This window comes from Pseudomonas putida (assembly GCF_002025705.1).
In the GTDB taxonomy this organism is placed as follows: domain Bacteria; phylum Pseudomonadota; class Gammaproteobacteria; order Pseudomonadales; family Pseudomonadaceae; genus Aquipseudomonas; species Aquipseudomonas putida_J.
Window position 1 is genome coordinate 2,986,056 of the sequence record NZ_CP018846.1, and the last position, 55,855, is coordinate 3,041,910.

General features: G+C 63.6%; 52 protein-coding genes and 1 pseudogene (2 of these 53 only partly in view). 28 read left to right on the forward strand and 25 right to left on the reverse strand.

All coding sequences use genetic code 11. The features are described from left to right. From BUQ73_RS13375 to BUQ73_RS13385, 3 genes are all read right to left on the reverse strand, one after another. Positions 1 to 348, reverse strand: the 5' portion of a protein-coding gene (locus BUQ73_RS13375) for a serine/threonine transporter (protein ID WP_079228359.1). 933 nt of this gene lie to the left of the window's left edge; only the first 348 of its 1,281 coding nucleotides appear in the window; it begins with the start codon at positions 346 to 348; the stop codon falls past the left edge of the window. Between the two features lie 302 nt (positions 349 to 650). Then, the gene (locus BUQ73_RS13380) at positions 651 to 1,847 is read right to left on the reverse strand and encodes an aromatic amino acid transaminase (RefSeq protein ID WP_079228360.1); all 1,197 of its coding nucleotides are present in this window, start codon (positions 1,845 to 1,847) and stop codon (positions 651 to 653) included. Between the two features lie 116 nt (positions 1,848 to 1,963). Further along, positions 1,964 to 2,989, reverse strand: a complete 1,026-nt coding sequence (locus tag BUQ73_RS13385) for an Ldh family oxidoreductase (protein ID WP_079228361.1) — start codon at positions 2,987 to 2,989, stop codon at positions 1,964 to 1,966. A gap of 157 nt (positions 2,990 to 3,146) precedes the next feature. Here BUQ73_RS13385 and BUQ73_RS13390 point away from each other — a divergent pair, with 157 nt between their 5' ends. The 11 genes from BUQ73_RS13390 (at position 3,147) to BUQ73_RS13445 (ending at position 16,043) form a co-directional block, all read left to right on the forward strand. Continuing rightward, entirely contained in the window at positions 3,147 to 4,019 is an 873-nt protein-coding gene (locus tag BUQ73_RS13390) for a MurR/RpiR family transcriptional regulator (RefSeq protein WP_079228362.1), read from the forward strand. Positions 4,020 to 4,040: 21 nt separating this feature from the next. Further along, a complete protein-coding gene (locus tag BUQ73_RS13395; protein WP_079228363.1) occupies positions 4,041 to 4,793 on the forward strand; it encodes a transporter substrate-binding domain-containing protein in 753 nt (250 codons plus the stop codon). 304 nt (positions 4,794 to 5,097) lie between these two features. Continuing rightward, a complete protein-coding gene (locus BUQ73_RS13400; protein WP_060485113.1) occupies positions 5,098 to 5,817 on the forward strand; it encodes an ABC transporter permease in 720 nt (239 codons plus the stop codon). Then, a complete protein-coding gene (locus BUQ73_RS13405) occupies positions 5,814 to 6,524 on the forward strand; it encodes an ABC transporter permease (RefSeq protein ID WP_079228364.1) in 711 nt (236 codons plus the stop codon). The genes BUQ73_RS13400 and BUQ73_RS13405 overlap by 4 nt, the downstream gene beginning before the upstream one ends. A gap of 15 nt (positions 6,525 to 6,539) precedes the next feature. Next, positions 6,540 to 7,784 carry an NAD(P)/FAD-dependent oxidoreductase gene (locus BUQ73_RS13410; protein ID WP_079228365.1) on the forward strand — a complete coding sequence of 415 codons (1,245 nt, stop codon included), beginning with the start codon at positions 6,540 to 6,542 and terminating at the stop codon, positions 7,782 to 7,784. A gap of 22 nt (positions 7,785 to 7,806) precedes the next feature. Continuing rightward, positions 7,807 to 8,589 carry an amino acid ABC transporter ATP-binding protein gene (locus BUQ73_RS13415; protein ID WP_079228366.1) on the forward strand — a complete coding sequence of 261 codons (783 nt, stop codon included), beginning with the start codon at positions 7,807 to 7,809 and terminating at the stop codon, positions 8,587 to 8,589. Between the two features lie 297 nt (positions 8,590 to 8,886). Beyond that, on the forward strand, positions 8,887 to 9,696 hold the full coding sequence (locus BUQ73_RS13420; protein WP_079228367.1) for a gamma-glutamyl-gamma-aminobutyrate hydrolase family protein: 810 nt from the start codon (positions 8,887 to 8,889) through the stop codon (positions 9,694 to 9,696). 566 nt (positions 9,697 to 10,262) lie between these two features. Beyond that, complete coding sequence (kdgD, locus tag BUQ73_RS13425; protein ID WP_060485116.1) at positions 10,263 to 11,174, forward strand: 5-dehydro-4-deoxyglucarate dehydratase; 912 nt, start codon at positions 10,263 to 10,265, stop codon at positions 11,172 to 11,174. A 103-nt stretch (positions 11,175 to 11,277) separates the two neighbouring features. Beyond that, complete coding sequence (locus BUQ73_RS13430) at positions 11,278 to 12,642, forward strand: MFS transporter (protein ID WP_079228368.1); 1,365 nt, start codon at positions 11,278 to 11,280, stop codon at positions 12,640 to 12,642. Between the two features lie 81 nt (positions 12,643 to 12,723). Then, the gene (garD, locus tag BUQ73_RS13435; protein WP_079228369.1) at positions 12,724 to 14,277 is read left to right on the forward strand and encodes a galactarate dehydratase; all 1,554 of its coding nucleotides are present in this window, start codon (positions 12,724 to 12,726) and stop codon (positions 14,275 to 14,277) included. A gap of 185 nt (positions 14,278 to 14,462) precedes the next feature. After that, the gene (locus tag BUQ73_RS13445; protein WP_079228371.1) at positions 14,463 to 16,043 is read left to right on the forward strand and encodes an aldehyde dehydrogenase (NADP(+)); all 1,581 of its coding nucleotides are present in this window, start codon (positions 14,463 to 14,465) and stop codon (positions 16,041 to 16,043) included. A gap of 310 nt (positions 16,044 to 16,353) precedes the next feature. Here the strand turns inward: BUQ73_RS13445 and BUQ73_RS13450 are convergent, their stop codons facing one another. From BUQ73_RS13450 to BUQ73_RS13460, 3 genes are all read right to left on the reverse strand, one after another. After that, a complete protein-coding gene (locus BUQ73_RS13450) occupies positions 16,354 to 17,103 on the reverse strand; it encodes a FadR/GntR family transcriptional regulator (RefSeq protein ID WP_027919053.1) in 750 nt (249 codons plus the stop codon). Positions 17,104 to 17,184: 81 nt separating this feature from the next. Beyond that, positions 17,185 to 18,486: a cation:dicarboxylate symporter family transporter gene (locus BUQ73_RS13455; protein WP_079228372.1), complete on the reverse strand. Its 1,302-nt coding sequence runs from the start codon at positions 18,484 to 18,486 to the stop codon at positions 17,185 to 17,187. A gap of 66 nt (positions 18,487 to 18,552) precedes the next feature. Beyond that, positions 18,553 to 19,908 (reverse strand): class-II fumarase/aspartase family protein, encoded by a 1,356-nt coding sequence (locus tag BUQ73_RS13460; protein ID WP_079228373.1) that lies wholly within the window; start codon positions 19,906 to 19,908, stop codon positions 18,553 to 18,555. A gap of 117 nt (positions 19,909 to 20,025) precedes the next feature. On the opposite strand from BUQ73_RS13460, the gene BUQ73_RS13465 reads away from it, so the two are divergent. The 3 genes from BUQ73_RS13465 (at position 20,026) to BUQ73_RS13475 (ending at position 21,983) form a co-directional block, all read left to right on the forward strand. Continuing rightward, positions 20,026 to 20,763, forward strand: a complete 738-nt coding sequence (locus tag BUQ73_RS13465; RefSeq protein WP_079228374.1) for a GntR family transcriptional regulator — start codon at positions 20,026 to 20,028, stop codon at positions 20,761 to 20,763. Between the two features lie 165 nt (positions 20,764 to 20,928). After that, positions 20,929 to 21,579, forward strand: coding sequence for a DUF998 domain-containing protein (locus tag BUQ73_RS13470; RefSeq protein ID WP_079228375.1), 651 nt, complete (start codon positions 20,929 to 20,931; stop codon positions 21,577 to 21,579). 74 nt (positions 21,580 to 21,653) lie between these two features. Next, positions 21,654 to 21,983 (forward strand): hypothetical protein, encoded by a 330-nt coding sequence (locus tag BUQ73_RS13475; RefSeq protein ID WP_027918911.1) that lies wholly within the window; start codon positions 21,654 to 21,656, stop codon positions 21,981 to 21,983. 53 nt (positions 21,984 to 22,036) lie between these two features. On the opposite strand, the gene BUQ73_RS13480 is transcribed toward BUQ73_RS13475, so the two are convergent. Both BUQ73_RS13480 and BUQ73_RS13485 read right to left on the reverse strand, forming a co-directional pair. After that, positions 22,037 to 22,507, reverse strand: a complete 471-nt coding sequence (locus BUQ73_RS13480; protein WP_079228376.1) for an OsmC family protein — start codon at positions 22,505 to 22,507, stop codon at positions 22,037 to 22,039. A gap of 32 nt (positions 22,508 to 22,539) precedes the next feature. Then, positions 22,540 to 23,754 carry a YeeE/YedE family protein gene (locus BUQ73_RS13485; RefSeq protein WP_079228377.1) on the reverse strand — a complete coding sequence of 405 codons (1,215 nt, stop codon included), beginning with the start codon at positions 23,752 to 23,754 and terminating at the stop codon, positions 22,540 to 22,542. Positions 23,755 to 23,971: 217 nt separating this feature from the next. Here BUQ73_RS13485 and BUQ73_RS13490 point away from each other — a divergent pair, with 217 nt between their 5' ends. Then, positions 23,972 to 24,880 (forward strand): LysR family transcriptional regulator, encoded by a 909-nt coding sequence (locus BUQ73_RS13490; protein WP_079228378.1) that lies wholly within the window; start codon positions 23,972 to 23,974, stop codon positions 24,878 to 24,880. On the opposite strand, the gene BUQ73_RS13495 is transcribed toward BUQ73_RS13490, so the two are convergent. The 4 genes from BUQ73_RS13495 to BUQ73_RS13510 all read right to left on the reverse strand — a co-directional run bounded on the left by BUQ73_RS13495 (position 24,874) and on the right by BUQ73_RS13510 (position 28,264). After that, positions 24,874 to 25,386, reverse strand: a complete 513-nt coding sequence (locus tag BUQ73_RS13495) for a DMT family transporter (RefSeq protein WP_079228379.1) — start codon at positions 25,384 to 25,386, stop codon at positions 24,874 to 24,876. The genes BUQ73_RS13490 and BUQ73_RS13495 overlap by 7 nt on opposite strands. A gap of 210 nt (positions 25,387 to 25,596) precedes the next feature. Further along, positions 25,597 to 26,175, reverse strand: coding sequence for a hypothetical protein (locus BUQ73_RS13500; RefSeq protein ID WP_027918906.1), 579 nt, complete (start codon positions 26,173 to 26,175; stop codon positions 25,597 to 25,599). A 374-nt stretch (positions 26,176 to 26,549) separates the two neighbouring features. Beyond that, positions 26,550 to 27,839, reverse strand: a complete 1,290-nt coding sequence (locus BUQ73_RS13505; protein WP_079228380.1) for a PQQ-dependent sugar dehydrogenase — start codon at positions 27,837 to 27,839, stop codon at positions 26,550 to 26,552. Next, entirely contained in the window at positions 27,836 to 28,264 is a 429-nt protein-coding gene (locus tag BUQ73_RS13510; protein ID WP_079228381.1) for a DUF2231 domain-containing protein, read from the reverse strand. Before BUQ73_RS13510 ends, BUQ73_RS13505 begins: the two co-directional genes overlap by 4 nt. A 171-nt stretch (positions 28,265 to 28,435) precedes the next feature. Here BUQ73_RS13510 and BUQ73_RS13515 point away from each other — a divergent pair, with 171 nt between their 5' ends. Further along, on the forward strand, positions 28,436 to 28,735 hold the full coding sequence (locus tag BUQ73_RS13515; RefSeq protein ID WP_079228382.1) for a hypothetical protein: 300 nt from the start codon (positions 28,436 to 28,438) through the stop codon (positions 28,733 to 28,735). 3 nt (positions 28,736 to 28,738) lie between these two features. Here the strand turns inward: BUQ73_RS13515 and BUQ73_RS28495 are convergent, their stop codons facing one another. Both BUQ73_RS28495 and BUQ73_RS13525 read right to left on the reverse strand, forming a co-directional pair. Further along, on the reverse strand, positions 28,739 to 29,521 hold the full coding sequence (locus BUQ73_RS28495; RefSeq protein ID WP_192858702.1) for a hypothetical protein: 783 nt from the start codon (positions 29,519 to 29,521) through the stop codon (positions 28,739 to 28,741). An 84-nt stretch (positions 29,522 to 29,605) separates the two neighbouring features. Next, positions 29,606 to 31,792 (reverse strand): OsmC domain/YcaO domain-containing protein, encoded by a 2,187-nt coding sequence (locus tag BUQ73_RS13525; RefSeq protein WP_079228383.1) that lies wholly within the window; start codon positions 31,790 to 31,792, stop codon positions 29,606 to 29,608. Between the two features lie 343 nt (positions 31,793 to 32,135). Between BUQ73_RS13525 and BUQ73_RS13535 the strand changes: the two genes are divergently transcribed. The 4 genes from BUQ73_RS13535 to BUQ73_RS13550 are packed head-to-tail and all read left to right on the forward strand — an operon-like array spanning position 32,136 to position 37,232. Further along, entirely contained in the window at positions 32,136 to 32,591 is a 456-nt protein-coding gene (locus tag BUQ73_RS13535) for a (2Fe-2S)-binding protein (protein ID WP_027918901.1), read from the forward strand. Then, positions 32,591 to 34,840 carry a xanthine dehydrogenase family protein molybdopterin-binding subunit gene (locus BUQ73_RS13540; protein WP_079228385.1) on the forward strand — a complete coding sequence of 750 codons (2,250 nt, stop codon included), beginning with the start codon at positions 32,591 to 32,593 and terminating at the stop codon, positions 34,838 to 34,840. Before BUQ73_RS13535 ends, BUQ73_RS13540 begins: the two co-directional genes overlap by 1 nt. A gap of 18 nt (positions 34,841 to 34,858) precedes the next feature. Next, a complete protein-coding gene (locus BUQ73_RS13545) occupies positions 34,859 to 36,205 on the forward strand; it encodes a c-type cytochrome (protein ID WP_079228386.1) in 1,347 nt (448 codons plus the stop codon). A 13-nt stretch (positions 36,206 to 36,218) separates the two neighbouring features. Continuing rightward, positions 36,219 to 37,232: an XdhC family protein gene (locus BUQ73_RS13550; RefSeq protein WP_079228387.1), complete on the forward strand. Its 1,014-nt coding sequence runs from the start codon at positions 36,219 to 36,221 to the stop codon at positions 37,230 to 37,232. Between the two features lie 288 nt (positions 37,233 to 37,520). Here the strand turns inward: BUQ73_RS13550 and BUQ73_RS13555 are convergent, their stop codons facing one another. The 7 genes and pseudogenes from BUQ73_RS13555 to BUQ73_RS13585 form a co-directional block, all read right to left on the reverse strand. Further along, on the reverse strand, positions 37,521 to 38,327 hold the full coding sequence (locus BUQ73_RS13555) for a substrate-binding periplasmic protein (RefSeq protein WP_079228388.1): 807 nt from the start codon (positions 38,325 to 38,327) through the stop codon (positions 37,521 to 37,523). Between the two features lie 144 nt (positions 38,328 to 38,471). Then, a pseudogene (locus BUQ73_RS28985) lies at positions 38,472 to 39,281 on the reverse strand (diguanylate cyclase domain-containing protein); the annotation flags it as partial. 1,095 nt (positions 39,282 to 40,376) lie between these two features. Then, the gene (locus BUQ73_RS13565; protein WP_079228390.1) at positions 40,377 to 40,913 is read right to left on the reverse strand and encodes a PqiC family protein; all 537 of its coding nucleotides are present in this window, start codon (positions 40,911 to 40,913) and stop codon (positions 40,377 to 40,379) included. A 28-nt stretch (positions 40,914 to 40,941) separates the two neighbouring features. Next, positions 40,942 to 42,582 carry an intermembrane transport protein PqiB gene (locus BUQ73_RS13570; RefSeq protein ID WP_079228391.1) on the reverse strand — a complete coding sequence of 547 codons (1,641 nt, stop codon included), beginning with the start codon at positions 42,580 to 42,582 and terminating at the stop codon, positions 40,942 to 40,944. Next, positions 42,566 to 43,210: a paraquat-inducible protein A gene (locus BUQ73_RS13575; protein ID WP_079228392.1), complete on the reverse strand. Its 645-nt coding sequence runs from the start codon at positions 43,208 to 43,210 to the stop codon at positions 42,566 to 42,568. Before BUQ73_RS13575 ends, BUQ73_RS13570 begins: the two co-directional genes overlap by 17 nt. Beyond that, complete coding sequence (locus BUQ73_RS13580) at positions 43,207 to 43,803, reverse strand: paraquat-inducible protein A (protein WP_079228393.1); 597 nt, start codon at positions 43,801 to 43,803, stop codon at positions 43,207 to 43,209. Before BUQ73_RS13580 ends, BUQ73_RS13575 begins: the two co-directional genes overlap by 4 nt. A 297-nt stretch (positions 43,804 to 44,100) precedes the next feature. Beyond that, the gene (locus BUQ73_RS13585) at positions 44,101 to 44,421 is read right to left on the reverse strand and encodes a hypothetical protein (RefSeq protein WP_079228394.1); all 321 of its coding nucleotides are present in this window, start codon (positions 44,419 to 44,421) and stop codon (positions 44,101 to 44,103) included. A gap of 266 nt (positions 44,422 to 44,687) precedes the next feature. Between BUQ73_RS13585 and BUQ73_RS13590 the strand changes: the two genes are divergently transcribed. Next, positions 44,688 to 45,350, forward strand: coding sequence for a TetR/AcrR family transcriptional regulator (locus tag BUQ73_RS13590; protein ID WP_079228395.1), 663 nt, complete (start codon positions 44,688 to 44,690; stop codon positions 45,348 to 45,350). Positions 45,351 to 45,395: 45 nt separating this feature from the next. Further along, positions 45,396 to 46,913 (forward strand): MDR family MFS transporter, encoded by a 1,518-nt coding sequence (locus BUQ73_RS13595; RefSeq protein WP_079228396.1) that lies wholly within the window; start codon positions 45,396 to 45,398, stop codon positions 46,911 to 46,913. 66 nt (positions 46,914 to 46,979) lie between these two features. On the opposite strand, the gene ttdB is transcribed toward BUQ73_RS13595, so the two are convergent. From ttdB to BUQ73_RS13610, 3 genes are read right to left on the reverse strand one after another with little or no spacing between them, the layout of a single operon-like run. Beyond that, positions 46,980 to 47,588, reverse strand: coding sequence for a L(+)-tartrate dehydratase subunit beta (gene ttdB, locus BUQ73_RS13600; RefSeq protein ID WP_027918888.1), 609 nt, complete (start codon positions 47,586 to 47,588; stop codon positions 46,980 to 46,982). A gap of 8 nt (positions 47,589 to 47,596) precedes the next feature. Then, positions 47,597 to 48,505 (reverse strand): L(+)-tartrate dehydratase subunit alpha, encoded by a 909-nt coding sequence (ttdA, locus tag BUQ73_RS13605; RefSeq protein ID WP_079228397.1) that lies wholly within the window; start codon positions 48,503 to 48,505, stop codon positions 47,597 to 47,599. 10 nt (positions 48,506 to 48,515) lie between these two features. After that, complete coding sequence (locus tag BUQ73_RS13610) at positions 48,516 to 49,865, reverse strand: dicarboxylate/amino acid:cation symporter (RefSeq protein ID WP_079228398.1); 1,350 nt, start codon at positions 49,863 to 49,865, stop codon at positions 48,516 to 48,518. 310 nt (positions 49,866 to 50,175) lie between these two features. On the opposite strand from BUQ73_RS13610, the gene BUQ73_RS13615 reads away from it, so the two are divergent. The 6 genes from BUQ73_RS13615 to BUQ73_RS13640 all read left to right on the forward strand — a co-directional run bounded on the left by BUQ73_RS13615 (position 50,176) and on the right by BUQ73_RS13640 (position 55,285). Next, positions 50,176 to 50,652, forward strand: a complete 477-nt coding sequence (locus BUQ73_RS13615; RefSeq protein WP_079228399.1) for a YMGG-like glycine zipper-containing protein — start codon at positions 50,176 to 50,178, stop codon at positions 50,650 to 50,652. A gap of 244 nt (positions 50,653 to 50,896) precedes the next feature. After that, positions 50,897 to 51,862 carry an aliphatic sulfonate ABC transporter substrate-binding protein gene (locus tag BUQ73_RS13620; RefSeq protein WP_079228400.1) on the forward strand — a complete coding sequence of 322 codons (966 nt, stop codon included), beginning with the start codon at positions 50,897 to 50,899 and terminating at the stop codon, positions 51,860 to 51,862. Continuing rightward, positions 51,859 to 52,665 carry an ABC transporter permease gene (locus BUQ73_RS13625; RefSeq protein ID WP_079228401.1) on the forward strand — a complete coding sequence of 269 codons (807 nt, stop codon included), beginning with the start codon at positions 51,859 to 51,861 and terminating at the stop codon, positions 52,663 to 52,665. Before BUQ73_RS13620 ends, BUQ73_RS13625 begins: the two co-directional genes overlap by 4 nt. 4 nt (positions 52,666 to 52,669) lie before the next feature. Beyond that, positions 52,670 to 53,407, forward strand: a complete 738-nt coding sequence (locus BUQ73_RS13630) for an ABC transporter ATP-binding protein (RefSeq protein ID WP_079228402.1) — start codon at positions 52,670 to 52,672, stop codon at positions 53,405 to 53,407. Positions 53,408 to 53,825: 418 nt separating this feature from the next. Next, positions 53,826 to 54,584 (forward strand): hypothetical protein, encoded by a 759-nt coding sequence (locus BUQ73_RS13635; RefSeq protein WP_079228403.1) that lies wholly within the window; start codon positions 53,826 to 53,828, stop codon positions 54,582 to 54,584. Then, entirely contained in the window at positions 54,584 to 55,285 is a 702-nt protein-coding gene (locus BUQ73_RS13640) for an ATP-binding cassette domain-containing protein (protein ID WP_079228404.1), read from the forward strand. The genes BUQ73_RS13635 and BUQ73_RS13640 overlap by 1 nt, the downstream gene beginning before the upstream one ends. Positions 55,286 to 55,401: 116 nt before the next feature. On the opposite strand, the gene BUQ73_RS13645 is transcribed toward BUQ73_RS13640, so the two are convergent. After that, positions 55,402 to 55,855, reverse strand: partial view of a sugar phosphate isomerase/epimerase family protein gene (locus tag BUQ73_RS13645; protein ID WP_152031628.1) — the 3' portion only. It continues 338 nt past the right edge of the window; the window shows 454 of its 792 coding nt (coding positions 339-792); its start codon lies off the right edge, out of view; the stop codon is at positions 55,402 to 55,404.

Sequence of the window (55,855 nt, forward strand, 5' to 3'; positions counted from 1 at the left end):
GATCGGGAAGATCGCGAAGAAGTACAGCACGGTGATCAGCGCGCCGGCCTTGATGCCGAAATGCTCTTCGACCACTTCGGTGATGTCGCCACCGCTACGCCCGGACAGCACGAAGCGGGTCAGGCCACGGTGAGAGAAGTAGGTCATCGGGAAGGCTAACGCGGCCAGGATCAGCAGCGGCCAGAAGCCGCCGAGGCCGGCGTTGATCGGCAGGAACAAGGTGCCTGCGCCAATGGCTGTGCCGAACAGGCCCAGCATCCAGGTGGTGTCGTTACGCGACCAGCTGCCGAGGGTGGCGGGGGTCGATTCTACAAAGCGTTGTTCAACGCTTGGGGCCTGCTCATTCATTCCGGGTGAAGCTCCACTCGCAAGACTGCAACAGGCTGAGAATGGCGAAATAGACGATTCGCCCAACTCAACCGGATATAGAGGGGCGCGATTGTGCACGGAAAGGTTGCACTTGCGAAGCCCCTTTCCGAGGAGCGGTTGCACTTGTCTTTACAAGTGGGTTTTACAGATGGGTTGTTTGTAGGAGCGGCCTTGTGTCGCGAAAGGGCCGCAAAGCGGCCCCGGCAGTTTGTGCCACTGCACAAATCCGGGGCCTTTCGCGACACAAGGCCGCACCTACAAGGGCCGCGCAGGCCCGAGAATTACTTCTGAACGGCGGCGAAGGCTTCGGCAACCCGTTGCAGGTTGGCCGGACGCAGGCCGGACATGCACACCCGGCCGCTGTCGATCAGGTAAACGCCGAACTCGTCACGCAGGCGACGCACCTGCTCGACGCTGAAGCCGGTGTAGCTGAACATGCCGCGCTGGCGCAGGAAGAACTGGAAGTCCTGGCCTGGCAGCAACACCGCCAGGGCATCGACCAGCGCCTGGCGCATGTCGAGGATGCGCTTGCGCATCACTTCCACTTCGGCCGCCCATTGGGCGTTGAGTTCGGCATCGCCGAGTACGCCAGCCACCAGCTGGGCACCGAAGTTGGGCGGGCTGGAGTAGTTGCGACGCACAGTGGCCTTGAGCTGGCCGAGCACGCTCTGGGTGGTGGCTTCGTCGTCGCAGACCACCGACAGGCCCCCTACCCGCTCGCCATACAGCGAGAAGATCTTGGAGAAGGAGTTGCTGACCAGGCACGGCACGCCGGCACGGGCCATTTCGCGGATGGCGTAGGCGTCTTCCACCAGGCCTTCACCGAAGCCCTGGTAGGCGATGTCGAGGAACGGGATCAGCTGACGCGCCTTGACCACTTCCACCACTTGTTGCCACTGGCCCTGCTCGAGGTCAGCGCCGGTGGGGTTGTGGCAGCACGGGTGCAGCAGCACGATGCTGTTGGCCGGCAGACCCTGCAGGGCCTGCAGCATGCCGTCGAAGTCGACGCCACGGCTGGCCTGGTCGAAGTACGGGTAGGTGTGCACCTTGAACCCGGCACCTTCGAAGATGGCGCGGTGGTTGTCCCAGGTCGGGTTGCTGACCCAGACTTCCGACTGCGGGAAGTAACGCTTGAGGAAGTCGGCACCGACTTTCAGTGCGCCGGAGCCGCCAACGGTCTGCACGGTGGCCACACGCTTGCCGGTCACGGCCGGGTGGTCGGCACCGAACAGCAGCGCCTGGATTGCCTGGCGGTAGCTGGCCAGGCCTTCCATCGGCAGGTACAGCGAGGCTTCATGGGCCTGGCCGGCGATGCGTTTTTCCACCGCATCCACCGCTGCCAGCTGCGGCACCACACCGGCCTCATCGTAATACAGGCCGATACTCAGGTTGACCTTGTCGGCGCGCGGGTCGGCCTTGAAGGTTTCCATCAACGAGAGGATCGGGTCGCCGGCATAGGCATCGACATGTTTGAACACAGCGTGCAGCTCCTTGGATCAGGACAGTTCGGAAAGACTGCCCTGAGGATACCCGGAGTCGGGCCCAAGGAACATCACATAAGTGCAAGGTTGTCTATGCAACTTTGCACAACGGCTCAACCCAGCAGCGCTTGCAGGCCCTGCAGCTCCTGTTCGGTCAACGCCACCCCTTGCCGCTCAGCCACCTCCCGCTCGCGGTAGCGACGCTCGCCTGGCATCCGCGATAGCCCTGCGGCTTGCATGTGCTCGACCAGTTCGCGGCTGCGTTGGGCAAACCGGTCACCCTCAGCCTTGCTCGGGTCGATGACGATGAGCAGTTGCCCGGTCCAGGGCGTCTTCGCCCCCGGGTGCCCCGACCAGTCGAACTCCCAGGAGAAGTGCCCGCCGGTCAGCGCCGCCGCCAGCAACTCGACCATCATCGACAGCGCCGAGCCCTTGTGCCCGCCAAACGGCAACAACGCGCCGCCCTCCAGAATGGCCTTGGGGTCGGTAGTCGGCAGGCCTTGGGCATCCACGCCCATGCCTTCGGGCAACAGCTGCCCGGCACGCGCGGCGATCTGCACGTCGCCATGGGCCATGGCGCTGGTGGCCATGTCGAAGACAATCGGATCATGCCCCGCGCACGGTGCGGCGAAGGCGATGGGGTTGGTGCCGAACAACGGTTTGCGCGCACCGTGCGGCACCACGCAGGTCATGCTGTTGACCACGCTCAGCGCCACCAGGCCTTCATCTGCAAACGGCTCGACGTCAGGCCACAGTGCGGCGAAATGGTGCGAGTTGTGGATCGCCAGCACGGCGATGCCGGCGCTGCGGGCCTTTTCCACCAGCAACCCACGCGCCGCTGCCAGGGCGGGCTGGGCGAAGCCACCGGCGGCATCCACGCGCACGTAGCCTGGCGCCACATCGGTCACCTGTGGCGTGGCACGCCCATCGACCCAGCCACTGGCCAGGGTCGAAACATAACCGGGAATACGAAACACGCCGTGGCTATGGGCGCCGTCGCGCTGGGCACTGGTGCAGTTGTGGGCAAGCACGGTGGCTACCGCTTCGCTGCAGCCGTGGCGCTGGAAGATTGCTTGCAGCAGCCGCTGCAGTTCGGCGAAAGGCACACGCACGAGCGGGCTGGTGGAAGGTGCGGACATCTGTAGCTCCTTTTTTGGAATTGGAATGGCAACAGCGTGTGCAACGACAAAAACTTTCCGATAAGTGACAGCTATCTGTCAATTGTTGACGCCATGACAGAAAACAGCCATTTTCTACTCCACGCCTCCCCCCGGAGGCACAGAGGGAGCAGCCTGCATGAGTCAACCGATCAAGCAACGCCTGGAAAACAGCCTGCAAGGGGCCGCCGCCTCAGGCCGCAAGATCGCCAGCTACATGCTCGCCAACCTGCACGAACTGCCGTTCCAGACCTCGGCCAGCATTGCTGCCAAGCTGGGTGTCAGCGAGTCCAGCGTCGGTCGCTTCTGCCGCTCCCTCGGTTATGCCCATCTCAAGGCGCTCAAGCAAGACCTGCAGAGTGACCTGGGCGACGGGCCATGGCTGATGGGTGATCGCCTGCAAGAATATCGCCAGAACGAGGACGTCAGCGACAACGCCGGCAGCCTGGAGCTGGAAATGGCAGCCCTGGTGCGTGTCCACGAATACCGCCAGAGCGGCGCCTGGCACGCCGTGGCAAAGCGCCTGGCGGAAAAGCCGCGGGTGTGCATCGCCGGCTTCCAGACCGAGCGCGGCATCGCCATGTGCATGAGCCACCTGCTGCAATACCTGCGCGAGGGCGTGCAACTGGTCGATGGCAGCGCCGGGCACTTCGGCGACGTGCTGCTCGGCCGCAGCGAGGACACCACCCTGGTGGTGTTCGAAGCCCGCCGCTATTCACGCCATGCCCTGCAGCTGTGCCAGAAGGCACGTGCCGCCGGCATCCCGGTCACGCTGGTGACCGACACCTTCTGCGACTGGGCCGATGCCCATGCCGACGAAGTGTTCCGCATCCCCACCGAATTCAATCTGTTCTGGGAATCCACCGCGACCATGCTGTCGTGGGTGCACCTGATGGTCAACGAGGTCTGCAAGAAGCTCGGGCCTGATGTTGAAAAACGCTTGGAAGCGACTGCCGCTCTACATAACGAGTTCGTCGGCTACACCTCGTGGCCCGCGGGCAAACAACAATAGCAAGAGTGCAAGAGGTGCGAGATGAACAAGACCATGGCCATGCTGGGTGCGTGCGCTTTGCTGCTGGCAGGCAATGCCAGTGCCGAAACCCTGCGCTTCGCCACCGAAGGTGCCTACCCGCCCTTCAACTATGTCGATGCCGATAACCAGCTGCACGGCTTCGACATCGATATCACCCATGCCCTGTGCGAACAGATGAAGGTCGAATGCACCCTGGTCGCCCAGGACTGGGAAGGCATCATCCCGGCGCTGATGGCGCGCAAGTACGATGCCGTGGTGGCGTCGATGATCGACACCGAGGAGCGGCGCAAGAAGATCGCCTTCACCGATCACTACTACCGCACTCCGCTGACCGTCGCCGTGGCCAAGGACAGCAAGATCAGCGACGCCCAGACCCGCTTCGACGGCTATACCGTTGGCGCCCAGTCGTCCTCGACCCAGGCCATCTATGCCGAAGACGTGTACGCCAAGGCCGGCGCCGACGTGAAGCTGTATCCGACCATGGACGAGGCCAACGCCGACCTCGCCGCCGGCCGCCTGGACGGGGTGATCGCCGACAAGTTCCCGCTGCACGAGTGGATGAACAAGAACGGCGGTGACTGCTGCAAGATCCTCGGCGATGTAGCCGACACCAAGGCCGACGCCGCCATTGCCGTGCGCAAGGACGACGACGCCCTGCGCCAGCGGCTGAACACCGCACTGGCCGCGATCGTCGCCAACGGCACCTACCAGAAGATCGCCAGCAAGTACTTTGCCTTCGATATCTACAACTGATCTTCGGAAAACTGCGCAATTTTTGCAGGAGCGCCTGTGGGAGCGGTTTGTGGGAGCGGCCTGTGGGAGCGGCCTGTGGGAGCGGCCTGTGGGAGCGGCCTGTGGGAGCGGCCTGTGGGAGCGGCCTGTGGGAGCGGCCTTGCGTCGCGAAAGGGCTGCGTAGCGGCCCCAGGATTTACGCAGCAGCACAGATAGCCGGGGCCGCGTTGCGGCCCATTCGCGACGCAAGGCCGCTCCCACACAAAGCACACAAAGCACACACAAAGCACTCTCAGAGACCGCATTACCCGACAAGGGGTTCGTCATGCTCGATCAATTGTCCTTGCTGTCCTTCGCCAGCGGAGGCTGGGGCCAGGCGTTGCTGGCCGGCGCGCTGGTTACCGTTTCCCTGGCCCTGGCCTGCCTGCCCATCGGCCTGCCACTGGGCCTGGCGGTCGCCCTGGCGGCACGCTCGCGCAAGCGCTTGCCACGCGCCTGGGCTACCACGTTCTCCACCGTGTTCCGCGGCCTGCCCGAGCTGCTGACCTTGCTGATCATCTATTACGGCTGCCAGATCGCCGCGCAGAAGCTGCTGGCGGCGATGGGTTATGAAGGCGAATTCCTGATCAATACCTTCCTGGCCGCGATGATCGCCTTCAGCCTGGTCTTCGCGGCGTTCTCCAGCGAAATCTGGCTGGCAGCGTTCAAGACCCTGCCCAAAGGGCAACTGGAGGCCTGCTCGGCCCTGGGCCTGAGCAAGCGCACCGGGTTCTTCAAGGTGGTGCTGCCGCAACTGACCCGCATCGCCCTGCCAGGGCTGTCGAACAACTGGCTGTCACTGCTCAAGGACACCTCGCTGGTGTCGACCATCTCGCTGGTCGACCTGATGCGCCAGACCAACCTGGCGGTCAGCGTGACCAAGGAGCCGATGTTCTTCTATGGCGTCGCCTGCCTCGGTTACCTGCTGTTTTCGGCTGCCTCGGGACGGGTGTTCGCCTATATCGAGCGCCGTAGCAACCGCCACCTGCAAGGAGCACGCGCATGAGTGCCGAACAACTGCTGGGCCTGGTGCTCGACCCGGACCTGCTGGACCGCTACGGCCCGCGCTTCGTCGATGGCCTGCTGGTGACTGCCAAGCTGGTGGCGATCTCCTTCAGCCTGGGCGCCGTGCTTGGTCTGCTGCTGGCCCTGGCGCGCCTGTCGCGCCATCAGCTGCTGCAGCGCATGGCGGCTGGCTACATCTACTTCTTCCGCGGCTCGCCACTGCTGGCACAGCTGTTTCTGCTGTATTACGGCCTGGGTTCGCTCAAGGGCTTCTGGCAGGACGTCGGCCTCTGGTGGTTCTTCCGGGAAGCCTGGTTCTGCACCTTGCTGGCGTTCACCCTGAACACCGCCGCCTACCAGGCCGAGATCTTCCGCGGCAGCCTGATGGCCGTCGCGCCGGGCCAGTACGAAGCGGCACGCGCGCTGAACCTGAAGCGCTCGACCACCTTCTTCAAGGTGATCCTGCCGCAATCGTTGCTGGTGGCCATCGGCCCGCTGGGCAACGAGCTGATCCTGATGATCAAGGCCAGCGCCATCGCGTCCCTGGTGACCATCTATGACCTGATGGGCGTGACCAAACTGGCGTTCTCGCGCAGTTTCGACTTCCAGATCTACCTGTGGGCCGCGGTGCTCTACCTGCTGATCGTCGAACTGGTACGGCGCTTGCTCAAACACCTGGAAGCCCGCCTGGGCCGCCACCTGAACTGACCGAAGGATACATCCATGCATTGCCAGACCCTTGTTCTTGGCGCCGGCATCGTCGGCGTCAGCACCGCATTGCACCTGCAGGCTCGCGGGCGCCAGGTGATCCTGATCGACCGTGACGACCCTGGTAGCGGCACCAGCCATGGCAACGCCGGGCTGATCGAGCGCTCAAGCGTGATCCCCTATGCCTTCCCCCGGCAGTTTGGTGCCTTGCTGCGCTATGGCCTGAACCGCCAGCCAGATGTGCGCTACAGCCTGCTGCACCTGCCCAAGGCGGCACCGTGGCTGCTGCGCTATTGGCGACAGTCGGCGCCCGGGCGCCTGGCCGGGGCGGCGGCCGACATGCTGCCGCTGGTGCAACGCAGCGTCGAGGAACACGATGCGCTGATCCAGGCGGCCGGCCTTGAAGGGCTGATCCAGGCCAAGGGCTGGATCGAGGTGTATCGCGACCCGGCGCTGTTCGAACAGGCCAAGGCCGAGCTCAAGGGCCTCGCCCGCTATGGCCTGCAATACGAAATCCTCGAACGCGGCCAACTGCAGGCACGCGAGCATCAGCTCGACAGTGCCGTGGTCGGCGGCATCCACTGGCTCGACCCGAAGACCGTCAACAACCCGGGCGCCCTTACCCGTGGCTATGCCGCCCTGTTCGTGCAGCGTGGCGGGCAGTTCCTGCATGGCGATGCGCGCAGCCTGCGCCAGGCGGGCAGCCAGTGGCAGGTCGACAGCCAGCGCGGGCCGATTACCGCCGACGAGGTGGTGGCCTGCCTGGGCCCGCAGTCGGGCGAGCTTTACGAGCGCTTGGGCTACCGGATTCCGCTGGGCATCAAGCGCGGTTACCACATGCACTACGCCACCCGCGACGGCGCGCAGCTGCAGCATTCGATCTGCGACACCCAGGGCGGCTATGTACTGGCCCCCATGGCCCGCGGCGTGCGCCTGACCACCGGTATCGAGTTTGCCGCCAGCGACGCGCCGGGCAACGAAATCCAGCTCAAGCGTTGCGAGGCCCTGGCCCGCAAGCTGTTCCCGGCCCTTGGCGAGCGCCTCGATGACAAACCTTGGCTCGGCCGCCGGCCGTGCCTGCCCGACATGCGCCCGGTGATCGGCCCGGCGCCCCGGCACAAAGGCCTGTGGTTCAACTTCGGCCACGCCCACCACGGCCTCACCCTCGGCCCGGTCAGCGGCCGCCTGGTGGCCGAGCTGCTTACCGGCGAACACCCCTTCACCGACCCTGCGCCCTACAGCGCGGCACGTTTCGACTGACACCCAGCGGGAGAACAACAACATGACCGCCCCCATGAGCGTTGCCAGCCTTGCCCCCGAACCCGACCCACGCCCGGAGCTGATCCGCATCGAGGGCCTGAACAAGCACTATGGCGCCTTCCATGTGCTGCGCGACATCGATCTGCAGGTGCGCGAAGGCGAGCGCATTGTGTTGTGTGGCCCGTCCGGCTCGGGCAAGTCGACGCTGATCCGTTGCATCAACCGCCTGGAGATCGCCCAGCAAGGCAGCATCCAGGTCGCTGGCACCGACCTGGCGGCCAACACGCGCCAGGCGGCCCAGGTACGCAGCGAGATCGGCATGGTGTTCCAGCACTTCAACCTGTTCCCGCACATGAGCGTGCTCGACAACTGCCTACTGGCGCCCACCAGCGTACGCGGCCTGTCGCGCAAGGACGCCGAGGAACGGGCGCGCATGTACCTGAGCAAGGTCGGCATCGAGAGCCAGGCGCACAAGTACCCCAGCCAGTTGTCCGGCGGCCAGCAGCAACGCGTGGCGATTGCCCGGGCGCTGTGCATGAAGCCGCGGATCATGTTGTTCGATGAGCCGACCTCGGCACTCGACCCAGAGATGGTTGCCGAGGTGCTGGACGTGCTGGTGCAGCTGGCCGGCACCGGCATGACCATGCTCTGCGTCACCCATGAAATGGGCTTTGCCCGCCAGGTGGCGGAACGGGTGTTGTTCCTCGAGGGCGGGCAGATCATCGAGGATAGCCCGCCCGAGGTATTCTTCAGCCAGCCGCGCACCGCGCGGGCCAAGGCCTTCCTCGCGCAGATACTGCACTGAGCCGCCGATCATTGCAGCGCTGCAATGATCCAACTGCGTCGTTAAATATAATTGACCTTACCCCCTGCCAAACCCTTGCCGGCTCAGGCTCGCAAGGGTTCAGCCCCCGTATTTCGGCGCCTTAACCGCTTTTTGCTCGTTTGACATATCGAACGGCTCTGGCAAGCTATCTACAAGCCCCGACCGGAATCGTCCACTGACGAGCCGGCAGTGCTCGGGACTTCAGGTAGCACATCTAGGCCAAGGGCCGTGCACCTGCACAACAACGACAGGCAGAGCCCTGTCATAAGGTGACATATGTCCAACAGCAACATTGGCAACAAGCAACCTTCCCTGCGCAAACCCGTCGTCCTGATGACCATGGGCAGCCAAGAGCGCAAAGGCCATGACTATCAGGTCATGACCCACAAATACATCACTCCGCTGGTCGACTTCGCCGATTGCGTCCCGGTACTGGTGCCCACCTGCTGTGGCATCGAAGACCTCGAGACCTATCTGGACATGGCCGACGGCGTGTACCTGACCGGTGCTGGCAGCAACATCGAGCCAAGCCTGTACGGCCAGGAAAACCAGACCCCGGGCAAAGGCCAGGACGTCAACCGCGACCTGTTCGACATCCCGCTGGTCAAGGCAGCGCTCAAGCGCGGCCTGCCAATCTTCGGCATCTGCCGTGGCATGCAGGAAATCAACGTTGCCCTGGGTGGCGACATCTACCAGAAGGTCTACGCCGAACCTGGCTTCAACGACCACCGGGAAAACCCGGAAGATCCGGTCGATGTGCAGTACGCCCAGGTGCATGGTGTGAAGATCAAGCCGGGCAGCTGGCTGCGTGAAACCCTGGGCACCGACGAGATCCGCGTGAACTCGCTGCACGGCCAGGGCCTGCGCAAACTGGGCGCCGGCATCGAGCCGATCGCCCACGCCGAAGACGGCCTGGTCGAGGCTATCCACGCCCCGAGCATCTCGCCGTTCCTGTTTGCCGTGCAGTGGCACCCGGAATGGCAAGCGGCGAAGAACCCTGATTCGATCAAGATCTTCCAGGCCTTCGGCGATGCCTGCCGCGCACAAGTGCGCAAAAGCCAGATCAAGCGCCAACAGGCCGCCTGATAGCCGGTTTCAGCTTCGTTAGCTTTGATCGCGGGGCGGCGCAAGGTCGCCCCCGCTTCCCCGGTCACCCTCTGCTGGTCCCAGAACACTTCCCGTGGAAGCGGGCGGCGGGCTTGTGCCTGTCTCCGCGATCGTTTTTTTCCTTCCCTTCATAAGAGATACGATGACTGCTTTGTGGTTGTCGTAGGATCTTCTGCGCCTGGGAGATCGAGCGCCGCCCGCGCGGCGCATCGCGGATGAATCCGCTCCTACATTTGTTGCAACGTGCCGTACCTGTTACGCCATGGTCGCCTGCCTTGGCGCATGTCTTAAGCCCTACAAACAGGGCAGACAGCGGTGCCCCCACAGGAGTGATTGGCCCGAAACAGATGTAGGAGCGGATTTATCCGCGATGCGCCGCGCGGGCGGCGCTCGATAGGCGCACCCACACACATTCCGAACCGAACCCCATGGCATCCCCGCAAAATTTTCTGCAAAGGGGACTAGTCATCGTACAAGTTGTACGATAACTTACCTCCAACGCAGAACAACACCTTCACCCCAAGCGCCACAGGATGCCAACAACAATGAATCCACAAGAACTGAAATCCATCCTCTCCCACGGCCTGCTGTCTTTCCCGGTCACCGACTTCAATGCCCAGGGCGACTTCAACCAGGCTGGCTACATCAAGCGCCTGGAGTGGCTGGCCCCGTACGGCGCCAGCGCCCTGTTCGCCGCCGGCGGCACCGGTGAGTTCTTCTCCCTGGCCGCCAGCGAGTACAGCCAGGTGATCAAGACCGCTGTCGACACCTGCGCCAAGTCGGTGCCAATCCTCGCCGGCGTCGGTGGTTCCACCCGCCAGGCCATCGAATACGCGCAAGAAGCCGAGCGCCTGGGGGCCAAGGGCCTGTTGCTGCTGCCGCACTACCTCACCGAAGCCAGCCAGGACGGCGTCGCCGCCCACGTCGAAGCGGTGTGCAAATCGGTCAACATCGGTGTGGTGGTGTACAACCGCAACGTCTGCCGCCTGAACGCCAACCTGCTGGAGCAGCTGGCCGAGCGCTGCCCGAACCTGATCGGTTACAAGGACGGCCTGGGTGACATCGAGCTGATGGTGTCGATCCGTCGCCGCCTGGGTGACCGTTTCAGCTACCTGGGTGGCCTGCCGACCGCCGAGGTGTATGCTGCGGCTTACAAGGCACTGGGTGTGCCGGTCTACTCGTCGGCGGTGTTCAACTTCATTCCGAAAACCGCGATGGACTTCTACCACGCCATCGCCCGTGACGATCACGCCACCGTGGCCAAACTGATCGACGATTTCTTCCTGCCGTACCTGGACATCCGCAACCGCAAGGCCGGCTACGCCGTGAGCATCGTCAAGGCCGGTGCCAAGATCGCCGGTTACGACGCAGGCCCGGTGCGCACCCCGCTGACCGACCTGACCGCTGAAGAGTACGAAATGCTCGCAGCGCTGATGGACAAGATGGGTCCGCAATAAGCGCACCCCGCGGCCTGCCATTGCCGCATCCGGAGTGGGCCCGCCCCGCTCCGGCTACAACTCGTGAGCCCGCACAAAAATAACTAGTGGGAGTATTACCAGCATGCAAGCGACTAAAAAGACGCATGTGCGCTACCTGATCCTGTTCATGCTGTTTCTGGTGACCACGATCAACTACGCAGACCGAGCAACCATCGCCATCGCAGGCTCCAGCCTGCAGAAAGACCTCGGCATCGACGCCGTCACCCTTGGTTATATTTTCTCCGCCTTTGGATGGGCTTACGTGGCCGGGCAAATCCCCGGTGGCTGGCTGCTGGACCGCTTCGGTTCGAAGAATGTCTACGCCTTCAGTATCTTCACCTGGTCGCTGTTCACCCTGCTGCAGGGCTTTGTCGGCGGCCTGCCGGTGGCCTGGGCGGTAGTGACACTGTTCACCCTGCGCTTTCTCGTCGGCTTCGCCGAAGCCCCGTCGTTCCCGGGCAACGCCCGTATCGTCGCGGCCTGGTTCCCGACCCAGGAACGCGGTACTGCTTCGGCGATCTTCAACTCGGCGCAGTACTTCGCCACCGCACTGTTCGCCCCGATCATGGGCTGGATCGTGTTCAGCTTCGGCTGGGAGCACGTGTTCGTGGTCATGGGCGCGCTGGGCATCGTGTTCTCCATGGTGTGGCTGAAGACCATCCACAACCCGCGCCAGCACCCACGCATCAGCAAAAGTGAACTCGAACATATCGAGCAGAACGGCGGCCTGGTCGACATGGACCAGAAGCGTGGCAACGACGGCCCGAAATGGGGCTACATCAAGCAACTGCTGACCAGCCGCATGCTGCTGGGCGTGTACCTGGGCCAGTACTGCATCAACGCGATCACCTACTTCTTCCTCACTTGGTTCCCGGTGTACCTGGTGCAGGAACGTGGCATGACCATCCTCAAGGCCGGTTTCATCGCCTCGCTGCCAGCAGTGTGCGGCTTCATTGGTGGCGTACTCGGTGGGGTGATCTCGGACTGGCTGCTGCGCCGCGGCAACTCGCTGACCTTCTCGCGCAAGCTGCCGATCGTCTGCGGCCTGTTGCTGTCGACCACCATGGTGTTCTGCAACTACGTAGACGCCGAGTGGATGGTGGTCGGTTTCATGACCCTGGCGTTCTTCGGCAAGGGCATCGGTGCACTAGGCTGGGCCGTGGTGGCAGACACCTCGCCCAAGCAGATCGCCGGGCTGTCCGGGGGCCTGTTCAACACCTTCGGCAACATCGCGTCGATCACCACGCCGATCGTCATCGGTTACATCATCAGCGCCACCGGCTCGTTCAAGTGGGCCCTGGTGTATGTGGGCGCCAACGCCCTGGTAGCGGTGTTCAGCTACCTGGTGATCGTCGGCCCGATCAAGCGTATCGAACTGCGCGACGATGCCCCAAAGCCACAGCCTGAGCCAGCCGCCAATGGCGAACTGGCCAGCTCGCGGCACTGAGTGAAGTGAACACGCCCGCGCCGGCCAGCCTGCGCGGGCGGATGTACAAAAGCCTGAGAACCTGACAAGTAGGGCCCAAACATGCAGTTGATCGAACATTCCGACTCGCCCCGCTACGTCCGCCTGCACGACGACGATAACGTCGTGGTGGTGGTCAACGACGGCGGCCTGGGCGAAGGCGCCCGCTTCGCCGATGGCCTGACCCTGGTCGAAGGCGTGCCACAGAGCCACAAGGTTGCCACCGTGCTGATCGCCAAGGGCGAGCCGGTGCGCCGCTACGGGCAGATCATCGGTTATGCGCTGGAAGACTTGCGCCAGGGCAGCTGGGTGCAGGAAAGCCAGCTGGCCATGCCTGCCGCCCCGGAGCTGGACAGCCTGCCGCGCTGCGACGCAGTACCGGATGCCCTGCCAGCGCTGGACGGCTTCACTTTCGAAGGCTACCGCAACGCCGACGGCACTGTCGGCACCCGCAACATCCTTGGCATCACCACCACCGTGCAATGCGTGACCGGCGTGCTGGAGCACGCGGTCAAGCGTATCCGCAGCGAACTGCTGCCCAAATACCCCAACGTCGATGACGTGGTCGCCCTCACCCACAGCTACGGCTGTGGCGTGGCGATCAACGCCCGCGACGCCTATATCCCGATCCGCACCGTGCGCAACCTGGCGCGCAACCCCAACCTGGGCGGCGAAGCGCTGGTGATCAGCCTGGGCTGCGAAAAGCTCCAGGCCGGCCAGGTGATGCACGACAACGACCCGTCGGTGGACCTCAGCGAACCGTGGTTGTATCGCCTGCAGGACGCCAGCCTCGGCTTCGGCGAAATGATCGAGCAGATCATGGGCCTGGCCGAAACCCGACTGAAGAAGCTCGACCAGCGCCGCCGCGAAACAGTGCCCGCCAGCGAACTGATCCTCGGCATGCAGTGCGGCGGCAGTGACGCGTTCTCTGGCATCACCGCCAACCCGGCGCTGGGCTTTGCTGCCGACCTGCTGGTACGTGCCGGCGCCACCGTGCTGTTCTCGGAGGTGACCGAAGTGCGCGACGCCATCTACATGCTCACCTCGCGCGCCGAGAACCAGGAAGTCGCCGATGCCTTGGTGCGCGAAATGGACTGGTACGACCGTTACCTGCAGCAAGGCGCGGCAGACCGCAGCGCCAACACCACGCCGGGCAACAAGAAAGGCGGCCTGTCGAACATTGTCGAGAAGTCCCTCGGCTCGATCGTCAAATCCGGCAGCGGCGCCATCCAGGGCGTACTCGGCCCGGGCGAGCGGGTCAACCGCAAGGGCCTGATCTTCTGCGCAACCCCAGCCAGCGACTTCGTCTGCGGCACCCTGCAACTGGCCGCCGGCATGAACCTGCATGTGTTCACCACCGGCCGCGGCACGCCGTATGGCCTGGCCATGGCCCCGGTGGTCAAGGTCTGCACCCGTACCGAGCTGGCCCAACGCTGGCCAGACCTGATCGACATTGACGCCGGGCGCATCGCCAGCGGCCGCTCGACCATCGAAGAGCTGGGCTGGGAGCTGTTCCAGTACTACCTGGACGTGGCCAGTGGCCGCAAGCAGACCTGGGCCGAACAGCACCGCCTGCACAACGACATCACCCTATTCAACCCGGCACCGATTACCTGATGAGTCGGGCTGGCTCGCTACCCCATGTGTCGCGGTCCCTGTGGGAGCGGGTTTACCCGCGAAGCAGGCGACTCGGTGGATGGCACCGGCTTCACCGGTGTTTGCGGGTAAACCCGCTCCCACAGGGGCCAGTCACGCCTGCCTGAATAGTCTTCTTCCTTCAGCTACTTCTACAGGAGCACCCCATGCCTGAGATCCTCGGCCACAACTTCATCGCCGGCCAGCGCAGCGCTGCTGGCCCGCAACGCCTGCAGAGCCTGGACGCCACCACCGGCGAGGCCCTGCCATACAGCTTCGCCCAGGCCACTGAAGGCGAAGTGGACCAGGCAGCCAAGGCTGCCGCCGCTGCATTTGTCGAGTTCCGCAATCTGAAGCCGGCCCGCCGCGCCGAGTTCCTCGACGCCATCGCTGCCGAACTGGACGAACTGGACGACGCCTTTGTCGCCATCGTCTGCCGCGAGACCGCCCTGCCTGCCGCCCGTATTCAGGGCGAGCGCGGCCGCACCAGCGGCCAGATGCGCCTGTTCGCCCAGGTGCTGCGCCGTGGCGATTTCCTCGGTGCGCGCATCGACCTCGCCCTGCCCGAGCGCCAGCCGCTGCCGCGCGTGGACCTGCGCCAGATGCGCATCGGCGTTGGCCCGGTGGCCGTGTTCGGTGCCAGCAACTTCCCGCTGGCCTTCTCCACCGCCGGTGGTGACACCGCCGCCGCCCTGGCCGCCGGTTGCCCGGTGGTGTTCAAGGCACACAGCGGCCACATGGCCACCGCCGACCTGGTGGGCTGCGCCATCCAGCGCGCCGCCGAACGCACCGGCATGCCCAAGGGCGTGTTCAACATGGTGTTCGGTGCTGGCGTCGGCGAACCGCTGGTCAAGCACCCGGCCATCCAGGCCGTTGGCTTCACCGGTTCGCTCAAAGGCGGTGACGCCCTGTGCCGCATGGCCGCCGAGCGCCCGCAGCCGATCCCGGTATTCGCCGAGATGTCCAGCATCAACCCGGTGATCATCCTGCCGGGTGCCCTGGCCAAGCGCGGCGAGGCCATCGCCCGCGAGCTGGCCGGCTCCGTGTGCATGGGGGCCGGGCAATTCTGCACCAACCCAGGGCTGGTCATCGGCCTACAGTCGGCACAATACAGCCAACTGCTCGCCGACCTCGGCCAGCACCTGGACCAGCAAGCCGGGCAAACCATGCTCAACGCTGGTGGCCTGCGCAGCTATGTCGGCGGCCTGGAGCACCTGCACGCCCACGCGGGTATCGAGCACCTGGCCGGCCAGGCTCAGCAAGGCAGCCAGGCCCGTGCCCAGTTGTTCAAGGCCGATGCCCGCCTGCTGGTGGAGGCCGACCCGCTGCTGCAGGAAGAAGTGTTCGGCCCGACCACCGTGGCGGTCGAGGTCAAGGACCAGGCGCAACTGCGTGACGCCCTGCTTGGCCTGCGTGGCCAGCTGACCGCCACGCTGATCGGCGAGCCGGAGGACTTCGAGGCCTACGCCTGGCTGGTGCCGCTGCTGGAAGAGAAAGTCGGCCGCATCCTGGTCAACGGCTACCCGACCGGGGTGGAGGTGTGCGACGCGATGGTTCACGGCGGGCCCTACCCGGCCACCTCCGATGCCCGCGGCACCTCGGTCGGCACCCTGGCCATCGACCGCTTCCTGCGCCCGGTGTGCTACCAGAACTACCCGCAGGCGCTACTGCCGGAGGCACTGCGTGACGGCAACCCGCTGGGGCTGCGTCGCCTGGTCAATGGGCAGTGGAGCGAAGGCGCGGTCTGAGTACGATAAAGGCCCTGCTTGCAGGGCCTTTGCCTGTCTCGAGGCATGCGTCGCCTGTGAGACCGAGCGCCGCCCGCGCGGCGCATCGCGGATAAATCCGCTCCTACATTTGTTGCAACGTGGCCATGTCTGTGAGGCCATCCTTGTCAGCCGGTTTGCAAGACTCAAGACATGCACCAAGGCAGGCGACAATGGCGTAACAGGTTCGGCACGTTGCAACAGATGTAGGAGCGGATTTATCCGCGATGCGCCGCGCGGGCGGCGCTCGATTTATGCCCCGCCGCATCAATCACGGCAAACACCCTCAGCCTCATACCCCCTGCGCTTCGGCCTCTTCATGGGCCTGGCGCAAGCGCTCGCGGCTGTTGCTCAGGTGCATGCGCATGGCCATCTTCGCGCCTTCGCTGTCGCGCCGGGCAATGGCTTCGTAGATCGCTTCATGCTCGTGCATCAGGCGGCTCATGTAATGCGCCTGGTCATCATGGGCCAACCGCGCCGAATTCAGGCGGGTACGCGGAATGATGCTGGTGCCCAGGTGGTTGATGATATCGGCGAAGTAGTGGTTGCCGCTGGCCTGGGCAATGCGCAGGTGGAACTGGAAATCCGCCGACACCGCGTCGGTGGCGTGCGCAGCACCCTCGTTGAGCTCGTCCAGTGCCGCGCGCATGCCGGCCAGCTCTTCGTCGCTGCGCCGTTGCGCCGCCAGGCCCGCCGACTCGATTTCCAGGGCGATGCGCAGCTCCAGCACCGCCAGCACCTCGCGCAAAGTCACCACGGTCGCCGGGTCGATGCGAAAGCCTCCGGTCGCCGGGGCATCCAGCACGAAGGTGCCGATGCCATGGCGCGTCTCGACCTGCCCGGCCGCCTGCAGCCGGGAGATCGCCTCACGCACCACGGTGCGGCTCACGCCCTCCTCGGCCATGATCTGCGATTCGGTCGGCAGCTTGTCGCCGCGCTTGAGCTGGCCACTGCGAATGCGCTCGGTCAGCACCGTGACCAGTTCCTGGGCCAGACTACGCGGTTTGCGCCGGGTCCTTGCCTGTACCTGCTGCTCTGTCATGCCCTGTATTTCACCTTGAAAGACAGCCGTCATGATAGCGCAAGCAGTTGTACGGTCACATATACCCGACGCGGTATTTCATTAAAGCACTGCGCCAGGTGCACGCCCCAGCACGCGTGCGTATTCATCGCGAGCATTTTGCTCGGTGAACTCGCCCGCCCACTTCGCGACCACCACCGTCGCCACGCTGTTGCCGATGGTGTTGCACGCGGCCATGGCCATGGACATGAAGCGGTACACGCCAAACAACAGTGCCAGGCCTTCGACCGGCAATACCCCGATGGCGGTAACCGTGGCCGCAAACACCACGAAACTGCCACCCGACACCGCCGCAGCGCCCTTGGAAGTCACCAGCATGATCGCCAGGATACCCAGTTGCTGCTCCCAGCCCAGCGGCACACCGTAGGCATTGGCGATGAACAGTACGCTCAGCGACATGTACAGGGACGTGCCATCGAGGTTGAAGGCATAGCCGGTCGGCAGCACCAGCCCCACGCTCTGCTTCGAGCAGCCGAACCGCTCGAGCTTCTGCAGCAGGCGTGGCAAGGCGCTTTCCGATGAAGCGGTGCCGAGCACGATGAAAATCTCGTCCTTGATGTACGCCAGGAAGCGCAAGAAGCTGAAGCCGGACAGCCGGCACACAGCCCCCAGCACCACGAACAGGAAAAACACCACCGCCACGTAGAACATCAGCACCAGGTTGGCCAGCGACATCAGCACCGCCGAGCCATTGCTGCCCACGGCGTAGGCTACCGAGCCGAAAGCGCCCAGCGGGGCGAACTTCATGATCAGGTTGATGAACTCGAAGAAGCATTCCGAGACGCGGTTCAGCCCGTCCTCGATCACTTGCCGGCGCTCATGCTTGAGGGCCAGCAAGGCGAAGCCGAACAAAACGGCGATCACCAGCACCTGCAGCAGCTGGCCACCGGCGAAGGCACCGACGAAGTTGTCGGGGAAGATGGCGTAGATGAAGTCCATGGTCGATGTCGGCGCGTGGCCCTTGGCGACCGCCGCCGTGGCGGCTGCCGAGGCGGCACTGCTGGCGTGGGCACCGTGCATGCCCGAGCCAATGCCGATCAGGTTGCCCCACAGCAGGCCGATGGCCAGGGCCAGGGTCGACAACACTTCGAAGTACACCAGCGCACGCCAGCCGACCTTGCCGACGCGCTTGATGTCGCCGGCCGACGCAATGCCATGGACCACGGTGAAGAACACCAGCGGTGCGACGGCGGTCTTGATCAGCTTGAGAAAAATATCCCCGAGGATCTTGAACTTGGCAGCGAGCTCGGGGGCGATGAAACCGAAGGCGATGCCCAGCAGCATCGCCGCGACGACCTGGAAGGTCAGGTCCTTGTACAGCGGTTTTTTCAGCGTGGAAGACATGGCTGTATTCTCATTGTTCTTGTAGAAAACGACGGGGCCCGCTGCCAGCACGGGCCCCGGTAGCAATCAGCGAGCGACCGCACCCGGGCGGGCCACCGCCAAGTCGACCATCTGCGGCGCCATGCCCAAGTAGTTGGTCGGGTCGCACAGGGCTTCAAGGGTGGCCAGGTCCAGGCGCGCAGTGGCCTCGCCTTGGGCCTGCAGGGCCTCGAGCAGGCTGATGCCCTGGTCGTTGGCCATACGGCAGGCGGCGTAGACCACGTCGTGCGCGACCTGGCGGCCAAGCGCCGGGGCCAGGCCCATCATCACCGCCTCGGCGACGATCAGGCCCTGGGTCATGTCGAGGTTCTTGCGCATGCGCTCGGTGCGCACGTCCAGGCCAGCCAGCATGAAGCGCGCCTGGCCCAGGGAGGCTGCGGTCAGGGCGAAGGCTTCGGGGATGGCGATCCACTCTGCCTGCCATGGGCCGGTGGAACGCTCGAAGTCCTGGATCATCGCGTCAAGCATCAACCCGGCCTGCTGGCGCACGCCCTTGGCGGCGGCATACATCAGCTCGCAGGAAATCGGGTTGCGCTTCTGCGGCATGGTGCTGCTGGCGCCACGGCCCTTGACGAACGGCTCATAGGCTTCGCCCAGCTCGCTGGTCATCATCATCATGATGTCCAGCGCCACCTTGCCCAGCGAGGCGGTGACCAGGCCGAGGAAGTTGAGGGTTTCGGCCAGGCCGTCACGGGCCACGTGCCAGGTCGCCTGCGGCACGCCCAGGCCCAGTTCGTCCATCAGCGCGGCCTGCACCTCCAGGCCCTTGTCGCCCAACGAGGCCAGGGTACCGGCGGCGCCGGCGAATTGCCCCACTTCCACCCGCGGGCGCAGCTCGACCAGGCGCTCGGCGTGGCGGTCGAACATGCTCAGCCAGACCGCGCACTTGTAGCCGAAGGTGATCGGCAGTGCGTGCTGCAGGTGGGTACGGCCGGCCATCGGCGTGTCGCGGTAACGCTGCGCCAGCTCCGCCAGCAGGCCGCGCACTGCCTGCACATCACGCTCGACGATGGCCAGCGCGGCACGCACCTGCAGGACCACGGCGGTATCCATGATGTCCTGGGTGGTGGCCCCCCAGTGCACGTAGCGGCCAGCCTCGCCACAGAGCTTGGACAGTTGTTCCACCAACGGCAGGATCGGGTAGCCGACGATCTCGGTCTCGTGCTGCATCAATGCCAGGTCCAGCGAGGCGTACCGCGACAGCTCGGCGATCTGTGCGGCCGCTTCGGTCGGGATCACCCCGCAGCGCGCCTCGGCCTTGGCCAGGGCAACTTCAACTTCGATATAGCGCTCGATCAGCGCCTGGTCAGAAAACACCGCGCGCATCTCGGCGGTGCCGAACATGTCACGAAACAGGGTGGAATCGAAAACGGTGGTGGACATGGGCAGGGATCCTGAAATGTTGTTATTGAGCGTACATATTTATTATGTCCGTACATAATTCTTGCCCCAGCACTGATACACTGTCAACCGGTGCATTTGACGGGACTGACCGAAGGCATGAACGAAACGCGATACGCCGTGGTGGCCAAGGGCTTGATGGAGGGCATCGCCAGCGGCCGTTACCCGGTGGGCAGCCTGCTGCCAACCGAATTCGAACTGTGCGATCTGTATGAGGTGAGCCGGCACACGGTGCGGGCGGCGATCAACCAGTTGCTCAACCAGGGGCTGGTGTCACGCCGCAAGCGGGTCGGCACCCGGGTCGAGGCCAGCAGCCCGCGGGGCGGCTATTCACAGTCGCTGGCGACGGTGGCGGACCTTGCGCACCTGGCAGAAACCCAGCAACGGGAGATCCAGGGCGTGCGCCACTTCGTCGCCGACCTGAGTGAAGCGGCGCGCCTGGGGCTGGTGCCGGGTGAGCATTACTTTTGCGTGTCGAGCATCCGCGTCGATCGCCAGCACAATGCCGCGCCTCTGTGCTGGACCGACGTCTACGCCCAGCGCGACTACGCCGAGGTCATCGAACTGGCCCGCGAGCACCCCGATCAGCTGATCGCAGCGTTGATCGAGCAGCACTATGGCCGGGCGATCGCAGTCGTCGACCAGCAGGTTCGGGCGGTGTTGCTGACGGCGGAGATGGCGCGTGAACTGAAGGCTGAGGCAGGCTCTCCGGGGCTGAAGATCATCCGCCATTACCGCGAAGAAAACGGCGACCTGATGGCGGTTTCCGAGACCGTGCACCCGGATGATCGCTTCACGCTGGTAACCCAGATGCGCCGGGACAAGGCGGCTGGCTGAACGTTTTCATTGTCTGTCCTGGCCAGTTCGCAGGTAAACCCGCTCCCACAGCGATTGCGCAAACCTTGTGGGAGCGGGTTTACCCACGAAGAGGCCGGGACAGGCCGCAACGATCGCGGTACTGTAAACGCTTGAACCGGCCATTCCACGGAAGGAAACCCGCTGATGAAACTTCTCGACCGCTGCCTGCTCACCTGCGGCCTGCTCATCCCGTTCTGGCTGTTGTTGGGAGTCTGGCTCACCGCCCGCGCCTACCCCGGCTACGACCACCTCCAGCAGGCCATGAGCCAGCTTGGCGCGGTCGGTGCGCCCACCCAGCACTGGTCGCCTCTGCTCAATAACTTCCCGCTCGCGGTGCTGTTCGCCTTGTTCGCCTGGGGCCTTGCGCGGCGTTGGCAGGGTTCAAAACTGGCGATAGCGAGTGCTGCATTGATACTGCTGCATGGCGTGGGCAGCCTGGGTACCGGCTGGTTTCCCTGCGACCAAGGCTGCACGCCTGCCCAACCTTCGCTTTCGCAACAGTTGCATAACCTGTCGGGGCTGCTGATGTTCCTCTCGTTGACACTAGCCAGCGCGCTTTGGGTGTGGCTCGGCAGGCGCCTGGCCGGTTCGCCGGGCTTGGGCTGGTTTTCGCTGGTGTGCCTGGTTGCTGCGCTGGTGACCGTCATGCTCATGGCCCAAGCCGCACAAAGCGGCCAGCTGTTCGGCCTGTACCAGAGGCTGAATTACGGCGTGTCGGTGGTATGGGTCGCCGGCTTGGCATTCAGCAGCCTGCGCCCCGCACTGGCAAATCGCATCTGCATCGCCACTACCTGATGGGAAAATGCTGGCCCCCAGGCATCTGAAGCCAAGGCAAACTCCTTTCATCTTCAGATGCTTAGGACAGCAACATGCGAACAATTCTAGCAACGATGGCCGGCTGCCTGCTGGCCACTGTCGCCTTCGGTGCCCAGGCCAAGGCGCTGAACCAGAACGATCGCAACGTCTGTGGCTGGGGTTCGCAAATCGCCGCAGAAGCCCAGCAAGCCAAACTTTCCGGGGTCACCCTGTACGCAACGCGCAAGAAGCTACAGGTGCGCCGCTTCCCCAAGCCATGGATGCGCATGACCGCCTTCGGCATCACCGAACAGACCTATAACAGCCGGTCCAGGTTGCAGCCAGCGGCGATCAAGCAAACGTACTACGAACAGTGCGTACAGCACGCAGTAGCAAAGCGATAACTAACTAAAATCAACAAGTTAGATCATAAAGCTGATCTAACTTGTTTAAGATTTCAGCTGAGGTAAACGGGCTCGCAACGCACCTCGGTCTTGACCGAATTGGCGATGAAGCATTCCTCGTGGGCGAGGTGGTGAAGGTGCTCAAGCTGCTCCGCCGTAGGCTGGCGCTCGCCGGAGAACTCGACCCGTGGGCGCAGGGTAACCACGGTCATGGCCATGCGCCCTGCCTCATTGCGTGCCATCACCCCCTCTGCGTCGTCGGCATAGTGCTCGACGCAAAAGCGCTGCTTGGCTGCCAGCGACAGGAACCACAGCATGTGGCAGCTGGAAAGCGCAGCGATGAAGACCTCTTCAGGGTCTACAGCGTTGGCATCAGACATCGGCAGTGGCACCACATGCGGCGATGACGACCCCGGCACTTCGATGCCACCGTCGAAGCGCCACAGGTGCCGGCGGCTGTATTGGTTGCCGAGAAAGTCCTGGCCTTCGCGAGCCCAGGCCACGTGTGCGGTGTATTGCGCCATGCCAACCTCTTCAGTCAATTGATCGGGTGACTTCAGCAGCCGTTGAGCGCCACCGGGCGGCGTTCGCCAGCGAAGAACAGCGGGCGCAGGCGCACACCGATCAGGTTGCCGGCGTAAGCCGCGACCAGCCACAGCCAGCCGTGCACGCTACCCGATGCGATACCGCTGAAGTAGGCGCCGATATTACAGCCATAGGCCAGGCGCGAACCGTAGCCCAGCAACAGGCCACCGATCACTGCGGCAATCAGCGAAGCCAGCGGGATCTTCAGGCTAGGCGCGAAGCGGCCAGCCAGGCCTGCCGCCAACAGGGCGCCGAGGACGATGCCGATATCCATCACCGTGGTGATGTCCTGCCAAAGCGGCGCAGCCAGTGCCTTGGCATTGGCCGGAGCCTGCCAGAACACCCAGCTGCCGACGTCCACACCGAAGCTGGACAGCGTCTTGGCACCCCACAGCGCAAAGGCCGAGGTGATACCCCAAGGGCGCCCGGCCAGGGCCAGAGTGGCGTAGTTCAGCAAAGCCAGGGCGATGGCGCCCCACAGCAGCGGCCACGGGCCACGCAGGAAACGGCGCAGGCCCTGGTGCTCGCTGGTCAACGGGGCTTCCAGGGCACCGTGGCGGCGCTTTTCCAGAACCACGGTCGCCCAGGCGATCAACGCGAATACACCCACGCTCACTGCCAGCGCCGGCCCAACACCCCAGGCCTGCACGATTGAAGTGGCAGGGAACGACGGCAACGCAAACCACCAGTCAGCATGGTGCGTGGCCGTGACCGAGCCGATGATGAAGAACAGCAAGGTCACCAGCATCCGCGCATTGCCGCCCCCCACGGTGAACAGCGTGCCCGAGGCACAGCCGCCGCCCAGTTGCATGCCGATGCCGAAGATGAAGGCACCGAACACCACCGACACGCCAGCCGGCGCAACCAGGCCGTTGACCGGGGTACCGAACAGGCTACCGGCCGACAGTGCCGGGAAAAACAACAGCACGGCCAGGGTCAGCATGACCATCTGCGCACGCAGGCCGGCGCCACGGCGTTCGTTGATGAATACACGCCAGGCCGAGGTGAAGCCGAAAGCGGCGTGATAAAGCGTCAGGCCCAGGGCAGCGCCGACCATCAGCAGCAGCACCTGCTTGAAGCCGGCGTTGAGATTGAGGAACCAGGCGCCGGCCAGCAGCAGGGCCAGGGCGATCAAGGGCGCACCGAGGCGGCGCGGTTCGGGTGTGGCGGTTGCGGAAAGACCCATTGGAGTACTCGGATTACAGTGAAACGGGCGGCGAGTATACCCTGCGAGTGCTTTGTGTTGCCTGCACTGGCGCCTCCGCGGGCAAGCCCGCTCCCACTGATACTGCATAGACCTTGAAGTCAGAGGTAGTCCTGTGGGAGCGGGCTTGCCCGCGAAGAGGCAGCCGCATCTGTTAGGCTGATAATCTTCTATCAAAGCCAGCCGAAGCATTCGCCCCATGGATGAACTGCGCAAGATCGACCTCAACCTGCTGCTGACCCTGCACGCCCTGCTCAGCGAAAAGCACGTGACCCGCGCCGCCCTGCGCCTGCACCGCAGCCAGCCCGCGGTCAGCCACGCGCTGGCCCAACTGCGGGCACACTTCGACGACCCGTTGCTGATTCGCCAACACGGCCAGATGGCCCTCACCGCCCGCGCCCAGTCCCTCGCCAAACCACTGCAGGACGCCCTTGGCAGCCTCAACGGCTTGCTGGCCGCGCCACAGTTCGAGCCTGCCCAAGCCCGGCGCCGCTTCCGCCTGTCGCTGTCGGACTACTCCTCGCGCATCATCCTGCCGCCACTGGTCCGCCACCTGCGCCAGGTGGCCCCCGGCGTCGACCTGGCCATCAGCCAGGCCAGCCGCGAAACCATGCTCGCCCAGTTGCTTGACGGCGAACTCGACCTGGCCCTGGGCATCTTCCCGGAACTGCCAGCCGACATCACCGTCCAGACGCTGTTCGAAGACACTTTCGTCAGCGTCGCCGATCGCCAGGTGCTGCCGGCCAAGGGTGGGCTCAGCCTGGATGACTGGCTGGCGCGGCCGCATGTGCTCATGGCCATGCACCCGGATGCCCATGACGAGATCGAGCGCGCCTTGGCCGCACAAGGCCAACGCCGCCACATCGCCCTGGCGCTGCCGCACTGGAGCGCTGCCGTCGACGTGCTCGCCGGTACCGACCTGATCCTCACCGTGGCCCAACGTGCGGTAAGCTCGATGCGCCAGCACCCATCATTGCGCCAGTTCACTCCGCCGCTGCCGATCCCCGCCCTGGCCTATCAGCAGGCCTGGCATGCACGAAAGGACAGCGACCCCGGCCACCGCTGGCTGCGTGAAGCGGTCCGGGCCTGCAGCCAGCCCGGTCATTGATCAGCGCTCGACACAGCCCGGCCTGACGCCGGGGTTGAACTCCAGCCGCCCTGGACCAGCAACACGCCGCCAAGGATCAACAGCACGCCGGCAACCCTGGCCATGTTCACCGGCTTGCTGGCAACCCCCATCAGCCCGAAGTGGTCGACGATCACCGAGGTCAGGATCTGCCCTGCCACCACCAGCACCAGGAAGCCCGCCGTGCCCAGCTTTGGGGTCAACGCAGCAGCGCCGGCCACATAAAGGGCGCCCAGCACGCCACCGATCCACAACCACCACGGGCCCTGCACCGCCTTGCTCAGGTCTGGCATGGGTACGCGCAGGATCAGCAACGCTGTGATGACCACCACCGAGCTGACCGTTAACGAGGTGAAGGCACCCCACAGCCAGTGCCCCAGGGCACGGCCGACGGCGGCGTTGCTGGCGGCCTGGTAAGGCAACACGAAACCCGCAAGCAGGGCCATCGCCACGGGCAAGCATGCAAGCAGGAGGGTCTTGTAGGACATGGATGCTCTCATCTGAAGACAGGATGAGCCCATGATGGTAAATCGACAGTGATTATGGAAATTGAAAAGGCGCACGCAGGGTATTCGTTACATGCATGCTGATGCGTTATCTGTTCCGGCCTTTTCGCGGCTAAAGCCGCTCCTACAAGGATCGTCGCTTACTTGTGGGAGCGGCTTTAGCCGCGAAGAGGCCAGCCCTGCTGGCCTATATCAGCGCCAGGTATCGACTCGTAGCACTTCGGTATAGATCGCATCGACGGTCTGGCCGACCTTGAGGTTCTTCATCCGCTTTTGCAGGTCAGGGTCTTCGACCTTGACCACCTGCAGCTTGCCTTCCGGCGGCAGCAGGCTGACTTCATGCTTCTTCAAGTCTATCTTCTTGATCTGCGAGGTTACCCGGACCTGGCGGAAGGCTTCACCACCGGGGTTGGGGTTGTCCTTGGTGGCACGGATTTCCCCGGATTCTTCGGTGGCCTTCGGCGCGCCACCCACGTCGCTGTTGAGCACATAGGCGATGGCCCGGGTGACGTAGATATCAACGTTGTCACCGACCTTCAGATTGGGCAGCGCCTTGGCCTTTTCCGTCAGTTGCAGGGTCACATCCTTGTCGTTCGGCCCCTTCACCGTGACTTGGCGGTTGGCCAGGTCGATGGCGGTGACCTGGGTTTTGACGTGGCTTTCAAATGCCTTGCTGCCAATCGGAATCTCGGCAGCCTGCACCGTGAAGGTGGCAGCAGACATCAAGGTGGCGAGGGCAACAGCGCGAGCGAGCGTGCAAATAGGGTTCATAGGCCTGCTTCCATGTGATCAAGACCGGGTTGTGGGTGACATGTTCATGCGCAAACAAGCATAGCCATAACCCGCCACTCTGCTGGCCAGCGCCCCGCCCGCGATGCCTTTCAACCCATTTGCGTCAAGGCCAGGCTTGTTTTGGCAAATATCAACCTGACTGTAAGGTGCTTTGCCTCGGCGCACGGTGCGTTGGCCCTGATCACCTTGGAAGGCAGCACGCTACCCTGTAGGAGCGGCCTCGCCGGGGCGCCGGACCGGTCGTAAAGGGCCGCGAAGCGGCCCCAGGATTTCAGCGCTGATGCAGAAACTGCTGGGGCCGCTGCGCAGCCCTTTACGACCGGTCCGGCGCCCCGGCGAGGCCGCTCCTACACTCAGTTACGCGTCACCCGCCAGACGGTGTTGGCCAGGTCGTCGGCGATGATCAACGCACCACGCGGGTCGACCGTCACCCCCACCGGCCGGCCTCGGGTCTTGCCATCCTCCCCGCGGAACCCCGTGGCAAAGTCGATCGGCTGACCGGCCGGCTTGCCCTCCTTGAACGGCACGAAGATCACCTTGTAGCCCACCGGATTCGGGCGATTCCAGCTACCGTGCTCGCCCACGAACACTCCGTCGGCAAAGCGTTCGCCCATGGCCGGGCTGGAGAAATCCACCCCCAGCGCGGCAACGTGCGAACCCAGGCTGTAATCGGGCTTGAGCGCGGCGGCCACCTTGCCCGGGTTCTGCGGCCTGACCCGCTCATCGACGTTCTGCCCCCAGTAACTGTAGGGCCAGCCATAGAATCCGCCCTCCCGTACCGAGGTGAGGTAGTCCGGCACCAGGTCCGGGCCCAGCTCGTCACGCTCGTTGACCACTGCCCACAGCTGCCCGCTGCCCGGTTGAATGGTCAACGCCGTCGGGTTGCGCAAGCCTGTGGCGTAAGGCCTGTGCGCGCCGGTCACGGCGTCGATCTGCCAGACCATGGCGCGGTCGATCTCAACCTCCATGCCGCGCTCGGTGATGTTGCTGTTCGAGCCGATGCCCACATACAGGTAGCGGCCATCAGGGCTGATGGTCAGCGCCTTGGTCCAGTGGTGGTTGATCTCGGCCGGCAAGTCGGTGACCTTGGTTGGCGGGCCGCCGGCCTTGGTCTGGCCGTCCTGGTAATCGAACCGCACAAGCGCATCCTGGTTGGCCACGTACAGCTTGCCGTCGGCAAAAGCCAGGCCGTAGGGCGCGTTGAGGCCCTCGGCGAACACCGTCTGCAGCTCGTACGCGCCATCACCATCGGCGTCGCGCAGCAGGGTCAGGCGGTTGCCGCCCTGGACCTGGGTATTGCCCTTGGCCTTGATCTGGCTGGCAATCACGTCCTTGGGCTTGAGCTTGGCAGCACTGCCACCCCGCCCTTCGGCGACCAGGATATCGCCATTAGGCAGCACCAGGCTCTGACGCGGGATCTTCAGGCCAGTGGCAATGGCAGTGATGCTGAAGCCCTCGGGCACGGTGGGTTTCTGCTCGCCCCACTGCGCCGGTTGCGCGATTTTCATGCTCGGCAGCAGGCCGCGCTCGGGAGCGGGCAATTTCGGGTCGGGGCCCAGGGCCTGTGTCGGCTCGCCGTCACCGCCACAGGCGGCCAGCAACAGTGCCACGCTCAACAGCGACCATCCATGCAACGGCTTCATGCCTCACCTCCCGAACGCAGATTGCTCATGCCCAGCCATGCGGCCACACAGGCCAGTACGCTGACGATCAGCGACAGCACCAGGCCCGCCGGCATCACCGCCCAGGCGTCCTTGGCATGCTCGAAGGCATTGATCAGCCCCAGCCCCCAGGTCACCAGCAACAGCAGGAAGTACAGGGTCGGCCGCCCGCCCTTGCGCGGGGCGCGGATCAGGTTGGCCAGGGCAAACAACAGCGCCAGGCCGCAGAACAGCAAGCCACCGGCAATCAGCCAGGCGGCGAAGTTGCTCCACTGGATCTGGTAGCTCTTGAAGTAGGCAATGTCGCTCAGCAACGCGCCGAGAAACAGCGGGACCGTGCCGGCCAGCAGTATCGCGTGCAGCGGGCTGGGCGTGCATCGGTAGAGGGTTTGCTCTGTAGCGGTCACGGCGCCTCCTTATCAGTCGGTGACCCGGGGCTGACAGACTGGCGCGGGGCCTGGTCCATCAGGCGTGCGCAGGGTGCGCTTAAGAAAGGATCACCTTGACGTTCGGATAGTTCACCGCTTGGCTTGATAGAAATATCCTGAAAGACTCTGCGCGTCAGAACGAGGGATACCATGAAAACTTGCAGCACACGACCTTATGCGTACTGGACCGCGCACGCCTTTCTGGCCATCAGCCTGGTGCTCAATGCCGGCTGTTCGAGCAAAAACAGCAAGGCGCGCCACTACGCCGCCGCGCCGGGCTCCAACTGTTACGCCAAGGCGCTGCCGAGCACAGGCGAAGGCGGCCTGGCCTGGGGCAACACCCTGGGCATTGCCAAGCAGAAGTCATTGAACAACTGCATCCGCTATGCCGGCCGCTCCGGTGGCACGCCAGACACGTGCCAGGTGGTGCTGGCCAAGTGCAAGAACTGACCGTTACGTCGGTTCTGCGCTGTCGAGCAGCGCGTCGAGAACGCTTTCGAGTTCGGCTAGCTCGATTTCCACCAGCGCCCCCGCTTGCGCGTAGCGCTGGTCACAGTCGATGACTACCTGCACGCTCCGGCGTGCCTGGTTTCCCGGATATTTGCGCAACGTCAGCTCGACCTTCCCTGCGCTGAGCCAGGTGTCGCTGTCGACCGACCAGCGATTGTCATCGAACGCCAAGAGGCAGGTCCCCTGCCTTGTATCGATGATCCGCGGCCGGTAGACCCAGTGCGTGTTACCTGCCTCCCAAGGGGTGAGCAGCAGCCGGTAGCGGTCATCTGCCGAGCGCGATTGAATCTCCATCTCGTCAGCGGGCACGCCGTTGGCGGCAACGTAGCGTTCGAACGCCTCGAACTGGGCACCGATGCGCCCCGCTCCCCGGTAGTAATCGACGTGCTTTCTGTACCCCGCAAATGCCGCAGACTCCGGGCCGTCGGCATGCAGCGAGACAATGGCGGCACACTGCACCAGCCAGTAGATTTCATCGGACAGTTCGTGGGCCTTGCTACTGCCCAGGTCGATCGCCTTTGACAGCAGCTCGCTGGCCAGTTGCTGGCCAAGCTCGCGCAACCCCGCCTCGTCCACCGACAGCCGTGCTTCAACAGCCTGAGCGACAAATGCCGTATAGCGCTGTTGCAGTGAATCGCCTGCCAGGCTCAGCACAGGGCACTGCGGCGGTGGCAGGTCGAGTGGTTCGGGCAAGCTGTTGCGCGGCAGGTGGGAAAGGTTGATCACCTGTGACTTCCTTGTGAGGTAATGGACGCCCGTCATGCTACCTCAAGCACCGCGAAGGGGGCGCAACGCGCCCCCGAGGGGCTGTCAGGCAAATTTGGCCCTGGCAGCATGCAGCTTCTTGTAGCTCTCGATCAGGCGCAGATGGCGGTCCAGCCCTTCGAGCTTCATGCTGGTCGGGGTCAGCCCGTAGAAGCGCACGCTGCCGTCCACCGAACCCAGCACCGCGTCCATCCGCGGGTTGCCGAACATGCGGCGGAAGTTGGCCTCGTAGTCGGCCATTTCCAGCTCTTCATCCAGCTGCACTTCCAGCACCACGTTCAACGCCTGGTAGAACAGGCCGCGCTCGACCGTGTTGTCGTTGAACTGCAGGAACGCCTCGACCAGCTCCTTGGCGTCCTCGAAGCGCTTGAGCGCCAGGCAGATCAGCAGTTTCAGCTCAAGAATGGTCAATTGGCCCCACACCGTGTTCTCGTCGAACTCGACGCCGATCAGGGTGGTGATGGTGGTGTAGTCATCCACCTCGCAGTTGTCCAGGCGCCGGCGCAGGGCGCGCAGGGCGCGGTCGTCGAGGCTGTGCAGGTTGAGGATGTCGGCACGGAAGCCCAGGGCGCGGTTGGTGTTGTCCCAGATCAGGTCCTCGACCGGGTAGATCTCGGAATAACCTGGCACCAGGATGCGGCAGGCGGTGGCGCCGAGGTTGTCGTACACGGCCATGTACACCTCTTTGCCGAGGTCTTCGAGTATGCCGAACAGGGTCGCGGCTTCCTGGGTATTGGAGTCCTCGCCATGGCCGGAGAAGTCCCACTCGACGAATTCGAAATCGGCCTTGGCGCTGAAGAAGCGCCACGACACCACACCGCTGGAGTCGATGAAGTGCTCGACGAAGTTGTTCGGCTCGGTCAGCGCATGGCTCTCGAAGGTCGGCTGCGGCAGGTCGTTGAGGCCCTCGAAGCTGCGCCCTTGCAGCAGCTCGGTGAGGCTGCGCTCCAGCGCCACCTCAAAGCTTGGGTGGGCGCCGAACGAGGCGAACACGCCACCGGTGCGCGGGTTCATCAAAGTCACGCACATCACCGGGAATTCACCGCCCAGCGAGGCGTCCTTGACCAGCACCGGGAAGCCCTGCTCTTCCAGGCCCTGGATGCCGGCGAGGATGGCCGGGTACTTGGCCAGCACCTCCTGCGGGACGTCCGGCAGGGCCAGCTCGCCTTCGAGGATTTCGCGCTTGACCGCGCGCTCGAAGATTTCCGACAGGCACTGCACCTGGGCTTCGGCCAAGGTGTTGCCGGCGCTCATGCCGTTGCTGAGGAACAGGTTTTCGATCAGGTTGGACGGGAAGTACACCACCTGTTCGTCGGACTGGCGCACGAACGGCAGCGAGCAGATGCCGCGCTCGGTGTTGCCCGAGTTGGTGTCGTACAGGTGCGAACCGCGCAGCTCACCGTCCGCGTTGTAGATTTCCAGGCAGTTCTCGTCGAGGATTTCCGCCGGCAGCGCGTCTTTCGGGCCCGGCTTGAACCACTGCTCGTTCGGGTAATGCACGAACGGCGCATTGGCGATGTCCTCGCCCCAGAACTGGTCGTTGTAGAAGAAGTTGCAGTTCAAGCGCTCGATGAACTCGCCCAGCGCCGAGGCCAGTGCGGCCTCCTTGGTCGAACCCTTGCCGTTGGTGAAGCACATCGGCGACTGCGCGTCGCGCACATGCAGCGACCAGACGTTGGGCACGATGTTGCGCCACGAGGCGATTTCGATCTTCATGCCCAGCCCGGCGAGGATGCCGGACATGTTGGCGATGGTCTGCTCCAGTGGCAGGTCCTTGCCGGGGATGTAGGTGGTGGTGTCGGCCACCGGCATCAGCAGGCCCTGGGCATCGGCGTCGAGGTTGTCGACTTCTTCGATGATGAACTCGGGGCCGGTCTGCACCACCTTTTTCACGGTGCAACGTTCGATAGAGCGCAGGATGCCCTGGCGGTCCTTCTCGGAAATGTCCTCGGGCAGCTCGACCTGGATCTTGAAGATCTGGTTGTAGCGGTTCTCGGGGTCGACGATGTTGTTCTGCGACAGGCGGATGTTTTCGGTGGGGATATCGCGGGTCTGGCAATACAGCTTGACGAAATACGCCGCGCACAGGGCCGACGAGGCCAGGAAATAGTCGAACGGGCCCGGGGCCGAGCCATCGCCTTTGTAGCGGATCGGCTGGTCGGCGATCACCGTGAAGTCGTCGAACTTGGCTTCAAGACGAAGGTTGTCGAGAAAATTGACCTTGATTTCCATGCGGGAAGTACCGTGATTTAAACGTGCAAAACGAAATTGGCCGGCATTATCCGGGTTTTCGCCCCGGAAGTCCTCTGCGTATCTCTGTGGGAGCGGGTTTACCCGCGAACACGGGCAAGGCCCGTGCCATCCACCGCGGCGCTTGCTTCGCGGGTAAACCCGCTCCCACAGGGACTGCGTCAGCAACGCTTGCGCATTTCAACGAATTGCTTGCCTGATTCTCTGAACCTGCGCCCACCATCAGACCAGTGGTCGTACCACTGTGCTAGCGTTTCTGGATTGGGGAACAACGTATTCCCCAGCAGACAGCAAACGCCATCAACCGATGATCAGCAGGTGAACCATGGAACTTCTTATCAACCAGAAGACCTATCAGGTCGATGCCGATGCCGACACACCCCTGCTGTGGGTGCTGCGTGACGACCTGGGCATGACCGGCACCAAATACGGTTGCGGCCTGGCCCAATGCGGCGCCTGCTCGGTGCTGGTGGACGGCAACGTCGTGCGTGCCTGTGTAACCCCCGTGGCCGGCGTGGTCGGGCGCGAGGTGACCACCATCGAAGCCGTCGAGGCCGACGCGGTAGGCAAACGCGTGGTGGCGGCCTGGGTCGAGCACCAGGTGGCGCAGTGCGGCTACTGCCAGTCCGGCCAGGTGATGGCGGCCACGGCGCTGCTCAAGCATACCCCCAAACCCAGCGATGAGCAGATCAGCGCGGCGATGGTAAACCTCTGCCGCTGCGGCACCTACAACGCCATTCATGCCGCGGTGCATGCACTCGCCCAAGGGGAGCAGGCCTGATGAACACGCCCGTCGATACCCCCGCAGAACTGCTCAGGCTGCAGCTGGGCGAAACCGTCAACCTGTCGCGTCGGCGCTTCCTGGCCGGCACCGCAGTGGGTGCACTGGTGCTGGGTTTCGGCCTGCCAATGGGCTCGGCCCGGGTGCAGGCAGCGGCGGCAGCCACGCCCGAGCGCGGCACCCAGGTGCCGGCGTTTCTGGAAATCCGCCCGGACGGCAAGGTGCGCCTGCTCAGCCCGTTCATGGAAGGCGGCCAAGGCCCGTTCACCGCCATGGCGCAGATCGTCGGTGAAGAACTGGACGTCGACCCGGCCAACTTCCTGGTCGACAGCGCACCGCCGGGTGAAGCCTATGTGGTGATGGAGAACGGCATGCGCATTACCGGCGGCAGCATGTCGGTGCGCATGAGCTACCCGACCATGCGCCGCCTGGGTGCACTGGCCCGGGCCATGCTGCTGCAGGCTGCTGCCGAGCAATGGAAGGTGCCGGTCAGCGAGCTGTCCACCGAGCCTGGCAAGGTCATTCACACTGCCTCTGGCCGTTCCCTGGCCTACGGCGAGCTGGCCGGCCGTGCCATGGACCTGCCCGTGCCGGACCCCGCCAGCGTCAAGCTGCGCGACCCCAGCCAGTTCCGCTGGATCGGCAAACCGGTGCGGCGCCTGGACGCCTACGACAAATCCACCGGCAAGGCCCAGTACTGCATCGACATCAAGGTCGACGGCATGCTCCATGCCGCCGTGCAACACGCGCCACGCCTGGGCATGACCGTGGGCAGCCTGCGCAACGAGGAGCAGGTCAAGGCCATGAAGGGCGTGCACTCGGTGCATCAGTTGCCGGGCGCCGTGGCCGTGGTCGCCGAACGCTGGTGGCACGCCAAACGCGCGGTCGAGGCAATTCAGGTGGACTGGCAAGAGCCGGGCGCCGACAGCAAGGTGCGGCCGATGCCAGCGGACTTTTCCAGCGATGGCTGGCGCGAGCACCTGGCCACCGTTGAAGGGCCGGCCCGCGACGAGGAAAACGAAGGCGATATTGCCGGCGCCCTGGCCAATGCCAAGACCAAGGTCGAGGCCAGCTACCACAACCAGTACCTCAACCATGCCCAGCTTGAGCCGCCGTCCGCCCTCGCCCGCTTCAACGCCGACGGTACCCTGGACGTCTGGCTGCCCAACCAGGCACCCGACATGTTCCGCGACGACATCGCCAAGCGCACCGGCCTGAATGCTGCACAGATCACCTTGCACTCGCCGCTGCTCGGTGGGTTCTTTGGCCGCCACTTCCTGTATGACTCCGCCAACCCTTACCCGCAAGCCATCGCCCTGGCCAAGGCGGTCGGCCGCCCGGTCAAGTTGATCTGGAGCCGCGAGGAAGAGTTCCTGCGCGACGTGTTGCGCCCGGTCGCCGTGGTCAAGTTCCGCGCCGGGCTGGATGCCGACGGGCTGCCGGTAGCCATCGAAGCGGTCAGCGCCACAGAAGGCCCGACCGAAGCCCTCGCCGGCAAGCAAGGCGACAAGATCGACCCCACTGCCCTTGAAGGGCTGTCGGGCAAGTCCTACGCCATCGCCAACAAACGCATCGCCCAGATCTACGTCAAAGGCCCGGCGATGCTTGGCTACTGGCGCTCGGTGGGCAATTCGCTGAACGACTTCTTCTACGAGTCGTTCCTCGACGAACTGGCCGACAAGGGCGGCAAGGACCCTTACGAATTGCGCCTGCACCTGCTGCGCGACAATCAGCGCCTGACCAACCTGCTGCATGCGGTAGCCGAGTTGTCCGGCGGCTGGAAACGCGGGCCGTTCACGGCAGAAGACGGCAGCAAGCGCGCCCGTGGTATCGCCATGGCTTCACCGTTCGGCTCCGAGGCCGCGGCAATCGCCGAAGTGTCGATCGAGAACGGCCAGGTCAAGGTGCATGACATCTGGCAGGCGATCGACCCCGGCAGCATCGTCAACCCGGCGATCATCGAGCATCAGGTCAACGGTGCAGTGGCCCTGGGGCTGTCGCAGACGCTAGTGGAGGAAGCGGTATTTATCGACGGCAAGCCCCGTGCGCGCAATTACGACCTGTACCCGATCCTGCCGCCCTCGCGCATGGCCCGGGTGCATGTGCGCATTGTCGAGAGCGGCGCGAAGATGGGCGGTATCGGCGAGCCGCCGTTGCCAGCGGTGGCGCCTGCCGTGGCCAACGCCGTGGCGCAACTGACCGGCCAGCGGGTGCGTAGCCTGCCGCTGAGCCGCCACACCTTCAGCTGACCGGACAAGGACCGCCCCATGACCCACAGTCGTTTTGCCAGAGCCGCTGGCTGGCTGGCAGTGCCGTGCCTGGTCGCGGCCGGCCTGCTGGCCTGGTATGTGACCCGCGAGCCCGCCTCCCCCTTCACCGCGGCACAGCCCGCAAGCTTCGACCCCGCGCTGGTCAGCCGCGGCGAGTATGTTGCACGGCTGAGCGATTGCGTGGCCTGCCACAGCCTGCCCGACGGCAAGCCATTTGCCGGTGGCCTTGAAATGGCCACGCCACTGGGTGCGATACACGCCACCAACGTCACGCCTGACCGCCAGACCGGCATCGGCAATTACAGCCTGGCCGATTTCGACCGCGCCGTGCGCCATGGCGTCGCGCCGGGTGGCCGGCGGTTGTACCCGGCCATGCCCTACCCGTCGTACGCCAAACTCAGCGATGACGATGTGCTGGCGCTGTACGCTTTCTTCATGAAAGGCGTGCAGCCGGCACAGCAGGCGAACGTCCCCAGCGATATCCCCTGGCCGTTGAACCTGCGTTGGCCTATTGCCTTGTGGAACGGCCTGTTCGCCGCCGATGCGCCTTATGCCAGCAAAGCTGGCCAGGACGCACTGTGGAACCGCGGCGCCTACATCGTCCAGGGGCCCGGCCACTGCGGCAGCTGCCATACACCACGGGGGCTGGCGTTCAACGAGAAGGCCCTGGATGAAGCCGGTGCGCCGTTCCTCGCTGGCGCCCTGCTCGATGGCTGGTACGCACCCAGCCTGCGCAGCGACCACAACACCGGGCTCGGCCGCTGGAGCGAGGCCGAGATCGTGCAGTTCCTCAAGACCGGGCGCAATCAACATGCCGTGGTGTACGGGTCGATGACCGAGGCGTTCAACAACTCCACGCAGTTCATGAGCGATGACGACCTGGGCGCCATCGCCCGCTACCTCAAGTCACTGCCCGGTGACCCGCAGCGTGACGGTGCGCCCTGGCAATACCAGGCGGTTTCCGCGGCCACGCGCCTGGACAGCCCTGGTGCCCACACCTATGTCACACGCTGCGCCAGCTGCCATGGCCTGGACGGCAAGGGCCAGGCCGAGTGGATGCCACCGCTGGCCGGTGCAACCTCGGCACTGGCCCGGGAAAACGCCTCGGCAATCAACATCACCCTCAATGGCTCGCAGCGTATCGTCGCCGCGGGCATGCCGGATGCCTACCGCATGCCGGCGTTCCGCGAGCAGCTGTCGGACCAGGAGATCGCCGCAGTGCTGAGCTTCGTGCGCAGCACCTGGGGCAACGCCGGTGGAGCGGTGGATGCACAGGCGGTGGGCAAGTTGCGCGGGCACACCGACCCGGCCAGCAGCAGCCCGATCATCCTGCACATGCGCTGAGGAGGTACGGCCCATGGAAAGCATCGACCTGCTGGTCTTGCGCACCGCCCGTGACTGGCTGCTGGCCGGCGAACACGTATTGCTGGCCACCGTCGCCCGCACCTGGGGCTCCTCGCCACGGCCAGTGGGTTCGATGATGGCCCTGCGCGGCGATGGCCGGGTGGTCGGTAGCGTCTCCGGTGGCTGCATCGAGGATGACCTCATCCACCGCTACACCACCGCCTACCAGGGCGACGGCATGCCGGCGGGCCTGCCGCAGGTGGTGCAATACGGCGTCAGCGCCGAAGAAGCGCAACGCTTCGGCCTGCCGTGCGGCGGCACCCTCGAACTGGTCCTCGAGTTTGGCCCGGCACTGGCGAGCCTGGAGCAACTCCTGCCGTTGCTGGACAGCGGCAACCTGGTACGCCGCGAACTGGACCTGCAAAACGGCCAGGTTCAACTGACTACCAGCCGCGCGCCAGAGCAGTTCAGCTTCGATGGCCGACGCATGCTCAACACCCTGGGCCCCGGTTATCGCCTGTTGCTGATCGGGGCCGGGGTACTGGCCGAGTACCTGGCGACCATGGCGCTGTTCAACGGCTTCAAGGTGGCGGTCTGCGACCCGCGCCCCGAGTACATGGGCGGGTGGAATGTGGCTGGCGTGGAGAAGATCGTCGGTATGCCGGATGACGTGGTGCGCACGTTCGCCCCGGACCTGCGCAGCTGCATCGTCGGCCTCAGCCACGACCCCAAGCTGGACGACCTGGCCCTGCTCGAAGCCTTGCACAGCCCGGCGTTCTACATTGGCGTGATCGGTTCGCGGCGTAATAATCAGATGCGCCGTGAACGCCTGATCGAGCATTTCGGTGAAAGCGAAGCTTCGTTGCAGCGCCTGCACGGGCCAATTGGCATCTATATCGGCAGCAAGACCCCGGCGGAGATCGCCGTCAGCGTCATGGCCGAGATCCTCGCGACCAAGAACGGCGTCGCCTTGCCCGGCGAGGCCAATGTCAGTGCAGCCAAGCGGGCGCTGGAGGTTGATGGGTAGGCGGGCGGGTGTTCGCCTTCAGGTTTTGGTCGTCTGGGAGATCGAGCGCCGCCCGTGCGGCGCATCGCGGATAAATCCGCTCCTACATTTTGCAACGTGGCCATGCCTGTGAGGCCATGGTTGCCAGCCTTGTTTGCAAGGCTCAAGACATGCGCCAAGGCTGGCGACCATGGTGTAACAGGTTCGGCACGTTGCAACAAATGTAGGAGCGGATTTATCCGCGATGCGCCGCGCGGGCGGCGCTCGATCCGACCGGCGCTAAAAATCTCAAGACAAACACCTTCCAACCTACTCTCCCACCTGCTGCTGCTTCCAAAGCTCCAGATTCTTTTCCACCAATTGCTCCGGCACTGGCCCGGCAACCATCTCTTTCATTTTCTGCGCCAGCCTCTCGCGCAGCTCGGCTCGATTGCACTTCGACTGATGCGACAGCGCCAGGTACAACCCCTCGCTGGAAACCGGCGGATCGAGCACTTTCAATTGCCCCTCCCAACCCTGCGTGCGCACCAGGGCCATGCCCGGATACTGCTCATAGATCACATAGTCGTTGCGCTTGAGCAGCAGTTTCTCGAACGCCTGCCTGGCGCCGGGCACCGCTTCAAGCTGCAAGTTGGCCCTGGCATAGTCGTCGAACTGCTGGCCGTGGCTGTTGCTGACCAGCGTTCCACCCTTGTGGCCCTTGAGGTCCGCCCATTCACGATAAGCAAAAGCGTCGTCCTGGCGGACCCAGACCACGCTGCGGGTACGCAGGAACGGCGGGCTGATGAAATCCATCTGCTGCTGGCGCTCCTGAGTCATGAAGTACCCCGCCATCAGGTCGATGCGCCCGGTGCGTACCTCCTCCTGTGCCCTTGACCATGGCCCGCCGTACACCACCTTTACCTCCAGCCCAAGCGCCTTGCCCACTGCCTTGAGCAGGTCGGCATTGGCCCCGATCAGCTGCTCAGGGTTGTGCGGATCACGCCAGAGGTAAGGTGGGTATTCCGGATTGCCGGTGGCGGTCAGCTGGCCACACAACGCCTCTGCCAGCGCATGTGCGGGCAGCAGCATGAAGAGCGACAGCAGCAAAGACCGGCAACGACAACGCTCGATCATCTACACCCCTCGCAAGCGGTGGCATTCAGCGCCCAGGGGTGGTCGCAGAAGCTGCCACATCCCGTGGGCGACGGCGGTATCGATAGCCGCGCGCTTCCAACAGTCTGGCCCAGGATTGGCCATGCGCCAGCCTCCCAGGGCTGATCACTGGCCCTGCTGATACACGCATACCCGCCCGCGTTGGCGCTTGGCCTGGTACATCGCCTGATCGGCTGCCTTTACCAGCGCGTCCACCTCGCTGGCATGGGCAGGTGCAAGGGCCAGGCCGATGCTTGGCGTGACGAAGTCGATGGTCACCCCGCTGACGCTGACCGGCTCCGCCAGCAGCTTGAGCAAGCGCTCGGCCAGCGCACTGGCTGCCTGAAAGCGGGTGGCCGGGACGATCACGGTGAACTCGTCGCCCCCCAGGCGATAGGCCTTGTCCGGTTGGCGCAAGGCATTGCTCAGGCGCTCGGCCATGCACGCCAGCAAGGCATCGCCGACATCGTGGCCGAAGCGGTCATTGACGTCCTTGAACCGGTCAAGGTCCAGAAAGATCAGCGCAAGAGGCATGGCGCCGCGCTGCAGGTGCCGGGCAAGATCCTCATGGAACGCCTTGCGATTGCTCAGCCCGGTCAGGGCATCCTGATGCGCCAGGTCAAACAGCTGACGCTGATGCAGCACATGCTCACTGACGTCATGCAGGATGCCGCGATAACCGATCAGCCGGCCCCCAGCATTGTGCCGCCTGGAAATCTGCGTTTCGAAGTGACCAATGCTGCCGTCGGCACGCCGCAATCGGGCCGAAAGTGGCGCACCGGGCTCGGTTTCGGCAATCACTGGCTCTGCCGCCGTGGGGGCCTCTTGTTCTTCCTGCAGCGAGGCAAAGGTGCGCCCGAGCACCTGCCCCGCCGGGAAGCCGAGCAGTCTGCAAAAAGCCGGGTTGACCGACTCGATCCTGGCCATCTCGTCCAGTTCGAAGTAGCCGTCTTCCATGGCGTCCAGAATCGCCCGGTCGCGGGCTTCGCTCTGCTCCAGGCGGTCCAGCGCACGGTTCGCTTCGCGCGCCAGCTTGCCCAGCTCATCGCCCCCGTCATCGCTCAGCCGCCGCCCTGCCGCAGCCGGGCCAATGGCCAAAAGCTCACGGTGCAACCGCGCAATGCGCCGCAGCAAGGTGACGTCCAGGGCGAGGTAGATCAGCAGCCAGGCAAGGCCGATGAGCCCTCCCGTCACACCGAGGAAAATATTGAGCTGCTGCTCGCCTTCCAGGTACAGATGACGCTCGCGGGTCAGTTGCAGGCGCAGCTGTGGCTCGCCCAGGCTGTCCTGAAACAGCAGGTCGATACTCTGATGGCGGGCATCGACCACCTGGCGGTTGCCGATGCTCATCAACTCCGCCTGCAGCGCCGGCCGCTCATGCTCGCCGACCGACGGCAACCAGGTGAGCTCACCGCCCAACTGTTGTTGCAGCATGGCGATGCGCTTGCTGTCCAGAAAAGTCCCCGCCAGCAACACCCCGCTGGCACTTTCGCCGCTGCGGGCGGTATCCACTGCCACTAGAATCAGCGGCACCCGGAGCACTGCCAGCAATTGCGCAGGCGGCGCCACATCCTGTGCCTGCAGCAAGCGCGCCAGTTGTTCCGCGACGCCCTGATGCAGCGCCTGCAGGCTCAGGGGTTGAGCGCCGGCCGGGCGCTCCAGCTTCGCCAGGTCAAGCGGGCGCCAACTCACACGTTGTTCGCCTTTGGCGAAATAAATAATGAAGTCGAAGCCACTGCGGCCCAGCGTGGCAGCATCGAGCGGGAAAGCCGCCGGCACCGAACCTGGAATCGCCTGCGCCCATTGCCGCAGGCGGTTGGCGTCACGCTCGATGCTGTTGCCCAGCAAGGCCCGCAGGCGTTCGGCCTCAGCGACCAGCAGGCGCTCATCCTGCTTGTCCAGCCGCGCCAGCAGCATGCCCTGGGCCGCGAAGTACACCAGCAGCAACACCAGCAACAGCGGTGGTACGAACAGCCAGAGCAATCTTGTGCGTAACTTCATGCGGGCTCCCCGTACCCTTGTTCAGCCGCCTCAGGTGGTTGGGCAAGGCCTGCCTGGCGCCGCTGTTGCCCGCACGGCCTCGGCCAGCTTGCGCAGGTTGGCCTGGTGCGCGTTGACCAGATTGTTGATGCTGTTGTCAGCAGCGGTCTGCACTGAAGTGCGGCAGGTGAGTTCGGGCTCGCCCGGGCGTTTAAGGCGCCACAGCGTATCGAGCGAGGCGTACTGGCCAGGCACGCTGTCAAAGCGCTGCACATCGACCCTCAACACACTGCTGGCACCGGCCACCGGGCCGCCGAGCATGTCCTGCAGGGCACTGCGAAACTCATCCACCAGGTTGGCACCCCACCACTCGGTTTCCAGAATGGCCAGGCCACTGCTGCCTTGGCGCACCACCAGTTGCGGGCGGTCCACCTGGGGCGGCAGGCTGACCCGGGCCACCTGGACGTGCTGGCTACCACCTTGCACCGGCTGGGCCGGGACCAGGGTGTGGTAGTTGTTCGGGGTACTGCTGCAGCCGCTCAGCCAGATCAGCAGGCTGGCCCCACACAGGTTGCGCACTCGATGCATCAGCTGACACTCCTTTGGCCTTTCACTTTCAAGGTCTCAAGTCTTTCGCCCCGGCCGCTTTCGGCCGGCCTTGGATCAGCGACTCGGGGTGGCGCCCCAGGTAGTCGGTCAGGTCGCGCAGCGAGCGCGACATGCGTTCCAGCTCGTCCAGTGTTTCACCCAGCCGTTCGCGCTCTGGCGAATCGTCGGCGATGGTCGCGTTGGCCGTCTTCAAGGTCTTCTGCATGTCGTCGAGGGTGGCTTTCACCCCAGGCAACGTCTGGCTGTTGATCTGCTTGAGGTTGGCACGCAGGTCACGCAGGGTGCCATCGAGGTTGCTGGCAATGCTTTCCAGCGGCAACTTGCTGATGCGCTCGACAAAATGCTGCAACTGTTCCTGCAGCATCTCCAGGCTACCGGGCAAGGTAGGAATGACGATCGGCTCTGCCGTCCTGTCGAACACGACCTTGGGCGCCTCCGGGTGGAAGTCCAGGGAAATGAACATCTGCCCGGTGATCAGGTTGCCACTGCGCGCCTGCGCCCGCAGGCCATGCTCGACGAAGGTGCCGATCAAATCCCGTGCACCGTTCAGGTCACCTTCGGTGTGCTTGAACACCGTCAGCATCTTGCGGTGCACCGGGCCAAGGCGCTGCGGGTAGATCACCGCATCTACCACCACCGGGAAGATCTGCTTGACCGGGTCGTAATCCAGATAGACCGAGGTGACCTTGCCGAACTCCACCCCCTTGAACTCCACCGGGGCCCCCACCGACAGGCCACGCATGGACTGGTCGAAGCGCAGTTGCAGGTACTGCCCCTGGCCGTGGGGCGGAGCCAGCGCGCTTTCCCGGTCGGCGAACAGCTGGAACTGCGCCTGGTCATCGGCGGCCTGGGCGTCCGGGGCAAAATCGGGGGAGCCAAAAGCCAGCCCGCCAACCAGGATGGACGACAGCGACTCGGTATCGACCTTCAGGCCATTGGCGCCAATCTGCATGTCGACACCGCTGGCGTTCCAGAACCGGGTATCACGGGTGACAAAGGCGTCATACGGCGCCTGCACGAAAATGCCGATGTCCACGCCTTTGCCATTGTCCTGCAAGGCATAGGACACCACTTCACCCACCGGGATCTTGCGGTAGTAGATTGATGCGCCGATATCCAGCGAGCCAAGGTCGCTGGCGTTCAGCACGAATCGCTTGCCCTTTTCGCCATAGGTGATCGCTGGCGGCAGTTCCAGGCCGGTGAAGTTCTTTTCGGCGCTTTTCGACTCACCGGCATCTGCACCAATGAAGCTGCCGGATAGCAAGGTGTCGACGCCGGACACCCCGCCCGCCCCGATGCGCGGGCGCACCACCCAGAAGCGCGCCCCTTGGGTAGCGAACGAACGTGCGTCATTGGCCAGTTGCACTTTGACGATGACGCTGTCGTGGTCCTCGGCAAGGTCCACCGTGGTCACTTCGCCAATCACCACGCTGCGGTACTTGACCTGGGTCTTGTGCGCCACCAGCCCTTCGCCGGAACGAAAGGAAATCGAAATCACCGGCCCCTGCTGCATCCAGTTGCGCACAACCAGCGAGGCCCCCACCAGGATCGCCAGGATCGGCACGATCCACACCAGTGAAACATTCCAGCGCCGGGTGCGTACCTCTGCCTGCCCGGCCCCGTTTCGCGCGTCACTCGCTTGCGCCATCAGTGCGGCCTCCATCGTTGCCAGGGTGATCCCAGATCAAGCGTGGGTCGAAGCTCATTGCCGAAAACATGGTCAGCACCACGACCATGCCGAAAAACAGGATGCCCGGTCGCGGTTCGATGGTGCCAAGGCCACGCAGCTGCACCAATGCGGCCACCAGCGCCACGACAATCACATCGAGCATCGACCAGTAACCGATCAACTCGACGCCGCGATACAGCTGCGAGCGCTGCCGACGTGCCCAGCTCGAGCGACGTTGAGCGGTGTATAGCAGCAGGCCCAGGGAAAAGAACTTGATCGCCGGCACACCCATGCTGGCGATGAAGATGATCAGGGCGATGTCCCAGGCGCCGTGTTCCCAGAATTCCACCACGCCGCCACCGATGGTGCTGTCGCTGCCACTGCCGAGCATTTCGGTGTGCATCACCGGCAGCAGGTTGGCCGGTATGTAGAACACCAGCGAGGCCACCAGGAACGCCCAGCCACGGGCGATGGCGTTGGTCTTGCGCCGGTGCAGGGGCGCGCCGCAGCGCTCGCACACATGCACATGGCGGCCCAGTTCGCAGGCATGCCCACAGCCATGGCACAGGCACAGCCCCATTTCGTCTGCCAGCGCCGGCGTACTCATACCTGCTCCCACAGGTCGCGGATATCGCGCCCGGCAATGTAGATGATCAGCATGCTCAGTGCCGCCAGGGCGACCAGGCCGATGCCGGGGATCACCTCAAGCAGACCCGCCAGTTTGATCACCGCCACCAATGCGCCCAGCAGGCCGACTTCCAGCATGCTCCAGGGCCGCAGGCCTTCCAGGCAGCGCATGCTGGTGGCAAACCCCGGCGCCCGGCGCCCGGCCACGGCAAAGCTGAGGACCCAGCAGAGCAAGGCAATCTGCAGCACCGGGGCAAAGATGATGGCCAGAGCCATGACCAGGGCGATGAAGGTGATGCTGCCGCTGCTCAGGATCAACACCGAATCCCATAACGTCGCGGAGTTGCTCAAGCCCTGCATGCCAATGGTCATGACCGGGTAAGCATTGGCAAAAATCAGCAATACCGCGCCCGTGACACTCAGTGCCAGGCGTTGCTGGATAGTCAGGCTTTTATGGCGGTACAACACCCCGCCACACCGAACGCATCGTGCCTGTTGATGTTTGTGCACCGGCCGACGCTGATACACCGCGTCGCAATACTCACAGATGATCAGTGCCTGGCTCTGGCTCATGGTCTCCCCCCAACGGGCCGCGTCACTCCATGGCGTTACTCAAAGCCAATATTCAATGCGCTCGATTCATGAAGAGTTGGCATCAGCGCCTGTCAGTAAAGTCGAGAAACAGCTAATGCGCTCGTCGTTGCGGGGCTGGGCAGGAAAGTTTCGAAGGGTCGGACTGAAATGTCGGGCAGATAGCCAACAGATGCGGTTATCACACCAGGCTCTACATGCCACCGCTGGCACGGGCGCTTGGGAATGGGCAGGTTGCCGCTGCCCATTGCGGGCAGCGGCAGGGTCAATACGTTGCGCTTACCGGCACATGCGCTTGATCGCACGCTCGGCTGCGGCCTGGAACACCCGGCGCAGCGCTTCCAGATGCTCCTGCGAGAGTGCCTTGGCGCAGGTCAGCCCCTGCAGAAAGCCGATGCCCCAGCCTTTGGTTTCAGCCAGCTCCTGACGGTTCTCGGCGTCGGCGATGTCACCCAGGTGCAGGGCCGCAGGGTGTTCGTAACGGTCTTCCAGCGCCAGCTTGCGCAGCTCCTCCAGGGCCACCTTGAATTCGGCAGCGGCAACATCGTCCAGGCCCAGGTGCTCGTACTGCAGCAGGCTTAGACGGTCGGTGGCGGTCATCTTCGAATCTCCGTTTCTACAGTTAAGGGAGCAGGTGCAAGGAAGTCACCAGCCATCCGCGACGCATCCGGGTGCCTGCGAAGGTGGTGTGAGTTACCGAGTTGTATACCACAACCAGGGCCTCTCCCCCTAGTGGCGTGCGCCATCGGGGTGCAACGCAGCGACACCTTCCGTCGCCGGGTAGTGGCGAGCATTAAATTTAAATTGAATTTAATTTAAAACTGGATCAGGCTGCCTGTCATCGCACCGACTCGAGAGCCTCCATCATGGCCACCACACAACGCGAACCGCGCAAGGACGGCGAAGCCACCCGCACCCGCATCCTCCAGGCCGCTGGCGAACTGTTCGCCGCCGTGGGCTATGCCGAGGCCAGCAACAAGGCGGTCGCCGCCAAGGCCGAGGTCGACCTGGCCTCGATCAATTACCACTTCGGCAGCCGCAATGGCCTGTACCTGGCCGTGCTCGACGAAGCGCGGCGGCGCTTTCTGGACATCAGCGACCTGCAGCGGATCATCCTCGGCGAGCAACCGGCGGCGGAAAAATTGCGCGCGCTGGTCGAACTGGTCGTGCGCAAGGCCACGCAGCGTCGCGACAACTGGCACCTGCGCGTGCTGGCCGCAGAAATTCTCGCGCCCAGCCCGCACGGCCCGGCGCACATGCAGGCCGAAGCACCGTTGAAGCTGTCGCTGCTCAAGGGCCTGTTCAGCGAGATCACCACCATCCCGCGGGACGACCCGGCACTGACCCGCTGCATCCTGTGTGTCACCGCACCCTGGGCGATGTTGTTGATCGGCCCGCGCGGGTCCACCGGGACCCTGCACGAAATCCTCGGCATGCCGGCCGAAGACGTGTCTGCACAGCTGTTCAGCTTTGCCCTCGCCGGCCTGCAGGAAGCCGGCCGCCAGCACGCCCAAGGCATAGGCCGCTGACCGCGCATGGACGCTCAATCGCACTCACAGGCTCAAGGCAACCGTATGCAACCGACTTCCGCTGACGCGCCCTCCTCCGTACAGACCGAACCTGCTGCCCAGGCCTCCATCCCGCTGCTGCTGGGTGCGTTGATGCTGGTGATGTTCCTCGCGGCACTGGACCAGACCATCGTCTCCACCGCGCTGCCGACCATCGTCAGCGACCTCGGCGGGCTGCGCTGGCTGTCCTGGGTGGTCACCGCCTACCTGCTGGCCTCGACGGTAGTCGTGCCGCTGTACGGCAAGTTCGGCGATCTTTACGGGCGCAAGCGCGTCCTGCAGATTGCCATCGCCTTGTTCCTGCTTGGCTCGGCGCTGTGCGGGCTGGCCCAGGACATGACCCAGCTGATCCTGTTCCGCACGCTGCAGGGCCTGGGTGGCGGTGGCCTGATGGTGGTCGCCATGGCGGCCATCGGCGACGTCATACCGCCCGCCGAACGCGGCCGTTACCAGGGCCTGTTCGGTGGCGTGTTCGGCCTGGCTACTGTGGTTGGCCCGCTGATCGGCGGGTTTCTGGTCGAGCACCTGTCATGGCACTGGATCTTCTTCATCAACCTGCCGCTGGGCCTGCTGGCAGTCGTGGTGATTGGCAGTGTGTTCCGCCCGCACGTGGCCCCGGTCAAGCATGTGGTCGACTACATCGGCGCGTTCTTCCTGACCATCACCCTGGGTGCGCTGGTGCTGATCACCAGCCTGGGCGGCAGCCTGCTGCCCTGGGCTTCGCTGGATATCCTGTGCCTGGCGATGTTCGCCGTCATCGGCCTGGTCGGCTTCGTGTTCGAGCAACGCCGCGCAGCCGAACCGATCATGCCGCTGCACCTGTTCCGTCACCGTACCTTCGTGCTCGCCGGGTTGATCGGGCTGATCGTCGGCGTGTCGCTGTTCGGCTCGGTGACGTTCCTGCCGCTGTACATGCAGGTGGTGAAGGACGCTTCGCCCACCAGCGCCGGCCTGCAGATGCTGCCGCTGATGGGGGGGCTGCTGGTGGTGTCGGCGATTACCGGGCGGCTGATCAGCCGCTGGGGGCGCTACCGGATATTCCCGATTGTCGGCACGCTGCTGCAGGTGGTCGCCCTGGGGCTGCTCAGCCGCCTGGAGCTGGATACACCGATGTGGCGCATGAACCTGTACATGGGGCTGCTTGGCGCAGGCCTGGGCATGGTGATGCAGGTGCTGATCCTGGCCGTGCAGAACAGCGTCGAGCGGCGGCACATGGGTGTGGCGACTTCGGGGGCCACGCTGTTCCGTTCGATTGGCGGCTCGGTGGGGGTTTCAGTGTTCGGGGCGTTGTTTTCCCATGCGCTGCTCGATGGCCTGCCGAGTGATTTCGCGGCCAGCAGCGGCGGCGCGGCGAGCCTGTCGCCTACAGCGGTGCATGCCTTGGCACCCGCGCAAAAACAGGCGTATCTGCAGGCGTTTTCCGGCGCCATGCATGGGGTGTTTCTGGTGGCGGCGGTGATTACCTGCGTGGCCTTTGCCTTGTCTTGGTTGTTGCGGGAAGTGCCGTTGCGAACGGCCCATTGAGCCCTGTATTGCCTGTACTGGCCCTTTCACGGGTAAACCCGCGAATGGGCCGGTACAGGCAAAACATTACTTGATGAAGCGCACCTGGCTGTTGATCTTCTCGATCACCGCACCCTTGCGCTCGTTGAAGCGGGCCTTGTTCTGCTCGAACAGGTTGTTGCCCTTGGTGTCGATGGAGATGATCAGTGGCCCGAACTCACGCACGCGGTTGACCCACAAGGTCTCCGGCATGCCCAGGTCCTGCCATTCGGCGCGTTCGATTTCCTCGACCTGGGTGGCCGCCAGTACCGCGCAGCCGCCGGGGAACACCGCATGCACCGCTTTGTTCTCCAGGCAGCCGGTGGTGGTCTCCGGCCCCATGCCGCCCTTGCCGACGATCAGCTTCACACCGGTCTGCTCGATGAACTGCTTCTCGAACTTTTCCATGCGCATGCTGGTGGTCGGGCCGATGGAGACCATTTCGAAGCTGCCATCATCTTTCTTCCTGACAATGGGGCCGGCATGGAAGATCGCGCCTCCGCGCAGATCCACCGGCAGCTCGCGCCCCAGCTCGATGAGCCGGCGGTGGGCCACATCACGGCAGGTCACCAGCTGGCCGCTGAGGTAGACGACATCGCCGACGTTGAGGCTGGCCAGGTCTTCGTCGCTGATGGGGGTGCTGATGATCTTTTTCACAGGGCTGTTCACAGGGTCACACCTTCGTGGGAGAGGATGTCGTAAGAGAGGTCGGCATTGATGCGGATCTTGCCGCGCCGGTGCGCCCAGCAGCCGGTCGACACGGCGACACCGATGGTCGAAGGGTGGCGCGCCGAGGACTCGATGTTCACCCCCATCACGCTGCTGTTGCCGGTCAGGCCCTGGGGGCCGATGCCGATCTCATTGAGGCCGTCTTCCAGCAGTTTCTCCATCATCGCCGCGCTTGCGTTGGGGTGGCTGGAGTCCACCTCCCGCAGGATGGCCTTTTTCGACAGGCGTGCTGCAGTCTCCACCGAGGTCGATACCCCCACCCCCACCAGCAACGGCGGGCAGGCGTTGACCCCGCGCGAAGTGATCACATCGAAGACGAACTCGGTCACCCCTTCGTAACCCTGCCCGGGCATCAGCACCTTGGCCGACCCCGGCAAGGTGCAGCCGCCACCGGCCATGTACACATCGACGATGGCGTAGTCGGCATCGGGGATGATTTCCCAGTCCAGCCACGGGATCTTCGAGCCGGTGTTGGTGCCGGTGTTCTTCTCGATGAAGGTTTCCACCGCATTGTGGCGCAGTGGCCCGTGGATGGTGGCTTCCTTGGTGGCGTTTTCGAGAATGCCTTCCATCTCGCCCAGCAGCGGGAAGCGCGCACCCGCTGAAATGAAGTACTGGATCACCCCGGTGTCCTGGCAGCTGGGGCGGTTCAGTTTGTCGGCGTAGTCCTGGTTGTCGGCCATCGAGTCGTAGACGGCGATGGCCAGCGGGTTGGTTTCTGCCGCGCGCAGTTTGGCAGTCTTTGCCTTGACGTCCTTGGGCAGGCGCTTGCCGATATAGGCAGTGAACTTGGCCAAGGTGTCGGTCAGCGATGAGACGGCATTGTCTTTTTCTACGGTATCCACGGTTATCTCCTCAGTGCATCACAAGGCTTTTCTTGTCTGTATGGGGGGTGGCTGGCTCTGCGGCCGGGATGGCGCTGGCTGGCGTTTCGGGCTGGGTAACGGCCTGGCCGTCGAGCACCTGGTTCATCCGTGCGCTGTCCAGGGCGCCGACCCACTTGGCGATGGCCATGGTGCCGACGGCATTGCCAATGGTGTTGGTGATGGCGCGGGCTTCAGACATGAAGCGATCGACGCCGAGCAGCAGGACCATGCCGGCCACCGGGATGTTGTCCATGGTCGCCAGGGTCGCGGCCAGGGTGATGAAGCCCGAGCCGGTCACGCCCGCCGAACCCTTGGAGGTGAGCAGCAGCACGCCGAGCACGATCAGCTGGTCCATCAGGGTCAGCGGGGTATTGGTGGCCTGGGCGATGAAGATCGCCGCCATGGTGTAGTAGATGCACTGGCCATCGGGGTTGAAGGTCAGCCCCGAGGGGATTACCAGGCCAACCACCGGCTTGGACACGCCAACCTTTTCAAGCTTGTTCATCAGTTGCGGAACCACCGACTCGGAGGAGCTGGTGCCAAGCACGGTGAACAGCTCTTCGCGCAGGTACTTGAGGAACTTCCACAGGCTGAAGCCCGACATCCGCGCGATGCTGCCCAAGACCAGTACCACGAACAGGAAGCAGGTCAGGTACATGGTCGCCATCAGCTTGCCCAGCGACACGATTGAACCCAGGCCGTACTTGCCGACGGTGAACGCCATGGCGCCACAGGCCGCCAGCGGCGCAACCCGCATCACCAGGCCGACGATGTAGAACATGCCGTGGGAAAACGCTTCGAGCACATCGACCATCGGCTTGCCGCGTTCGCCGAGGTTGGCCAGGGCGATGCCCAGCAAGGTCGAGAACAACAGGATCTGCAGGATTTCGTTCCTGACGAAGGCTTCGGCCACACTGCCGGGGATCACATGCAGGAGGAAGTCGGTGAAACCACCCGAGCCACTGGCGGCCGCCGCGGTGTAGGTGGAAATGGCCTGGGTATCGAGGGTGGCAGGGTCGACATTCATGCCCTGCCCCGGCTGCACCAGGTTGACTACCACAAGGCCGAGCACCAGGGCGAAGGTGGACAGCACCTCGAAGTAGATCAGCGCCCGGGCGCCGACCCGGCCCAGCTCTTTCATGTTTTCCATCTTGGCGATGCCCAGCACCACGGTGGCGAAGATGATCGGTGCGAAGACCATCTTGATCAGCTTGATGAAAGCGTCACCCAGCGGCTTCATGTCGGTGCCGACTTCAGGCCAGAACACCCCCAGCACGATGCCCAGGGATACGCCTATCAACACTTGTACGTACAGCTTGCCTAACAGTCGCTTGGCCATTGCCGTCTCCGAATTATTGTTGTGAGTCGGATGAATGTGGCGGCTGGGCCAGCTGATGCGTACAGGCAGAACGCGCTTTGGCCCAGATTGCGTGTGGTTATCACGTGGGCTAAAGGTAAGGGCTTTTCCGGATTGCAGTAATACAATGAAATTCAACTCATTGTTTACCTGTGGTTACCAATAACAATTTGATCGCTGGGCGAATTTCTTCACAGGAAACTGTCGGAGGCCATGAAGTGCACACGCGCAACGGGCGCGGCTGCAGCCAGCTATCCTGTGAGATGCAATCCCCTTCCGGTGGAGGTGTGCGATGCGTGCGTTCACATCGAGTTACCTGCTGATGCTGCTGTGTGCAGCGTCGGCAGCCCAGGCCCAGTCGGTGGTGCCACTCAAGGGCCAGAGCAGCCAGCAGATGCAGCTGGACATCAACGACTGCAACACCGTGGCGACCAACGCCGCGAACAGCGCTGGCAGCAGTACTTCTGGCAGCCATGTCGGCGGCAGGGTCAAGGGCGCGGCGGCCGGTGCCGCAGCGGGTGCGGTTGGCGCCCAGGTGCGGGGTAATCAGCATGACGAGGTGTACGACCGCGCCAGCGACAATGCCAAGCAGGAATACCGGCAGAACCGCGCAGGCCAGGGGGCAGCTGCCGGTGCTGCGGTAGGTGCCTCGCGGCAACGCCAGGAGCGCCGCGAAGACCGGCGCAACCAGGGCCAGGCGCAAAGCTCGGCGCATGCCAGTGCCTACAGCGGGTGCCTGCAGGGGCGTGGTTACCAGGTCAACCCTTGAGTGGCCTGGCACTGTCTGCACGGCAACAGCCGATCAGCAGAAAGTGCCTGCACGCACAGCCCGGCGGCCAGGCACATGACCTGTGGGAGCGGGCTTGCCCGCGAATGCGGTGGCGAATTCACTGACGCATTCGCGGGCAAGCCCGCTCCCACAGGGTTTGCGCCGGTTCGCTGGGCAAGTAGCTGGCCAAATGGCATGCCCCCTGCAATCGAATGAACACACCTTCATTCGACTGGATCCTGCAATGCGCCTGCTGCCCCTGAAAACCCTCACCGCCGCCCTGGCTGCCCTCCTCCTCAACCCCGCCGCTCACGCCGAGACCGCGCCAAAGGAAGTGCGCCTGGACTACGCCTATTACTCGCCGGTAAGCCTTGTGCTCAAACACTTCGGCTGGCTGGAACAGGCCCTGCCCGACTCCAAGGTCAGCTGGGTGTTCAGCCAGGGCAGCAACCGCTCGCTGGAATACCTCAACAGCGGCGGTGCCGACTTCGGCTCCTCCGCCAGCCTCTCCGCGGTGCTGGCCCGCGCCAACGGCAGCCCGATCAAGTCGGTGTATGTGTACAGCCGCGCCGAATGGACCTCGCTGGTGGTGGCCAAGGGCTCGCCGCTGAACAGCATCGCCGACCTCAAGGGCAAGAAGATTGCCGCCACCAAGGGCACCGACCCATACCTGTTCACCTTGCGCGCCCTGGAAAAGGCCGGCCTGAACAAGGACGACGTCGAACTGCTGCACCTGCAGCACCCGGACGGCCGCACCGCCCTGGAAAAAAGCGATGTCGACGCCTGGGCCGGCCTCGACCCACACATGGCCGCCAGCGAGCTGCAAGCGGGTTCGCGCCTGCTGTACCGCAACAAGGACTTCAACAGCTACGGCGTGATCAGCGTCACCGAGGGCTTTGCCAAGCAGCATCCGCAGACCATCGCCACGGTCATCAAGGCATATGAAAAGGCCCGCCACTGGGCGGTCGCGCACCCGGACGAATTCGCCCAGCTGCTGGCTGACGAGTCCAAGTTGCCGCTGGATGTGGCCAAGCTGCAGCTGTCGCGCACCGACCTTTCCGCTCCACAGCTGACGGCCGAGGATGCGACAGCCTCCAAGGCCGCAGCACCGATTCTGGTTTCCGAGGAGCTGGTCAAGCGGGGGGCGAATGTCGACCTGGTGATTGACCAACTGATCGATCCGTCCTTCGGCAAGGCCAGCATCGAATGACCACCAACACCCTGCCCGTGCCTGCACCGCGGCAATGGCCACGCCGGCTGAAGGGCCTGGCATTGCCGCTGGCGCTGATCGTTCTGCTGGAGGCGGTGGTGCGCCTGGGCTGGATCGCGTCCTACCAGATGCCAGCCCCCAGCGAGGTTGCCCTGACCCTGCTGCAACTGGCGGACGGTGCGTTGTGGAAGCACATTGGCGCCAGCCTGGGTCGGGTGCTGGCCGGGTTCGCCATCGGTTCCTTGCTCGGCCTGCTGTTCGCCGCCTGGGTCGGGCTCAGCCGCGAAGCCGAAGCCTGGCTCGAACCGACCTTCGCCAGCCTGCGGGCGATCCCCAGCCTGGCCTGGGTACCGCTGTTGCTGCTGTGGCTGGGCATCGGCGAAACCTCCAAGGTCACGCTGATCGCCATCGGTGCGTTCTTCCCGGTGTACCTCAATGGCGTGGCGGCGATCCGCAACATCGACCGCAAGCTGGTCGAGGTTGCCCGCATGTACGGCTTCGGCCCGCTACGCCTGGCCCGGCGGGTGCTGCTGCCTGCAGCCATCCCAGGGGTTTTCACCGGTTTGCGCAGCGCACTGAGCCTGAGCTGGATGTTCCTCGTCGCTGCCGAGCTGATCGCCGCCACCCGCGGCCTGGGCTACCTGCTCAGCGATGGCCGGGAAACCTCGCGGCCAGACCTGGTGCTGGCGGCAATCATCGTCCTGGCCCTGCTCGGCAAACTCAGCGACGGGCTGCTGGCCGGGCTGGAAAAGCGCTGGCTGGCCTGGCGCGACACTTTCGATGGCACCGACACAAAGGCCTGAACCGATGAATCAACCCTTACGCACGCAACCCATTGCGCCCCTGCTCGACCTGCAGGTCGAAGCCAAGTCCTTCGGTGCCACCCCGGTACTGGGGCAGATCGACTTGCAGCTGCAACCCGGCGAGATCGTCAGCCTGCTAGGCCCCAGCGGCTGCGGCAAGAGCACCTTGCTGCGGCTGGTGGCACAACTCGACCCACACTTCAGCGGCCGCCTGCACAGGCGCCCCGAGCACGTTGGCTTGGTGTTCCAGGAGCCCAGGCTGATGCCCTGGCTGAGCGTGGCCGACAATATCGGCTTCAGTGAGGACAACCGCTACGACCGCGCCAGGGTGGCTGCGCTGATCGACGAGGTCGGGCTCACAGGCTTCGCCGATGCCTTGCCCAAGGCGTTGTCCGGCGGCATGGCCCAGCGTGTGGCCATTGCCCGCGGCTTGTATGGCCAACCACCATTGTTGCTGCTCGACGAGCCGTTCAGTGCAGTGGATGCATTTACCCGCTTCAAGCTGCAGGACTTGCTGCTGCAGCTGGCCCGCCGGCACGGGATTGCCTTGTTGGTGGTGACCCATGATGTGGACGAGGCGCTGTACCTGAGTGATCGGGTGCTGGTGATCGGCAACCGACCCGGGACGGTCTGCCGGGAACTGCGGATCGGGCTGGGATATCCGCGGGAGCGGACGGACGAGCGCCTGGCGCGGCTGCGCGGGGAGGCGCTGGAGGCGTTGCACATGGCTCGGGTGATCTGAGCCATGTGAACGGACGATTTTACATCATGAAACAATAAGCAGTGCCGAGCCGCCAACTTGAGCCGCCTCAAAGAGCACCTCTATGTATAAACACCAGACTACGCAGCTCAGTTCGTACCCCTACATTAAATTAAGAACCATCCTACAAAAAACAACAGAAACCCGCGTATATGCCTGCGAATGCCCTACATCGTAAGAATTGTCCAGGACACATATCTAAATTAGAGATACAAGCAGGCACATCAACTTCACTCACTTGCCAATTTTTTACTTGACGCAACCACATCAATACCCAATTCTGCCTATGCCCGTGGTTTCAGGGGACGCCTCCACAGTTACAATATTTGCTAGTCAAACGCTGGCGACGACCACCCCGACATCCGTACAAAACCACATAAAAATAAAAGAGCAGCCCCTCATGACTCGCTTATTTTTCAGCCTTAAACGCAGCCTCCCAAAATCGCTACGAATCATAAAAATCCTCACATTTGAATACCTGAGAGAACCAACAGCACTGCTTTGGACGGGCATTGCGCCATGCATCATGTTCATATTTTCAATGCAGAAATTTAAATACGCGACTGTCGCCCACTCATCTTACGCAACCTCAGCAGCATGGTTTTACTCGTACATGTCGGCGAGCGTGGCCTTTTTTGGCTTTAGTTTTTACCTGATTGGCAGACGAGAAAGCGGCTTCATACGGTCCTTTATCTATCAAAAATCGGCAGTCCGGCTTTTCCTAGCATCACACTTCATAAGCTATTCGTTACTCAGCCTATTCTATTTCTCTCTTTTTTATCTGGCGACCAAGCCTTTCTTTGGTAGCTACTCCCCTTCTGAGTACTTTTATCTCGCGGGATGTTTCTACACAAGCTATCTGATATTTAGTTGTTTAGGCCTCGCCATCGCTGCTTTACCGATCAAATTTGGCACTGCCAGCACAGCCTTTTCGCTTTTGTCATTCTGGATGCTGCTTTCAGGATATCTAGGCGCGACTACCACACTAGATAGAGGCGCTTCACTTTCGGAGGTAAACCCGCTCTCTATAAGCATGCAAATTTTCAGTGGGGAGTTACCCTTGGCGTACAGTTTCATCGTAGCCTGCCTTGCACTTTTATCTGGATCATTCCTGACCACAAAAAAGCTCAGAACTCAACCCGTTTGGAGCAGGTACTGATGAACTTATTAACTATCAACAATCTCACGCTTTCTTACAGTCAAAACCTGTTACTCAATGACATTGACATGCATGTTTCCAACGGTGAGACCGTTGGCGTACTTGGAGTGAATGGCGCCGGAAAAACAACACTTTTCGACTTGATCTGCCGCGTTAAATCACCCGATAGCGGGGAAATCATAAACCATGCAAAAAACCAAGCCTACCTGACTCAAATTCTTACCCCTCCTCCCTTGCTGAGAATGCACGAAGCAGGAGAGCTCATTACCCTTTTGAATTGCAGCCACCCCCCCAGTCAACATGAAATGCTGTCTCGGTTAGCGAATTGGTCTACCCACTTAGCCAAACGCTATGCCGATATTTCAAAGAAGAAGGCATCTACCTGCAGCTACGGTGAGATTCGCAGCTACTTCACCCTGACCCTGTTACTGATGCAAAGCGACCTGATCATCCTCGACGAACCGACAGCCGGTGTAGACCCGGAGTTTCGCCACTACATCTGGCTTGGCATCCACCATGCGTGCCAGGAAGGCGCTACCGTTCTGGTTTCTTCGCACTACACGGAAGAGATTGCAATGAATTGTCATCGCTTCTATATGCTGGCGCACAGGAAGCTCGAAGCATTTGACTGTGCCGACCAGTTTCTAGCTCGACATCAGGCAAAAACTCTGGATCAAGCCTTTATCCAGGCATCGCAATGAGGCATTGCCTTTACCGGGCTCCAGGCGTCCAAAGCCGCTTCTAATGATCTGCGCCGGCCAGTGGAAGCCGCACGTGGCAACGAACCGCGGCGATGGGCTGCAAGGCAGCCCCTGCTTCAACACCGGTTCAACCAGGATCGGGTCGCTTCATAGGCCGCCTTCAACCGCAGATCAGGCGCAAGCAGCGCCGAGGGTGTTTCCACGCTGACCTGCACATCGGCGGGCAATGCATTCAACAGTGCCGCCAACGGCAACTGCCCGCCCCCTGGCAACAATCGCCCTTCCCGCGCCTCCTGAATGATCAACGCTTCGGCCGGCGCCTGCAGCGGTGCATCGCACAACTGCACAGCCCGCAAAAGCCGCGGATCCACCTGGGCAAGCGCCTGCTCATTCCCACCCGAACGGTACAGGTGCAGCGCATCCACCAGCACTCCGGCATTGCCCTGCCCGGTCGCGGCCACCGCGGCCACGGCTTGCTGCAAGTTTGCCACTGCCCGCCAGCGCATGAATTCGAGATCCACACGCAGGCCGTAGCCGCTGGCCAGTTCGCACAAGGTCGCGAGGTTGTGC

Excerpts from the sequence above, each read along its gene's own strand:
- BUQ73_RS13550 (WP_079228387.1), top strand. The coding sequence starts at position 36,219 with ATGGAAAGCATCGACCTGCTGGTCTTGCGCACCGCCCGTGACTGGCTG.
- BUQ73_RS13635 (WP_079228403.1), top strand. The coding sequence starts at position 53,826 with ATGACTCGCTTATTTTTCAGCCTTAAACGCAGCCTCCCAAAATCGCTA.
- BUQ73_RS13585 (WP_079228394.1), bottom strand. The coding sequence starts at position 44,421 with ATGACCGCCACCGACCGTCTAAGCCTGCTGCAGTACGAGCACCTGGGC.
- BUQ73_RS13420 (WP_079228367.1), top strand. The coding sequence starts at position 8,887 with ATGTCCAACAGCAACATTGGCAACAAGCAACCTTCCCTGCGCAAACCC.
- BUQ73_RS13545 (WP_079228386.1), top strand. The coding sequence starts at position 34,859 with ATGACCCACAGTCGTTTTGCCAGAGCCGCTGGCTGGCTGGCAGTGCCG.
- BUQ73_RS13515 (WP_079228382.1), top strand. The coding sequence starts at position 28,436 with ATGAAAACTTGCAGCACACGACCTTATGCGTACTGGACCGCGCACGCC.
- BUQ73_RS13615 (WP_079228399.1), top strand. The coding sequence starts at position 50,176 with ATGCGTGCGTTCACATCGAGTTACCTGCTGATGCTGCTGTGTGCAGCG.
- BUQ73_RS13480 (WP_079228376.1), bottom strand. The coding sequence starts at position 22,507 with ATGGCGCAATACACCGCACACGTGGCCTGGGCTCGCGAAGGCCAGGAC.
- BUQ73_RS13390 (WP_079228362.1), top strand. The coding sequence starts at position 3,147 with ATGAGTCAACCGATCAAGCAACGCCTGGAAAACAGCCTGCAAGGGGCC.
- BUQ73_RS13540 (WP_079228385.1), top strand. The coding sequence starts at position 32,591 with ATGAACACGCCCGTCGATACCCCCGCAGAACTGCTCAGGCTGCAGCTG.
- BUQ73_RS13595 (WP_079228396.1), top strand. The coding sequence starts at position 45,396 with ATGCAACCGACTTCCGCTGACGCGCCCTCCTCCGTACAGACCGAACCT.
- BUQ73_RS13430 (WP_079228368.1), top strand. The coding sequence starts at position 11,278 with ATGCAAGCGACTAAAAAGACGCATGTGCGCTACCTGATCCTGTTCATG.
- BUQ73_RS13570 (WP_079228391.1), bottom strand. The coding sequence starts at position 42,582 with ATGGCGCAAGCGAGTGACGCGCGAAACGGGGCCGGGCAGGCAGAGGTA.
- BUQ73_RS13450 (WP_027919053.1), bottom strand. The coding sequence starts at position 17,103 with ATGACAGAGCAGCAGGTACAGGCAAGGACCCGGCGCAAACCGCGTAGT.
- BUQ73_RS13555 (WP_079228388.1), bottom strand. The coding sequence starts at position 38,327 with ATGATCGAGCGTTGTCGTTGCCGGTCTTTGCTGCTGTCGCTCTTCATG.
- BUQ73_RS13460 (WP_079228373.1), bottom strand. The coding sequence starts at position 19,908 with ATGTCCACCACCGTTTTCGATTCCACCCTGTTTCGTGACATGTTCGGC.
- BUQ73_RS13395 (WP_079228363.1), top strand. The coding sequence starts at position 4,041 with ATGAACAAGACCATGGCCATGCTGGGTGCGTGCGCTTTGCTGCTGGCA.
- BUQ73_RS13445 (WP_079228371.1), top strand. The coding sequence starts at position 14,463 with ATGCCTGAGATCCTCGGCCACAACTTCATCGCCGGCCAGCGCAGCGCT.
- BUQ73_RS13590 (WP_079228395.1), top strand. The coding sequence starts at position 44,688 with ATGGCCACCACACAACGCGAACCGCGCAAGGACGGCGAAGCCACCCGC.
- BUQ73_RS13580 (WP_079228393.1), bottom strand. The coding sequence starts at position 43,803 with ATGAGCCAGAGCCAGGCACTGATCATCTGTGAGTATTGCGACGCGGTG.
- BUQ73_RS13475 (WP_027918911.1), top strand. The coding sequence starts at position 21,654 with ATGCGAACAATTCTAGCAACGATGGCCGGCTGCCTGCTGGCCACTGTC.
- BUQ73_RS13455 (WP_079228372.1), bottom strand. The coding sequence starts at position 18,486 with ATGTCTTCCACGCTGAAAAAACCGCTGTACAAGGACCTGACCTTCCAG.
- BUQ73_RS13465 (WP_079228374.1), top strand. The coding sequence starts at position 20,026 with ATGAACGAAACGCGATACGCCGTGGTGGCCAAGGGCTTGATGGAGGGC.
- kdgD (WP_060485116.1), top strand. The coding sequence starts at position 10,263 with ATGAATCCACAAGAACTGAAATCCATCCTCTCCCACGGCCTGCTGTCT.
- BUQ73_RS13640 (WP_079228404.1), top strand. The coding sequence starts at position 54,584 with ATGAACTTATTAACTATCAACAATCTCACGCTTTCTTACAGTCAAAAC.
- BUQ73_RS13495 (WP_079228379.1), bottom strand. The coding sequence starts at position 25,386 with ATGTCCTACAAGACCCTCCTGCTTGCATGCTTGCCCGTGGCGATGGCC.
- BUQ73_RS13625 (WP_079228401.1), top strand. The coding sequence starts at position 51,859 with ATGACCACCAACACCCTGCCCGTGCCTGCACCGCGGCAATGGCCACGC.
- BUQ73_RS13485 (WP_079228377.1), bottom strand. The coding sequence starts at position 23,754 with ATGGGTCTTTCCGCAACCGCCACACCCGAACCGCGCCGCCTCGGTGCG.
- BUQ73_RS13610 (WP_079228398.1), bottom strand. The coding sequence starts at position 49,865 with ATGGCCAAGCGACTGTTAGGCAAGCTGTACGTACAAGTGTTGATAGGC.
- BUQ73_RS13470 (WP_079228375.1), top strand. The coding sequence starts at position 20,929 with ATGAAACTTCTCGACCGCTGCCTGCTCACCTGCGGCCTGCTCATCCCG.
- BUQ73_RS13535 (WP_027918901.1), top strand. The coding sequence starts at position 32,136 with ATGGAACTTCTTATCAACCAGAAGACCTATCAGGTCGATGCCGATGCC.
- BUQ73_RS13410 (WP_079228365.1), top strand. The coding sequence starts at position 6,540 with ATGCATTGCCAGACCCTTGTTCTTGGCGCCGGCATCGTCGGCGTCAGC.
- BUQ73_RS13505 (WP_079228380.1), bottom strand. The coding sequence starts at position 27,839 with ATGAAGCCGTTGCATGGATGGTCGCTGTTGAGCGTGGCACTGTTGCTG.
- BUQ73_RS13490 (WP_079228378.1), top strand. The coding sequence starts at position 23,972 with ATGGATGAACTGCGCAAGATCGACCTCAACCTGCTGCTGACCCTGCAC.
- BUQ73_RS13400 (WP_060485113.1), top strand. The coding sequence starts at position 5,098 with ATGCTCGATCAATTGTCCTTGCTGTCCTTCGCCAGCGGAGGCTGGGGC.
- BUQ73_RS13525 (WP_079228383.1), bottom strand. The coding sequence starts at position 31,792 with ATGGAAATCAAGGTCAATTTTCTCGACAACCTTCGTCTTGAAGCCAAG.
- BUQ73_RS13565 (WP_079228390.1), bottom strand. The coding sequence starts at position 40,913 with ATGCATCGAGTGCGCAACCTGTGTGGGGCCAGCCTGCTGATCTGGCTG.
- BUQ73_RS13630 (WP_079228402.1), top strand. The coding sequence starts at position 52,670 with ATGAATCAACCCTTACGCACGCAACCCATTGCGCCCCTGCTCGACCTG.
- BUQ73_RS13620 (WP_079228400.1), top strand. The coding sequence starts at position 50,897 with ATGCGCCTGCTGCCCCTGAAAACCCTCACCGCCGCCCTGGCTGCCCTC.
- BUQ73_RS13500 (WP_027918906.1), bottom strand. The coding sequence starts at position 26,175 with ATGAACCCTATTTGCACGCTCGCTCGCGCTGTTGCCCTCGCCACCTTG.
- BUQ73_RS13575 (WP_079228392.1), bottom strand. The coding sequence starts at position 43,210 with ATGAGTACGCCGGCGCTGGCAGACGAAATGGGGCTGTGCCTGTGCCAT.
- BUQ73_RS13405 (WP_079228364.1), top strand. The coding sequence starts at position 5,814 with ATGAGTGCCGAACAACTGCTGGGCCTGGTGCTCGACCCGGACCTGCTG.
- BUQ73_RS13415 (WP_079228366.1), top strand. The coding sequence starts at position 7,807 with ATGACCGCCCCCATGAGCGTTGCCAGCCTTGCCCCCGAACCCGACCCA.
- garD (WP_079228369.1), top strand. The coding sequence starts at position 12,724 with ATGCAGTTGATCGAACATTCCGACTCGCCCCGCTACGTCCGCCTGCAC.
- BUQ73_RS13385 (WP_079228361.1), bottom strand. The coding sequence starts at position 2,989 with ATGTCCGCACCTTCCACCAGCCCGCTCGTGCGTGTGCCTTTCGCCGAA.